The sequence below is a fragment of the Paenibacillus sp. TY11 genome (genome assembly GCF_059772165.1).
The window spans coordinates 287,864-345,534 of sequence record NZ_JCBAIQ010000001.1 but is presented as its reverse complement, the minus strand read 5'-3'; the positions used below and the strand labels follow the sequence as shown (position 1 = coordinate 345,534).

Below are 57,671 nucleotides of genomic sequence, written 5' to 3'. Positions count from 1 at the left end.
ACGCATCGACAAAAGAATGAGGCTTTCCATAACGGGCTTCAAATTATTCCAGATCATCAGGATGTATGAATGATTAACTGCACGAATAATCGTTTCATGGAACAAGACATCTTGATATGAAAACTCATCAGCATCACTATATTTGATTGCGACTTTCATCATTTCGAGTATTTTACTAAGTTCCTTGGCTAAATCATTAGTGTCCATTTTTACAAGCCGTTCAAATACAAACGATTCTATGAGTAGACGAACATCATAAATTTCTTCTATTTCTTTTTCTGACAAACCAATAACAACTGCTCCCATTCTTTCTAATCGGATGATATTTTCGGATGCCAATATTTTTAACGCTTCACGAATGGGTGAGCGACTTACAGCAAAATCTGCAGCTAATTTATTTTCTGATAGTATGGTACCGCTTTCAATTTCGCCAGAAATAATACGCATTCTAAGCTCGGATGTTACACGATCACCAGCAGAGGCCTTTAAAAGCCATTTGGAGGGATATAGGAATTCCCTTGATTCCACCATAAATTCACCTTCTTAATTAATCAAGTATACTTGTATACAAGTATTATAATCTGAATTTTTAATTTTGCAAGCGTATTCATTAAATTGGTATCTGGACGCCTGGTTTACGAATATTATTCGCAACAAGTGTTTAATATGAGGATATAAATTTTTCATAAGTCTAGCTTCCTGAAGGGGAATATGGGCTTTTTATATGTGCAAATGCACAATCAATTTCGTCTGTTCTTCAATATTTTTCACGTCCCGCAATCGATATAATGAAAGCGTAATCAAAAATGGCCCGGGGGGTTAGACAGATGGAAGGATTGACGATCAGTTGGATAGGAGCTCTGGCAGGGCTGGCTATTGCAATTATTCTGATATTAAGAAAGCTGAATCCGGTTTACGCTTTATTTTTGGGAGCTATTGTAGGCGCTTTATTGGGCGGAGCCAATCTGGAGCAGACGATCAGCGTATTAATTAGCGGTACGCAAAGTGTGATGGGGACGGTCATTCGTGTGCTCGCCGCAGGTGTATTGGCAGGGGTGATGATGGAATCCGGGGCGGCGGAGACGATTGCGCAAGCTATTGTAAAGAAGTTTGGCGGTAGTAAAGCGATACTCGCACTAGCCTTGGCGACGATGATTATTACGGCGGTAGGCGTATTTATTCCCGTCGCAGTATTGATTGTGGCACCTATTGCATTGTCGGTTGGTAACAAAATGGGGATTTCCAAGCTGGCGCTCCTGCTGGCCTTGTCCGGAGGCGGAAAGGCGGGGAACATCATCTCTCCGAATCCCAATACGATTGCGGCAGCGCGTGGATTTAATCTGGATTTAAGCCACGTTATGTTAGCGGGTGTGGTTCCTGCGATATGCGGTTTAATCATGACTGTTCTGGTGGCGTCTATGTTGAAAACCAAAGGTGTAAAGGTGTCCGACCAGGATATCACGGACAGTGATGTCGATACATCGAAGTACCCAGCGTTGGGACGGGCGATTGTAGCTCCGCTGGTGGCTGTTATTTTGCTGATGATTAACCCGATTGGCTCTATCTCCGGCATTGAAGCACTTTCGAATTTCAAGGTAGACGCGATGTACATTTTGCCGATCGCCGGGATGGTGGGTATGCTGGCAATGGGGCAAGGGCGGAATATCCTGAAGTATTCGGCCTCCGGCTTGAATAAAATGACGGCGACCGTGCTAATTTTGATCGGTGCGGGCGGGATTGCGGGTCTGATCTCTGCCTCTAATTTGTCTGCTCAGGTGGTTGGCCTGATTGAAGCTTCGGGGGTTTCCGGTACATTTTTGGCACCGCTTGCAGGTATTCTGATGGCGGCTGCCACGGCGTCGACCTCGACGGGAGTTATTTTGGCGACAGGCTCGTTTGGGGAAGCGATTCTGAACATGGGGACAGCCCCGTTGGCCGCTGCTGTGATGGTGCATACAGGAGCTACAGTCATTGATTCCTTGCCGCAGGGCAACTATTTTCACGTTACGGCAGATAGTATGAAAATGAGCATTAAACAACGGATGGGACTTATCCCTTACGAAGCTATTGTGGGTGGAACAATGGCAATTGTAGCGACATTAATGTATGGATTTTTACTTTAATATTCACGATGGGGTGAGAAGATGAGAGAGAAAACATTTGTGCTGGCACCGGATTCTTTTAAAGAAAGTATGACGGCTAAAGAAGTGTGTATCGCGATGGAGAAAGGACTGCGCAAGGTCTATCCGGCAGCCCATTATGTCCACGTTCCGATGGCGGACGGCGGTGAAGGTACGGTACAGTCACTGGTGGATGCGACAGGTGGCCAAATTCGTTATATCGAGGTGACCGGGCCGCTCGGAGAACCCACAACTGCTGCATACGGCTTGCTGGGAGACGGCACCACTGCGGCAATCGAGATGGCATCCGCCAGCGGAATTCATCTGGTCAACAAGAATAACAAAAACCCGCTAAAGACAACAACTTACGGCACGGGAGAGTTAATCCGTGAATGTTTGAATCAGGGAATTCGAAAAATTATCATCGGCATTGGCGGAAGCGCGACGAATGATGGCGGTACAGGAATGGCGGAAGCGCTGGGCGCCAGATTTCTGGATGCGCAAGGGAATACTCTTCCGCGCGGCGGCGGTAGTCTGGGCGAGCTGGCCAGTGTTGATATTTCATCACTGGATGACCGCTTGCAGCGGGTACAATTAATTGTAGCCTGTGATGTTACGAATCCGCTGTGCGGAGAGCATGGGGCATCCCATGTATTTGGCCCGCAAAAAGGGGCAACTTCGGAGATGGTGCAGCAATTGGATGCCAATCTTGCCCATTACGCGGATGTGGTAAAGCGGCAGTTGGGCAAGGATGTGCGCGATCTTCCAGGTGCGGGCGCAGCAGGCGGATTGGGTGCAGGCTTATTGATTTTTACTCAGGCGACGCTGCAAAAAGGCATTGAAATTGTGATTGAATACACCGGCTTAAAACAGAAGCTGGCGACTGCCGATATTGTTTTGACGGGGGAGGGCGGTATTGATTTTCAGACCAAATTCGGTAAAACTCCGTATGGAGTAGCTCAGGCGGCCAAACAGTCTGGCAAAAAGGTCATTGCGGTCGCAGGTTATATCGGGGAAGGGATAGACACGCTGTACAAAGAAGGAATAGATGCGGTGTTTGGCATCGTGCCGGGAGCCTCGGAGCTGGGTAAGCTGCTGGTCGAAGGGCCGCAAAACGTAGAGCGTACGTGCGAGAATATCGCAAGAGTGCTTCAATTCAGCGAGGAATGAGCAGATTGAAAAGCGGGGTATAACACAAATACGGCATAATACAAATACGATATAATACGAGCGCTCGCCTGTAATCCCGCTCTTTCTTAGCCAAAGGAGATTGGCTGAGAAATTCGGGAGTGACGGCGAGCGAAAATACGATATTAACGCAGTATGATTTAGCATAATACAGCAGTTATTGATACAGTGCCAATAAGCCGTGCGTAAGCTCAAAAAGCTGAAGGAGATTCCGGGGATCTTTGCCGGTCAAGGTATGGATGCGCTTCAGGCGGTATTGCAGCGTATTCCGATGAATATTTAATTCATCTGCGGTGAAGGAGACACTGCCGCTATGGTTAATAAAGCTTCGCAGCGTATCCAGCAAATCCACGGTATCTTCCAGCTTGCTAACCAGCTGGATCGTGTTCGTCAGGTTCGTTTGACTTAATTTGACCAGAAATTCGACTTCTGCAAAAGAAATGATTTGCACAGGCGGGCGCAGAGCCAGTAAAACATTCATGGCTGACTTGGCTTGCATATAAACATCCGCAATGTTGTGCTCTTGTCTGCTGACGGCAATCAGCACACCGGGATGGCTGCTTACAAGTGGCTCCAGCAGCTTGTCTATCTCATCCTGATTTTGCATCAGGATGAGATAGCTGTTTTCCTCCATACGAAAGGACGGATGCTGCATGAATATATTGGACAACTCGGCTAAATTAGCAGGGTCAGCAGGAAGATACTTTACATATACGGCCGAAGTTTTTAGAAGCAAATCAATGTGATATTGAGCCGCTTCTTTTTTTATTTTTTGAGTGTAGGCTCCCTGATGATTTAACAGCATTTCCAGCACAGATTTTTTGCGATTGGCTTCGTGGGCCAGATGCTCCAAGGAGATTCGCTGTTCAATCAGGAGCGACACCGTAGTTTTAACAATATTGCAAAAAGGACGCACTTCATCTGGATTGCCTGTAATGCCAATGACACCAACTAGCTCATGATGAATGACGATCGGCTCATTGGTTCCCTTTTTCTCATAGTGGCCGTCTTGCCACACTTCAATCATTTTCCCGGTTTCGAGCGCCTGAACAGCTCCTTGGTGAATGGTTCCGATTCGTTCACTCTCGCCGCTGCCAATGATGATGCCTCGTTCATTCATAATATTGATATTGTATGGAATATCCTTCATCATTTTGTCTACGATGTCTTGGGCTTGTTTTTCGGAGAGCTGAAACAGATCAGGATTCCTCCTTTATCTATAGTGATGTAGTATATTTTAATGTACTGCATTCGTGAAAGGGCTTCCAATTTGTTGTGCATTTGAACAATATGATAAAGCAGGTTACCGAACATGTCAGCCTATTTTATCATAGATATGAAATTGTTTGCTCATCCAGTTACTTCATTGATTCGACGGCTTGCGTTAACGGAGTTTGAGGAAAACAATAAAACAATGCTAAAGGTCGCACTTTTTGAAGTGCGGCTTTTTGATGTTCAATGGATATGTATTATTTTGTTGATTAAGTCCACTAAAAGCACTATTATAAATGTGGACAATGTCCTCTGAAAAAATTGGAAATGGGTCTAGATAAAAATAGTAGTCTAAATAACGTAATAAAAAGAGGGATTAATCATGGGAATAGAGATCAGAGAGGCATATGACAATCTTGAAGACGTGAAGCTGCTCTTTAAAGAATATACAGAGATGCTTGGGGTTGATTTGAGTTTTCAGCAATTTGAAGAAGAAATAAACGGGTTGCCAGGCACGCTGTCTAATGACGTGCCTCGCGAAAGCTATAGGCAATATCATGTAGTTCTTTCTTTAAACGGCCATCCTTAGACGCGGGCGCATATCCAAGCACCTGGTGGTAATCCTTTTCGGTCTCAATAATCGCTACATGGGTGACATACTTGTCCTCAGCTTTCTTACCTTTAATCGTGAACTCAATGGCAGGATATCCATGAATGGTTGTGTTAGAGACAGGTCCTACACTGGACAGGTTCCACTCTTTGGTTAAACTATCTTCAGCTTTCTTACCATACTGTTGGAGAGTTATATTGCCCAATGCCTTTTTAGAGTGGGACAGTACCACAACGGACTTTTGAATGTACGGATTGAATATTGCAATATCCGCTTTTCCTTCACGGTCCGGGTCTGTTGACCAGTCCAGCGGTGCCGTGATTTGAAATCGTCCATCTTTACTTACATAGCTTTGCTCTTTCTTGCTCACCGGGGCTTCAGGAGGCACATAACTGTTTGCCAGTATAAAAATAGCATTTACAAATGAGGCTCCCAAGATCACCATTGCGGTAAAAAATATAAAGAGCGAACGTTTCATTGTCTTTTTGCTAATCGGCTCTAAATCCCGAACCTTTACAACATATGTACCCGCTGCTAAATCACCAATTCGTTGTCTTGATGCAGTCACTAACACACTGATACCAGCAGGTATCCCACCCATTAGCAACGGATTGGTATCTATTAGCCTGAGCAGCGTACGAATGAGTGATTTAAGAAAACCAGGAGGCTTTCCGTCCCCGTTAACCACCTTAATACGAAAAACGAACTTACCAAGCGTATAGCCTGTATAACCTTCCAAAAGCAAATAATAGGATAAGAAAGCTATGAGCAGAATACAACGGGATGCAATCGCTAAAGGCAAAAACCATCTGTCCGTTATTTGAATGACAGAAATAAAAAAACAAATATACCCGATTACAAAAAATATGAAATCAAAAACCGTTGCCCCCCACCGTCTATACAGAGTAGAGTTCCCGTACGTTTTTGATATTTCGGTCATCCTATTGGTGTCTGCCCCATAATTTTGACCATGGCGAATGTACATCTGTCTTGCTGTTTCCTGCGGATTGTGTGATATGTGCTGTTCGTCCAAAAATTACACCTCATTTTAATAATCAATAATTAAAAAAACACACTCCTTATATTAACGGTCATTTTACAATCCATGTTTAGGAAAACATTCTATAAACAAAGAAATTATTATAAATATCCCTTATGAACGAAACGAAAAGAGAAATTCTATTGAATTTGATTTTCTCATTACTATCGCGTCTTGCGGATTTCATAACTGGGATCAACGTCATCACCGGGCAGAAATGGACTATGAATTGTCCAGTGCGTATTGGGGGTGAGGTTTAATGTCGGAGGCACTTGCAGCGGTGATCGACTATGGGTTTAATACCCTACCGTTGAACCGAATCCAGGCGCTAGTAGAGCCAGAGAATACACAATCCTTGCGTTTGCTGGATAGGAAGAAGGTTGATCATTGTATAACATGATCGACCTTCTTTTTGATTTAAATGTGGTGAACTATTATCGTTGAAGCGGTATACACATTTCATATTGCTCAATGGGGTCTTTCGAGAGACCTATTTTTTGGATAAAGCCTTCAAGAGAGTCATTGTCGGGCAGGCTGATGTACACCTTCTCAACCTTTTGGATCTCTGCTGCTCTATGAAGGAGGGCGCGTCCAAGTCCTTGGTTGCGATGCTTAGGATCGACCCAAAGAAAGTTGATTTTACCTTGAGCACTCATGGCCAACATGCCGAGGCGGGTTTGATTCACTTCGTAGATGCCGAGAAAAGCATCCTGTGTACTGGTGGCGTAATAAGGCGTGTCACTTTGCCAATGGATGTGACAGTCGGTGAGGGTTTTACGAAAAGCTGCGACATCATCAAATGTAATTTTCTTAAAAGTGTATGAAGATGAGAGGGCAGTGGGTGGGGCGGAAGGTAGCGTGCCGTTGTAGTATTTCAGTATATAGCGTGTCTGGTAGCCGTGCTTCTCATATAATTTGACGGCCCGATGATTATCCTTGATGACTTCGAGCCAGAGCTGCTGGCAGTCCGCGGAGAGGGCTGTTTGTTTATGTAATTCTAGCAACTTGTTGCTAATACCCTGACCACGGTAAGCCGGGGCGATACATAGCGTGCCGCAACGCATGGTCTTATACCCATCGAATTGCCGGATACCGCCGAGAATTAAGCCGATCGGTTGATCCTCATCCATGGCAAGGAAAGAGTGATTGCGAGTATTACCCTCTGCACCAAAAAAACGTGCTGCGAAATCGTCCTGATCCGTGGTCAGGCGAATGGAATAATCTGAGAACCCGAGCGAAAATGCCTGGAAAATGTGTTCCATGCTGATGTCATTGTCATTGCATCTCATATAGGTGATCACTGTTATTCCCCCTAGAAATTCATGATATATTTGGATTATAGGGAATTATGGGGGCTCCATCAATCTCCTACTGAAAATGAAAATAACCCCTTAAAAAAGGGGTTTGGTGCTGGGTGTGGTAGGGTTGCAATTCGTGTCGCTAAGATCAGGATTGGTAGAGAGGTCACGATAATGGTTGAGCTTATATTCAATTATTTTTTGGGTTTCCATAAGTCTGGAAATTTCTTGTTGAATCTTCTGATTATGTTTTTCAAGTAAGGAATGTCTGATAGGGATAGTGCTGTTGCCTTGCATCGAAAGTTCTCGATAATGCTTCATTTCCTCTATGGTCATCCCAGTGGCTTTTAATCGGGTTAAAAAAATAATCCCCTGAATCTGGTCTCTACTGTAGAACCTGTGTCCGTTAGCCTTTCGTTCTGCATAAGGCAGCAAGCCAATTCGCTCATAATAACGTATGGTATCCTCTGTTAAACCTGTTAGTTCTGCAGCTTGACTAATAGAGGTTATGGTCTCCGGAATTTCCTGCAAAGTATCCCACTCCTTAGTTGTAACGATTACCAAGGTACTTCTCCGTTCGCGTCGAAAAACCCTCCTGTCGGCCCATCCTCATTTAAAGTGGCTAAACGAACAACGACAGCAGCAGCTTGTTGTACCGAACCCGGTCCTGTAAAGCCATTTAAGTCGGTGGCGGTAAAGCCAGGGTCAGCCGAATTAATTTTGAGAGGTGAGTCTTTGAATTCTTTGGCAAGCGTGATGGTTAGCATATTAACCGCTGCTTTGCTGCTATTGTAGGCAAGCAAATTAAATCTGGCATGCTCGTGCTCAGGATCGCTATTATAGGTTAACGAACCAAGGCCACTCGTTAAGTTAACGATTCTACCGCATGGAGATTTTTTCAATAAAGGCAGCAAGGCTTGCGTCACCGCGACCAAACCGAAGAAGTTGGTTTCATACGTATCTCTTAAATCGTCCAAAGGTAATTGACTTGGAGGAGTGGCTCCTCCCAGAGATACTCCGGCATTGTTGATTAGTACATCAAGGGAACTGAATTCTTGTTTGATCTGATGGATTGCGGAATCAATCGTACTTTGATTCGTCACGTCTAACAAAATCAATCGGGCTTCTACTCCCTCATTAGCCAACTTAGCTACCGCTTCCCGGCCGCTCTGCTCACTCCGTGAGCCTAGCAGGATTGTAAAACCCATGACCCCCAATTGTCTGGCCGTTTCGTACCCGATGCCTTTGTTAGCCCCAGTAATAAGAACTGTTTTCCCAATATTCATGAGCGGTTCCTCTTTTCATCATTCTTAAATTTGGCGGCCACCATGCTTTAAATGTACTACTTGGAGTGCACTTAAAGTCAACACATAACCAGCAAAAATATAGCCTGAAATTGCCCTAGACTTCTTTTATTTTGGAAAATGGGGAAAATTAATAATGTACTGTATCAACTTTTGATACCCTAACAGTGCCCAATAATAACTTTCAGATTGCCAAAGGGATCGTATATGATATATATATACAACAGGATGATGTATACGCTTACTTAGCTCTCCATAACAAATTGAACATGGGAGAATGGAATGAATAAAAGGCAAACAGAGATTTTCCGCAAGTTGTTAACTGAACCAGACCGGTTATGGTTAGTGCAAGATCTGGCCGATCAGACAGACTGCTCTGAAAAGACGATTCGAAATGATCTGAAGGTAATTGAAGAATATATAATCAAGCACTCCAATGCCAATCTGGTGAGAAGGCCGGGACGCGGCATTTATCTGGAGATGAGTGAAACGGAACAGGCTGATTTATTCGACCGACTGTATGCAGGCGAAAGTACAGCCCAGCATGAATCGGATGAGGAGAGGGTGCTGCATCTCGCCTATCGGCTCTTGATGAATGCCAAGCCTGTAACTATTCAGGATCTGGCTTCACAGTATTATGTGAACAAGACGGTGATCCGTAGAGATATGGAGAAGATCGATGGCTGGCTGCACAGCTTTGATCTTGCCTTGATTACCAAGCAGCGTGTAGGTTTGACAATTCAAGGCTCTGAGAAGAATAAGCGGATAGCTTTGGCGCGGATGAACCAGCTGATTGACAGTCCTGAGTTAACGGGACAGATGATGCGCAAACAGTTTGAACCGCACGAGATTACAACCGTATATCATGAGTTAAAAATATTTCAAAAACGTCATGAGCTCAGTTTTACCGATGAAACTTTAGAAGGGCTAATGCAGCATATTCTCTTAATGGTTAAACGGACTAAGCTCGGACAGCCCATCTCGCTTTCCGAGCAGGACATTGCTTTTTTACAGAAAAAAATTGAATTTACATGGGCTACGTCATTTTTACAGCAGTTGCAAAAGCTGTTTTCCGTACCTTTTTCCAAGGAAGAAACGGCCTATCTAACCCTGCATTTACTGGGCGGGAAGTTCCGTTACCAGCAGGAGGAAGGAAGGGGGAAACAGAGCGATCTGGCAGACAGCCATCCGCTCTTGCCTGAATTGGTTGAGCAGTTGATCCGGCGGATGTCGGAGCTGAATATGATTGCCTTTTACAAGGACCAGGTGTTGCTGAACGGGTTGAAAGTCCATTTATATACAACCCTGAATCGTCTCCATTATGGTCTGACTGTATCCAATCCAATGCTGTCCGAGATCAAGAAGATGTACCCCTACATGTTCGACCGGGTCATCATTACACTAGAAGAAGTGGGGCGAATGATCCGGTTATCATTCCCCGAAGAGGAAGCAGCGTATTTGACCCTGCACTTCCAGGCCTCCGTGGAGCGGCTTCATCAGAAGGAGAGCCATCCCCAGAAGGCTATCATCGTGTGTCACATGGGCATAGGCATGTCCCAACTGCTGCGTACCAAGGTTGAACGTAAATTTCCGGCTGTACATGTGGAGACAACCCTTTCGAAGGCGGAAGTCCAGGACTATCTTGCAGCCCAAGAGGTGGATCTTGTCATTACAACCGTAGCTCTCCCTGAGATAAAAGTTCCGCATATTCTCGTCTCTCCATTGCTGGATGCCAAGGATGAGCGTCAGCTGGAGCAAGTGATTAGACGACTGGATGAGCCGGAACACAGGGCGGCAGATGAATCTGTATTTTTTAAATATACAACACCTTTTTTGGTCTTTCCCCAGCAGGAAGTGCAGCGTCCGGAGCAATTGATTTCCAAGCTGGCGCAAATACTGGAGGACAAAGGATATGTTGAGACAGGTTATGTGGACAGTGTACTGGCGCGAGAAAAAATGTCGGCTACGACGATCGGGGGAGGTATTGCTATCCCGCATGGCGGGTCTGAGTGGATAAGACAGTCCTCCATAGTAATTGCTACCTTAAGGCAGCCGCTCACCTGGGGAACCGAGAAAGTAGAGCTTGTGTTCTTGCTTGCGGTTAAACAGGATGGACGGGAAGAGATGCGGCAGTTATTTAAGGAGTTGTCCCTGATCAGTGAGCAGCCGGCTTTGGTCCATGCATTATCTAGGGAGACCGATGCGATGAGATTATTAGGGAAGCTAAAGGGATAAAGTAAAATTAAAAGCTGTACCTGGAGCAGGACTTATAGATGAGTCCTGTTTTTTGTTGGTATAAATCCGTTTTTCCGAAAGTTCCGGTAAAAAGTTCGTCCGATAACAGTAAAATAGGCGTTTATACTATCAATGTAAGCGGAAACATCAGAGAGAAGGGGAATGACTATGAAAATATTGGCGATTACCTCATGTCCTAATGGAATTGCACATACGTATATGGCAGCTGAAAATCTGCAAAAGGCAGCAGTAAAGCTGGGCATCGAGATGAAGGTCGAGACACAAGGCTCCATTGGAGTGGAAAATCAACTAACCGAGCAGGAGATCCGTGAAGCGGATGGCATTATTATTGCTGCGGATAAGACGGTGGTAAAAGACCGCTTCGTCGGTAAAAAACTGCTGGTCGTTGGAGTACAGGATGGCATTCGCCGTCCAGAAGAATTGATCCAACGGGTCATGAAAGGCGATGTGCCTGTGTACCAGGCAGAGTCACGTTCTGCCGAAGGTAGCACACAGGAGAAAAAACCGAAACAAAACCCCATCTACCGCCACTTGATGAATGGAGTATCCTATATGGTGCCCTTTATCGTCATCGGAGGATTGCTTATTGCCATTGCTTTGACAATTGGCGGTGAGAAGACACCAGGCGGTCTGGTTATTCCGGACGGTTCATTTTGGAAGACGATTCAGGATATCGGCTCGGCTTCGTTCACCTTTATGATACCGATCCTCGCCGGATTTATCGCGATGAGCATTGCGGATAGACCGGGGCTTGCACCGGGTATGGTTGGCGGATTCATTGCTGCGAACGGCAGTTTTTATGGAAGTGAGGCAGGAGCCGGATTTATCGGCGGAATTATCGCCGGTTTCCTGGCGGGTTATGTTGCACTTGGTATTCGGAAAATTAAGGTTGGCCGAGCGTTACAGCCGATCATGCCCATTATTATTATCCCTGTATTGGCATCTTTAATTGTAGGATTAATCTTTGTCTTTGTGATCGGTGCTCCAGTCGCACAATTGTTTGAAACTCTAACTGGTTGGCTTGCAGGTATGCAAGGTACAAGTTCAATTCTACTGGCACTGATTTTAGGTGCAATGATCTCCTTCGATATGGGCGGCCCTGTGAACAAAGTCGCATTTTTATTCGGTTCGGCCATGATCGGCGAAGGGAATTATGAAATTATGGGCCCTATCGCCGTTGCGATTTGTATCCCGCCGATTGGGATGGGACTTGCAGCGATGATCAACAAACGTAAATTTGCACCTGCGGAACGCGAGGCTGGAAAAGCAACATTCACTATGGGGTTGTTCGGTATTACCGAAGGTGCGATTCCATTCGCGGCGCAAGATCCACTGCGTGTTATTCCTAGCATTATGGTAGGATCAATGGTCGGTTCAGTAATTGCGATGTTGGGAAATGTAGGTGACAAGGTAGCTCACGGTGGACCGATTGTAGCCGTACTTGGTGCAGTTGACAATGTGTTTATATTCTTCATCGCCGTTATTGTCGGCGCAGCCGTGTCGGTTGTCATGGTGAGCCTGCTGAAAAAAGATATTGCAGTAGATCCCGCTGTTGCTGGAGAAGCGATGTCTGGAAATTCTGCCGCAGTAGCTGGAAAATCTGCGATCACTACAACTGCGGCGGAGTCATCGCCTTCAACAACCGTCATAAATAATGGGTCAGCGGTGCCTGAACAAGCTGTTCACATTGAGAAACTGACGGATATTGTAACGATGGATCTGATTAATCTGGATCTGGAAGGAACGACACAAGATGCTGTGATTGATGAAATGATCGGAGCACTTGAGAGAACTGGAGCCGTAAGCTCTGCCAGTGACCTCAAACAGGCGATATTAGCCAGAGAGGAAGAAAGCTCTACAGGCATCGGAATGAATATTGCCATTCCTCATGGCAAATCGAATGCTGTCCTGAAGCCAAGCGTGGTCTTCGGCATCAAGCAGGGCGGTGTTGACTGGAAAAGTGCAGACGGAAGTGAAGCAAAACTGATCTTCATGATTGCCGTACCACGCAATAGCAAGGACAACACGCATCTGAAGGTGTTGCAAATGCTGTCCCGTAAGCTGATGGACGATCATTTTAGAGAAGCACTCCTGGCGGTTACAACGAAGGAAGAAGCTTATCAATTGCTGGATCAGGTGCATTAATTCAATGCGCTAAGAACTTGAATCAAAGAAGAGAGGCTCCCGAAGTTACAGCCGGGAGCCTCTTCTCGTCGAGATAAGAGCATATGGACACTATGGAATAATATTAATCCAAGAAATGGTGAGTTATATTGTGCATATACACTTCATCGCCCGAATTTTCTTTCATATCAATAAGAGTATTTGCATCTTTCCCGACGATATATCTTAACTTGGTAGTGCCATCCATTGCTGCTTGATAAATAGTTTCAGCAACAAGTACTGGGGACGAGGCATATGTGGGGTCTTTTTCCATTTCCGCCAATTTACCTAGAAACGCAGAAGTAAACGGCTTGTAATCCATTAAAGAATCATCAAAAAAGAATTCCATTGATCTTCCGCCAAAGTCTGTTTGGATAGCTCCTGGTTCAATCAACTTTACTTTAATGTTTTGTGATGCTAATTCATAGGATAAAGATTCAGAAAAGCCCTCAACTGCGAATTTGGTTGAATGATAGAGTGACATAGTTGGAAAAGTAACTTTGCCTCCCATAGAGGAAATATTAATCAACAAGCCATCTTGATGAGATCTAAAATGTGGCAAGATTGCTTTCGTCATATTTATCATACCAAAAACGTTCACTTCAAATTGTCTTCTAATCTGTTCATCCGTAGCTGCTTCAAGAATTCCCATGGTACCATATCCTGCGTTATTCAGAAGCACGTCAATTTTACCGAACCGCTGAATTGCCTTTGCTACGGCGTTTTGAATCGTCTCTTTTTTTTCAACATCCAGCTCTAGTACCATAATATGATTTGATTTAATAAACTCAGTTTCTTTTTCAGGTGTACGCATCGTAGCTACTACATTCCATCCTCTTTCTGCAAAGTAGGTAACGGTAGCTCTTCCGATTCCTGATGAGGCTCCTGTGATAAAAATCGTTTTCATTAAAGTCCCTCCACATTAGGTTTTATTAGTTCGCTGCTGTTGTCGTTCCAATTGTTCAATATCTAGTAATCCTTGGGCAATGGTTTCAAGTTTAGCGCTATATTCTTTGATTCCAATTTGGATACATATAATCTGCGTCGGATGCATGTCATTTTTATAAAGCTCATATTTCTTGCACAATGCATCTAACTTTTTTTGCGTATCCTCCAGTATTTGCTTCAACCAGGTAATTACCTTGTCATACCCGACGAATTCACCAAAGTAAAGCCTCATCATAAAATCCGATTTTTTCGTACTATCTTCATCCAGAGGTCCTTGTAAATAGGTGTTAAAGGATTCTCGGCCTTTATCTGTTATGGTTAAAACATTTTTGTTAGGCTTGCCATCCTGAATTACCAATTCTCTGGCAATCAAACCCTCCTTTTCCATCCGGGTAAGCGTAGGGTAAATGGTTCCGTAGCTTGCACTATAAAAATATGAAAATACATCCCCCCAGAGTTGTTTTATTTCGTATCCAGTTAGCGATTCTTTCATAAGCATGCCTAGAATAACATCCTGACTGTTCATTACGTCCCTCCTTGTCTTTTCGTTGGAAAACATAAATATAATTTCAGATGCTGATGTGCTGTATTTCATATATCGATTGTTAATATATCAGTTTGATATATGTAGTGTCAATATAAAAATGCTAAAATTTCCATGCAGGCGAGCCGTGTCGCCGCTTCTTATGCTCCACGGATGGCCGGCCGAGGCATGCCTTCGCGCCTCGCGAATGGGCGGCTCCGCAGTATTAATGTATTGTCAGCGGCGTTCACCGCGTGACATGAGCATGATGCCAAGGAAGACAAACCCTGCACCCGCCAGATGGGCAAATGAGAAGGGTTCCCGGAGGATGACATAGGACAGTAGCAGTGTACTGACTGGAATACACCCGGTGTATACCGCTGCCGTACTGGCTGAGACCCTTGATACACCCCGGAACCATAATACGTAGGCCAATGCTGTGACAAAAATACCATAATATAAGACAAGCCCAATCTCCCCTGCACCTACGTGGTTAAAGTCGAACTGCTGTGCCTCCCCAAAGGAACAAGCCAGAAACATGAGTAAAGAAAAGAGCGTTATATACATAGTTCCAAGCAGGGAGGAAACATGGCTGGATAGCATCTTGCGCAGCACCGTCAGTGCCGCTTCTCCGAACACGGCAGACAGAACAAGCAGCATGCCAATGAATGAGGTTGCATGGGGAGCAGAAAAACCGAACGCGGTAATGTGAGGCAATTGCAGCACCAAAACGCCGAGCAGTGAACAGGCGATCCCGAGTCCGGGGCGCAGCGTAATCTTCTCTCTCAGCAGCACATACGAAAGAAGGGCAACGATAGCTGGGGTCAAGCTTGTCAGAATTCCGCTTTCGGAAGCAGAGGCATAGGCCAGTCCGTAAAGCATAAGGACACGGAAGAGAAACATGCCGATCAGGGCCTGAATGAACAGGATTAAGGCATCCCGTTTGCTGATCCTTAGTGAATATTTCTTGATGAATACAATGGGTACCAAGAACAGAAGGGCAACGGCCAGGCTGGCCGATTGCGATAAAAAAACAGGCAGCCGCATCACGACCAGTTTACCGACTACCACAGAACTGCCGACAATGGAGGTTGCGATCACTAATTCCATGTAAGTCGAAAAGGTTGGTTTGTTCATTTCATCTCACCTCTTGTACAGATATTAATATATACTGTAGCAATAGAAACTGGGCACTTGTAGATCCAGTTAAAGAGGTTTTTGACAGTACCGCTTGAGGGGGCAGCCTATGTGGGTACCTATCGATAAGAATGTGACAGTTCCGATGCTGCGTCAGGTGTATCAAGCGATACGGGACCGTATTTTAGCCGGAGAACTGCATGCAGGATATAAACTTCCTTCGACCCGGGTGCTGGCCTTACAGTTGAATGTTTCCCGGAATGTTATCCTCGAAGCTTATGAAATGCTGCTAGCCGAAGGTTTAGCCTTTGCGCGCCCGGGTTCAGGTACCTATGTAGCCGAGGGCGCCGTCCTTCCGGGTTATGTATCCGCACCACCTATCGAAGCGTCTGCGTCCGCTATGAATACTCAATATTCAAATGAGGTATCAGTAATTTCCTTCCGGACGGGCCTTCCTGCGTTGGAATTGTTCCCACGCAAATCATGGGCCGACTTGCTTCAGAGCGTATGCAAAGAGGCTCCCGATCTGGCACTGGGTTATGGCGACTCTGCTGGAGAGCCCGAGCTGCGAAGGGAGCTGGCCGACTATTTGGTTCACACCAGAGGAGTGAAAGCCAGACCGGAACATATTGTAATCACTAGCGGAGCAGTACAAGCGATTCAGCTTGTCACCCGTCTGCTGCTGTCAGCTGGGGACGAAGCCCTGGTAGAGGAACCGACAAACGAAGATTTAAAAAGCATTCTGTCGGCTACAGGAGCAACACTCCGGAGCATGCCTGTTGATGATTCGGGAGTTATAACAGCCGATCTGCCACAAAAAAGGCACCCCAAACTGGCATATCTGACACCCTCGCACCAGTTCCCGCTGGGAGGTATCTTGCCGATCCAAAGGCGGATCGAGCTTATCCAGTATGCAGCCCGGACAGGATGCCTGCTGCTCGAAGATGATTATGACAGTGAGTTCCGGTACGATGGGGCGCCCGTTCACTCCTTGCAGAGTTTGGACCCAGAACGGGTGCTATACGTTGGGACGTTTAGCAAGATTTTGTTCCCCGCACTGCGGATCGGCTATATTGTTCTTCCTCCATCATATGTCGCTGATTTTATCCGGTTAAAGCAACTGGCAGATTACCAGACAGCGAGCTTGGAGCAAATTGTGTTGAGCCGGTATATCAGGAAACGGCTCCTTCATAAACATGTACATAAAATGAAGAAGGTGTACGCCAAGCGTCGTCAGGTCCTTGTTGATAGCCTGGAGCAGCATTTTACAGGGCAATACCGGGTATGTGGTCGATCGGCTGGTTTACATTTGGTAGCAGAGTTTCGGTTCCCGTTCCGAGAGGATTTGCCAAAATGTCTCCGCAGCGAAAACGTATTTGCGGCACAGCTGGAAGGGAACCGACTGCTCATGGGCTATGGGCATCTACATGAAAGCGATATTCGTGAAGGGGTTAGCAGGATTAGGAATGCTCTGCAACGGTAGTACACGCAAAAGCAGTCCATCCTCAGGTGAGGATAGGCTGCCCTTTTCATAGTAAGATATCGTTTTCTAAGGGGATAAGGAAGTAGTACTTACCCCGGCTAACTACTACATAAAGTCAAAAAAATAACGAATCACGTGAAAAAAGACGGGCGAGGTGTAGGTCAAGCTATCCACCTGGCTTAAGTAGCTTTTTTTCAAAGCATCGAACTTATCATCATCGCCGATTAATAAATCTCGCTTCAGCACGGAAACCGTTAAGCTGCCGAAAAAACCGCTCAAGCTGATCAGCATGCCGAAAATAATTCCAAATTTCAAGTCAAACGGCGTCAGGTAGGGATAGATGAGATAGGAAGCTGCTATGGTTACGGGAAAAGCGAATGCAAAGCCTTCCCAAGTTAAATTGGGGTTGGATGTCGGGACGATTTTCCGCTTCCCGAAATAGAGTGATGCCAGATAGTGTGCGACATCATTGAGCTGCGTCAGTACCACTAGAAAAAGTACAAGTTTCGCTCCGTATTGCGGCGTAGCAAACTGAAAATAGGCCAGGTGACTCAGCCCGAAAACCATCAGCATGAGTCCCCATTGGGTCGAGCTGACACTGCGCAGGAAACCAACCGTTCCTTTATTGATCAATCGCGGAAGCGGTAGCAGCAAGAATACATAGATAGGGATAAAGACGATAAACATCCCGTACCACCCGATATAAATCCAATAAAACTGTACGGGAATCGCCAAGTACGCCCATAGAAACAATCTACGATCGGCTTTTCTGGATCTGATCATGGAAAAGTATTCTTTTAGCGCAAAAAAGGTGAGCGTCATCAAGGAAAGCAGTGAAACGATCGGATTGAAAAGAGTTGCCGAGCAAAAGATAAAGAACATGCCCCACCAGGTCTTGATGCGAAGTCCAATAGCTGCATAGTCTTTGTCAGGCTGTGTTTTGACTACCACTATATAAACCAGATGGATCACCCATAAGGCTGTAAAAATGAGGATTAACGTTAATAGCGAACTGTCCATTGCCACTCACCAACTTATCGTGAAATAGGATTCCATTAAAGCATTCCTATGTTATTATGAAGGAATAATTCAAACTTGATAAGGGGAAATTTAGTAAATGGTAGCTGATCAATCCGTCTTTATCTTGCTTACCAATACGGGAACGTTTCTTACGAGAGTCATTAAAAGCTATACAAGAGCGCCATACAATCACGCCTCCATTTCCTTTAACCGGGAACTTTCGGAGTTATACAGTTTCGGGAGAAAGACCCCCAATAACCCTCTGGATGGCGGTTTCGTGAAAGAGGATATTAAGACAGGTACATACAGCAGATTTCCGAATACAACATGTGTCATCTACGAGCTTCAAGTAACCGACCGTGAAGTCGAAAAAATGAAGCGGGTCTTACACGTCTTTATCCGAAGTCGCCAAAAATATATGTATAACTTACTGGGTTTGATTGGTGTTGCACTCAAAGAACCAGTCGAGTTCAGCAATTCTTATTTTTGTTCGCAATTCGTCGCAGAAATTTTACAGCGCTCCGGCATAAAAATATGGAACAAGTTGCCCGCCCTTATTACGCCAGATGATTTTCGGCAAAGTGACCGATTCCATTTGATCTACGAAGGAAAATTGAGCAAGTATGAGCCTCAACCCTGAGGACAAGCAACGTATTACTTAGACCTCCTCCGGTACAATCACCTCGATATGACGCGGTAAAATACGAAGCTCGATAGGTAAAAACGGCCCTTCCTCACCATCTACATTCGTACTGACCGATTCTGCGGAGCTGACACTGACATGCTTTGCGGTAAAGTAAACGACATCTTTATGATCCTTCAGGTTCCCTAAAAATAAGGATATGCTGGCCGTCACGGTATTCAATATATTGAGGTTTTTGAAAATAAAGCAGTGAAGCAGACCATCGTCAACAGCAGCGTCGGGCGCCAGTTTCTCGAATCGGCCGACTGAGTTGGTTAGAGCAGCAGCAGACCTTTAGACTCTAGATTAGACATTCGTAATATTTTTAGTTACTATAGAAAAGTAAATAAAACCCGAATGGAGGATTTCATATGAAAATCGCATTAACAGGAGCAACGGGGCAACTGGGTTCCATCGTGGTAGATACGTTGCTTACATCCGTCCCGGCAAAAGACCTTATTGTTAGCGTAAGAAATCCGGAAAAAACAGAGAGCTTACGTGCTCGTGGCGTTGACGTTCGTCATGGCGATTTTGATAAACCAGAAACGCTGGATCAAGCATTTGCTGGAGTAGACCGACTGCTGATTATATCCGCAGACGGGGATAATGATACCCGAATCCGCCAGCATAAGGCGGCTGTTGATGCTGCTGTACGCGCGGGAGTAGGCTTCATCGCTTATACCAGCGCTGCCAATGCCGCTGACAGCACTCTGTTCCTTGCACCCGTACATCGTATCACGGAGGAGTTCATTCGCGAATCGGGCATTCCTTACTCCTTCTTGCGTAATAATTGGTATCTTGAGAATGAAGCAGGCACGATCCAATCGGTACTCGCGGGGGCCCCTTGGCTAACCTCGGCAGGGTCCGGTAAAGTAGGTTGGGCCACCCGTGCCGACTATGCGCAGGCGGCTGCAACCGTTTTGTCTGGCGAAGGGCATGAGAATACAATATACGAGCTCTCCGGTAAGCCGATTACCCAAGAAGAGTTTGCAGCGATACTCGCTGAGGTTCTGGGTAAGGACGTTCCTGTACAGCAGGTGGACGATGCTGCGTATGCCGATATTATGCTCGGTGCGGGAGTACCGGAAGGTGCAATCCCTATTGTTGTCGGTATTCAACAAGCGATTCGCGAAGGAGCCTTGGATGTTGTAAGCAACGATTTCGAGAAGCTGTTGCAACGCCCCCTTACGCCGCTTAGCCAGGGAATTAGTGAACTGATAAAGCAAACAAAAGCATAACAAACGTGCCGTAGAGTACAATTTCAACATATGATACTGCTCATGATTAAAAACGGATGCTGCCTAGAAAGGTCAGCATCCGTTTTAGTTACATGTTCGCCCCCTGGGCATTTTCAGAGACAGGGCGCTTACGTATCGGTACAATGCTCAGATTAATTTCATCCATGAGTGGAATCGTTACTGATTATCCAATATACTTGTAGGGAACTCCAAGGAAGGCTTGAAGCAAGCTTGGTTTATATAGGAAGATTAGCACAGTAGTAGAATTTGAAAATGAATGGAGTACATAATACCATGTCCAATTTGCCAAATTGTCCCGAATGTAATTCAGAGTACACTTATGAGGATCGCAGTCTTTTCATTTGCCCGGAATGCGCTCATGAGTGGTCTTCCGAGTCAGAATCCGTAAGTAACGAAGATGTAAAAGTCGTTAAAGATGCGAATGGCAACGTCCTGAAGGATGGTGACTCTGTAACTGTCATTAAAGACCTAAAAGTTAAGGGAAGCTCATCCGTCTTGAAAATCGGCACCAAAGTAAAAAACATCCGTCTGGTGGAAGGCGACCACGATATTGACTGCAAAATTGATGGTTTTGGAGCAATGAAGCTAAAATCGGAATTTGTAAAAAAGAATTAATATGTAAGAGGGTAAAGGATTTTGTACAGTTTTGCAGAGAAACCTTTCAGCTCAATGAGGATTAAAAAAGGAGAAGCTGAGGGCTTCTCCTTTTTTATGTTTATAACGGTGCCAGCCATACGGTTCCGGTTCCCCTGTACACATTAACCAGCCCTTCGCCGGAAGCGGCGGAGCCCATTTTGGTTTTTCCGGATTTTTCGACGGTGAACTGTAGGGTATTGGACCACATGAGGGCAAAGTTGCCATCCACCTTCAGGATATCATTTTGCAATTCTATAATGATCGCTTCTTCTGAAGGGATCGGCGCTTGTAGTGCCAGAACTCCTTTTCCCCGGGCGCTTAGGTTAAATAATCCTTCCCCACCTAATGCGGCAGAGGAAAGATTACTACGCGCAACGACAGATATGTCCAGCGTCGTGTCGCAAGCCAAAAACAAGCCGTCTTCGATGGCAATGTCATCATTATCAACATCAATAAGCCAAATATATTGGTAGGTAGGCTCCAGCATAATGGTACCTGTGCCTTTATAGTGAGGTTTAATGGCACCTGTTCCCGTCACAGCACCGGACACCAAGTTTCGCATTAAGCCTCCTACACCTTTTACGCCGGTAGTCATTTCCATGTTACCCACAGTATATTGCATGGCTCCCGCCTTCATCATAATTTCGCTATTGTTGATTTCGATCATGAGCTGTTTGCGGCGCATGTTACTTTTACTCATATAGTAATTGTCTTTCGCAGCTGCAACCGAGGTGCAACTCAAATCTGTTATGTATTCCAGTACCGTAAATCCACCTAATTGGTCAGTGATGGCAACATTGCTGTTATCCTTTAAATTATTAATGACAAAAGCCATAAATGTATGCGCCTCCTTGTTGTATTCATGTTGTGGGGACTGTTGTGGGGATGGAAATCTTCTTTATTCCATAAAATATTCGACATAGAGACTTCTTTTCCTGCGGCGAATCTTGACACTCCCCTTGGCTGATTTTCAGACTCAGAAAAGGAGAGCTTGAAAAACATGTGAAAAAGGTTCAATATAAAGATATCGGTTTTTAAAATGGTTTGCTTCGAAAGCAGCCGAATGAGAACGAGACATGGAAATAGGGGGTAGGACCAGTGGAGATAGGTATAAGCACGTTTGCAGAAACAACGCCAGATCCCCAAACGGGTGAGGTCATCAGTCACGCACAACGAATACGTGAAGTTGTCGAGGAGATTGTGCTTGCAGATCAGGTAGGGCTGGATGTGTACGGCGTGGGGGAGCATCATCGTAAAGATTATGCGGCCTCTGCTCCGGCTGTTATACTGGCTGCTGCAGCGGCACAGACCCAACGAATTCGGCTAACCAGTGCGGTTACGGTGCTTTCATCGGATGATCCGGTGCGTGTGTTTCAGGATTTTGCTACGCTGGACGGCATTTCGAATGGACGAGCTGAAATTATGGCAGGCCGGGGTTCTTTTATCGAATCGTTCCCTTTGTTTGGGTATGATTTGGATAACTACGATGAGTTATTCGATGAAAAGCTGGAGCTGTTATTGAAAATACGGGAATCGGAGAAAGTCACCTGGAAAGGCGGGCATCGGCCTGCAATTCACAATTTGGGCGTGTATCCGCGTCCGGTTCAAAATCCTTTGCCCGTATGGATTGGGAGCGGGGGCAATCAGGAATCTGTGGTTCGTGCGGGCTTGCTCGGATTGCCGTTGGTTCTGGCCATTATTGGAGGCAGTCCTGTACAGTTTGCACCACTGGTGGAGCTGTATAAAAAAGCAGCTAGGCATGCCGGTCATGATGCGTCGCTGCTTCCGGTTGCATCCCACTCGCATGGTTTTATTGCAGAGACTACTGAGCTTGCAGCGGACAAGTTCTTCCCTTCCACTCAGCAGAGCATGAATGTGCTTGGGCGTGAACGTGGTTGGGGTCCTTACACTCGTTCCAGCTTCGATGCTGCACGCAGCTTTGAAGGAGCGTTGTATGTAGGCGATCCTGAAACGGTTGCCAAGAAAATCATTCATCTGCGTAAACAGGTAGGCATTACACGTTTTCTGTTGCACGTGCCCGTCGGCACGATGCCGCATGATGATGTCATGAGAGCTATTGAGCTATTGGGGACAGAGGTAGCGCCACGGGTTCGCGAAGAGATATCCAAGTGGGAATCCGAGAGTAAATAAGCGGATTTATCTCATAGATAAAAGAGAAAGGAGCAGACCATGGGGGGAGGTCGCTCCTTTTTTGGTTTCTAAAAAAATCTGTATATACGAGATGAAAAGGTAGTTTTTTATTTTGTCCGTTTTTTGTGCGAAATACGTTTCTGCAAGAGGGCTTTTCCTTGTTTTAATCTCTTAGGTTTTGCAGGAACTCTGCGCAAAATAGGCTTTTCTTGTGTTGCTTTGGAAGGCAGCGTCATGCGGAGTGTGGATGATGCAGGTTTTCTTTGACTGCTGCTCGTTATAAAGTTGATGGTGTAGTTCAAGACGAGCGGACTAACTGCGATTCTCCGCAGTCCCACGCTTCTACAAGTGGTACAGCCTGTATCCCAGCACCAATCGAAGGCCGTCTCAGGAACTTGAGTGAAGTATGAACCCCGCCATTGGCGTCCAAAATCATCTTCAGCGTAATAAAAGAACGTATTACCTCCTGCGAAGCCGCTCCAAACCTGAATAGTCTGCCCGGGGTTAACACGGTACCAGCCTGCTTTAGAGTAGTTAACAGGACTACAGCTGAAGTCCGGGTAGGCAAAGACTACAAAGATAGCCGCATTAGTACTGTTGCGAAAATTGAGACCCATTGTCGTCACTTCTTTCCTCATATAGTAATATACCAATCTTACGGTGTATCCTATGAGGTTCTTTGAAAGAATGAAACGGACAGAAGTCTCTTAATTGCTAAAATTGAACCATTTGCTGATGTCTATTTTGTTATATTCATTCATAGATCGCCATTCGTTCGATTCTGGTTGATAGGTATAATCTTTTTGCCAGGTCATGATGTTTTCCCCGATTGCCCGTATGGAAGAGGCGATATAGGAGACTTCCTGATTCGTCATTATGGGATGGAGGGACAGGCGCACCCAGCCTGGTTTTCGCGATAAATCCCCCGCATGGATCAAGTTTGCCATTTGATTAGAGGTCTGTTGATCGATGCCCAGCAAATAATGTCCGTAGGGTCCTGCACAAGAGCAGCCGCCCCGGACCTGAATGCCAAACCGATCATTCAGTAGTTTTACAATCAGGTTATAGTGAATACGGTCGACAACGAAAGAAATGATTCCCAGACGATCTTGGCTGTTTCCTCCTAAAATGTGCAGGCCTGGAATGGTGCTCAAGCTCTTTAGTAATAATGAGGTCAGTTCCTTTTTGCGCTCCAACATGCGGTTTTGTCCCATCTGTTCTTTTAGCCGAATGCAGAGTGCCGTTCGAATGGCTTGTAGAAAAGCAGGAGTTCCTCCATCCTCACGTGCTTCGATATTATCTTTATACTCGTATCCACCCCAAGGATTGGTCCAGCTTACCGTGCCGCCTCCGGGCTGATCCGGAGCACAATTGAGGCATAGCCTTGAATCCATAATTAAAACGCCGCTTGTACCGGGACCACCAAGAAATTTATGGGGAGAAAATACAATCCCGTCCAGTTTCTGAAGGGGATCTGTGGGGTGCATGTTGATCTCGGCATAAGGTGCGCTTGCCGAAAAATCAACGAAACAAACGCCGCCATGTTCGTGCATTTTGCGGGATAGCTGGTAAATCGGCACTTCCAACCCTGTAACATTGGAGCAGGCTGTAAAAGCGCCAATCTTGATAGGGCGATGCTGGAATTGAAGCAGCAGTCGTTCGAGATGAGTTGGGTCGACAATTCCGCCGGGACCCGGAGGAAGGCACACGACGTCTCCAATGGTTTCTGCCCAGGAAATATGATTGGAATGATGCTCCATGTGTGTAACGAAAATAATGGGGCGTTCTTTTTCGGCGATGGGGTAGAGGCGCTTTAATTTTTCATGTATTTTCAGTCCTAACAGCCGCTGAAGCTTATTTACCGCACCCGTCATACCAGACCCGGCGAATAGAATGATATCATGTTCATTGGCATGAACGTGGTTCTTAATGACTTGTTTCGCCTCTTCGTAGGCTTGGGTCATCAGAGTACCCGTCAAATTAGATTCCGTATGCGTGTTCGCCACAAAAGGGCCTAATTCATTAGCTATTTTCGACTCGATGGGTCCATACAGACGGCCGCTGGCTGCCCAATCCGCATAAATCAGCTTTTTTTGCCCATATGGAGATTCAAAGGTCTGGTGATATCCGATTGTACTTTCGCGATACCTTTGGAAATAAGCCTCGTTAGAAGGCTGATACCTACAATTACTGCTTCCAATTCGAGCCATGAGCATACGGCGCCTCCCAAGTCGTTCTGTCTTCTTAGGGTACGTAGGTAGGCCCGAATGGGTTAAAAAAAATAGGCGAGTGTCATCATTTAGTCACAATAAAAGCCTCATCCAACAGCCGGATAAGGCACAAGTCTATCCTATATAAACAACTGCATATCGGATTCGAGCGCATCCTTTAAATACGTTTTGGCCTCGATAATTTCCAGTTCTGGTATGAATTCTTCCGGTTTAAAACCCATAATTTCCACCGATAGCTTACAGGCATAAAATTTGACGTTCTTTTTCCGTGCCCCCTTCAAAAAGTGAATCAGCTTCGGGGCTTCGTTATCTTCGATCATTTCTGTCAGCATTAGCTTGCCAAGACCGCTAAAATTCATTTTGGACAATGGCAGATCCTCGGGTCCTTTTGGACTCATCCAGCCCATGATTTTCTCGTAAATCGTCTTGTCCTCAAGCGTCATTTTCTCGGGATCACGAACCAGAGATAACCCCCAGAATGCAAAAAACATCGTCACGTCCACATCCAGCTCCCGAGCTGTATTCGCCAGAATCAGTCCAGCCATCGCCTTATCATAATCGCCGCTGAACATAAGCAGATTCATCCTTTTGTCCACAATTCCCGCCTCCATTACCAACAGATATAATCAGTATGGATTTGGGAATGAGAAGTATACCCAGTTCACATATTGATCATAATTTGCGGTCGGATGCTTGGTAAGAAGAGTTCCTAATTTTGAAAATAAAAATTACTTCTGTATATGTTCCTCGTATTCGCCTTCGTTCCCTACAAAGAAACTTAACCTCTCCTGTATACCCTTCGGGAATTAGAAAAATATAATGCTCCCGATCTTGCTTGGACCAAACAATCAGTAAGCTTACAGCAAGAAAGCAATCCTATATTACTTTGAATGGGCATGAATTGGATGTGCCTTATGGCTCTCAAGGTTTATTTGAGACTTATAAGTATGTAGATAAAGAATTTCTTACTCTCGTAAAGTAGCCCCATCGTTACCAATGTCATATCTACAAGCCGCTTCCATTCGGTATAATCTCAAGGGAATTCAAGACACAAGCCTGAGATCGGGAGGATCATGAGAAAGTGAGTATAGAGAACCAATATAAAGCACTTGAACTGGAAAAGCCGGGTATCTACGAGCTGGAGGGACTGGAAGTCGGGGTCACCTCCAATTGCAACTTCAAGTGTGATTACTGCTGCGCGTATCAAAGGAACGATGGGCAATGCATTAGCAGCAAAGAGGTCATTGATATTATTGATGACATTCCAACGTTAAAACGTGTGCGACTGTCCGGGGGAGAAGTGACCTTGAAGTATGAGGATTGTCTGGACATCGTGGCTCACTGTTCAAGCAAGGGCATCGCTACCCAGCTCAACACCAATGCCAGCTTGCTCAGCCCAGAACGAATTGAGAAACTACGTGATGCAGGACTTTCCAACATTCATATCTCTTTCAACTTCACGGATGCCGATAAATATGCAACCTATTATCATGTTCATCCTCGCGTGTATGAGAAAATTGTGCAGAACATTCGGTTATGTACCGAAGCTAAGCTGGAAACGGTGCTGGAGACGTTGCTGTTTGCGGAGACGCAGAATAACATGCCAGCGATTAGTGAAAAGGTATATGAACTCGGTGTGCGTATCCATGAAATCCAAAACAGCATCGTAATGGATCATACCAACTGGAACGCTATTTCTACCAAGGAAGCGCTTGTTCGTTCCGTTCATGACCTGATTGCACATAAAAAGGACGATACTGTGTTGTATTTCACCTGTATGGACCGTTTTGCAGAAGCACTGGGCTTCAAGGAGCAGCCGGGTGTTTATTTTTCCAACTGTGTTGATGGTAAAAAACAGCTCCATCTTCACGGGAACGGGGACATCCTGATCTGTGAGCTATGCCATCCTGTGGTCATCGGCAATATTTATAATGGAACATCCTTAAAGGATATTTACAAAAATAAACCGAAGCAGCTTCAGGAGTTTCTTGACAAACTGCCTTGTCCTGCCTATGATGCGCTTTTTCCTGTAGGAAGCAAGTAGATATGATTTGAGATTGTGAGGCTATAAGCATCTACCACCCTAACAGTCAGGGTGGTGGATATCCTTCATGTAACTCCATGAATCCTTTATTATTTCTGGATTTTACAAAATCCTCATTTGTTTTAATGAAAGGGTTTACATGCTAAAATATAAAAATATGATCTTCTTATGAAAGAAGGAGTAGATATGAAATATAGAAATGTAGGCAACAGCGGTCTTAAAATTAGTGAAATCGGTCTGGGGAGCTGGTTAACGTACGGTACAGCCGCAGAACAGGAAGCAGCCCATGCCTGTGTTGCCAAAGCCGTTGAACTTGGGATCAATTTCTTTGATACTGCGAACGCGTATAACCGGGGAGAAGGTGAAAAGGCTATGGGAGCCGCCTTGAAGCCTTATCGAAGAGAGAGCTATGTGTTATCTACCAAGGTTTATTTCCCTATGGATTCCGGCCCCAATGACAGGGGACTGTCACGCAAGCACATTATGGAGCAATGCGAAGCGAGTCTTCAACGCCTTGGCACGGATTATATCGACATTTACTTCTGCCATCGTTATGATCCGGACACTCCTTTGGAAGAGACGCTGCGGGCGCTCGATGACCTTCAGGCTCAGGGCAAAATTCTGTATGCTGCTGTCAGTGAATGGAGTGCTGCACAGCTCACGGGAGCCTATGGCATTGGAAAAAGGCTGAATCTGCGGCCGCTCATTGCCAATCAGCCGATTTATAATATGTTCGAACGTTATATCGAACATGAGGTACTCCCCGTATCCGGGCAGGTAGGCATCGGCCAAATTGTATTTTCGCCTCTGGCCCAAGGTATCCTCACAGGTAAATACAAACCGGGACAACCTTTACCGACAGGTAGTCGCGGAGCTGATGCCTCTGTTAATAATGTCATCAGCAGTTACTTGAACGATACTGTTCTAAACTGTGTCCAGGAGCTGGATAAGCTGGCGAAGGATTTGGGTGTCACCCTGTCACAGCTCGCGCTTGCCTGGATTCTGAGAGAACCGGCTATCAGCGCTGCACTCATTGGGGCCACCAAACCGGCACAGATCGAAGAAAATGTGAAAGCCGTCGAGGTGACGCTTCAACCGGAGACATGCGCGGAAATTGAGCGGATTCTGAAGCAAGCAGAGGAATTCGAGCCGTTGCGTTAAGCATTCACACGAGCCTCTGTAGAGGAGAACCATCAATACAAAAGTCTCGCTCTTCCTGTCCGTAACAGAGAAGGGCGAGACTTTTTAACTTGCTTCAAGCATAGCATAAATACCCGAAATCACACTAAACACAATCCCGCTCACTACAACCAGGATGTGCTTCTTGTTCAGGTCCAGCGAATCAAAAAAGAAGGGCAACAGCCATTTTAGACTGACGACAGCCCATAGACCTTCCAGCAATCCTAGCGTCAACACCTTTTGCCCCCATAGAACCTTCATTTGCGGTGTTAGCGGACCTGCAAGCATCAGATCACCTGAAGCACGGATATTCCAGGAAACAATGACCACGAATACAACAAGAGTTAATAATGTGGACATAATATAGGTGATATCTTTTTTAGCCTCTTTCGTGAGCTTTGGCGATTTTTTAAACTCAGGAAAGCCTATTAGGAAAAAAACGATTCCCATGAAAATAGCTACGCCTACAAAGGAACCGAGTATAATATTGGCTACGATGCCGATGCCATTGATGATGAATAGTAAAATAAGCTCTCCCCCTTTGGGGTTACAATGATAGTTATTTAATTGTACACGCAGGAACGAAAATGCTCAAATAATTGGAAAAGCCCTGGTGCTAACACCGGGGCTTTTTTTGGACCTTTGGCTGATTATAACGCTGATTTAATTACCTTTTTATAATACAGAATGGATAGCAATCCGAAAATGGAGTATAAGGCGGTGTATAGCACCATAACGAGGATCATGGGCATCCAAACTTCTGTTCCAAACAAGAACCAGCCGGATTGGACGGCGAAATAGCTGTGTGACAGGCCAATCACTAATGGAATGCCGAAGTTAAAGAGTTGTTTTATTTTAATGCCTCTAAGCAGGTCACCTTGTGTGAAGCCCAATTTTCTCAACACCGTATAATTGGCTTTTTCGTCTTCGCTCTCATCCATTTGCTTAAAGTAAAGGATACAGCCTGATGTAATGAGAAAGGTGAGTCCTAAAAAGCCGACAACAAACATGATCACTCCCATGTTTCTCTTCTGATTACTGCTCATTTCAAGGCGTGATGATTGTAGATCATTAAAATTCGCAGCTGCAAAGAGACGACTGGCTTCTTCAATCTGTTCTGCGTTTATCATATCAATTCCAATATATAAGGATGATTTCTTTTGAATCTCAGGATTTACATCTTTCTTTAACCGCTCAAATATGGTTTCGTCTACAATGGCAGTGGGTAGGCCCCCGGCTGTAAAATAGTAGGGAATAACATACTCCTTTTTTAGACCCAAATATTGTTGATGTATGACTTCTTTTTTTCCCTTCAAATCCAATGGACCAAAGTTTTTCAAGGACATAAATTTCTGTAACATATCATTATAGCCCGTTAAAATCGCTTGACCTGGAGATACATCCGTACCCTCCACAGATTGATCGCTTATGACAGGCAGCGTCATGGAATTCGCACCGATATTTAATCCTTCCAGAGGAGTCTCTATGATTTGCGCTGTGTCTACACTGACTTGTATGACTTCAATTTTCTTTTCACGATACTTTATATCATGCTCATGAAGTAACGTTTTGAATTTCTCTGCATCCGGTACATTCGTCATTGCAAAATGGGAAGGCACATTGTCCTCAGCTGCTTTATCCGCAGAATAATAGGCGATATAGCTTAAGGAGAGTAAACCGATGGCAAGTGCCGATACCGTCGTAATAATGGTCAGTAATAAAGCATTCGATTTCATGCGGAACATAATGGATGACAGAGACAGCACCTCATTGATGTTTAAATAGCCGCCTTTACTTTTTCTGATGATATTTGAAATAAAGCGGATGGATCCTTTATAAAAAAGAAGTGTTCCGATGATGACAGTGCCCAAAATAAACACCATAGCCATAAATAATTCATTCATGGATGTAAAGTCTCCACCAAACAATTTGGAAGAAACATAGTATCCTACAGCGATGAATGAAACTCCAATGATCCCGATGATCATCTCATAGATAGATATTTTCTTGATTTTCCCTTCGGTGGTTGAGGTCACTCTGAACAAAGACAAAATACTCTGTCTTTTGATAAAGGAATAATTCATGAGCATGATCAACAGGTAGATGATACAAAAAACGATGAGTGTTTGAATAAGTGCTTGGTTAGAGAAATATAGAGTGGCAATGGCTTCGACGCCCGTCGTCTTAAATAAAATCATGATCACTAATTTGGAAAAGGAAAATCCAACTCCGATTCCAATAAACAGGGAACTGAAGTATAGAATTAAGTTTTCAGCACTCAGGATGCGAAAAATTTTATTTTTGGTCATTCCGATTAATTGAAATAAGCCAATTTCTTTGCTGCGCCTTTTTATAAAAATATTATTAGCATACAACAGGAAGATGCAGACAATGGCGACCAGCAGGACGGATGCTGCACGTATGGAAGCCGCGCCCTTAACCGACCCCTTCACTTCGTCCATGGAGGGATCATATTGTAATGTGACAAAAGCGAAATAGAGCGCAACACTAAAAATGAGGGCAAAGACATACAGGTAATAATTTTTCAGGTTTTTTTTCAAGTTCTTTAGGATGAGTTGATTAATGTTCATATTGGACCCCACCTAAGACCCCTTGGGTTTTCATGATATCCTGGAAGAAGCTTTGTCTTTCCTGCGCGCCTTTATGAAGCTGCGTATACATTTGCCCATCCTTAATAAAAATGACCCGACTGCAATGGCTGGCTGCGACAGGATCATGCGTGACCATAATAATGGTTGCCTTGCGTTTTTGGTTCAACTGGCCCAGCTTGTTTAATAAATCGGAAGCCGATTTGGAATCCAGCGCACCCGTAGGTTCATCGGCAAAAATAATACTGGGCTCATGAATAAACGCTCTGGCCGCAGATGTACGCTGTTTCTGTCCACCCGAGATTTCATTGGGGTACTTATCTTTCAACTCATAAATTCCCAGTTCTGTAGCCACGTCCTGAAATCTTCGGTTGGCCTCTTTTTTAGGCGTTTTGGTGATGGATAAGGGTAAAAGAATATTCTCCTTCACGGTTAGCGTATCCAGCAGATTATACTCTTGAAAAATAAACCCTAAATGCTTTTTGCGGAATTCAGCCAGTTGCTTTTCCTTCATTTTCGTCATTTCGATGTCATTGATTTTAATAGACCCGTGGCTCACGTGATCAATGGAGGAAAGGACATTCAGCAGTGTGGTTTTACCTGAACCAGAGGCTCCCATAATACTGACAAATTCGCCTTCTTCAATAAGGATATCAATTCCCTTTAATACCTCCTGCATATTTAACTTATTACCGTAGCTTTTATGAATTTTATGGGCTTCTAAAATATTCACTTCGATGCACTCCTTATGGTCTTGTAGCTTTATTATAAAAATAGGGCCGTTGTTTTTCCTTTGATTGGGCGAACAATACATAAAAGCATGTGACATCTCTGTCACATGCTCACCATACTCACGAAATCATTTCGTTTGGGGAAAATTAAAGTGAAGGTCGTACCAGCGTTCGGTTTGGAGTGCACATCTATATGTATAAGCAAGGACTTTGCTGCCTTTTTCGTTAAATATAACCCCATGCCCGTTGAAGTATGATCAGAATGTTGGGTCGTGGATGTAAAACCTTTCTCGAAAATACGGGGTATATCCTTCGGATCAATACCGCGACCAAAGTCTTTGACCTCAAACCGTATTCGATCCTTTTGTTCATAGCTGTGAATGATAATATCACTGGCATCGCTATATTTGATGGCATTAGTTAAGAGCTGTCTGACGATAAAAGCAAGCCATTTGGCATCACTCAGAACTTCCATTTGCTCAAGTTGGATATCAAAACCGATCCCTTTTTGGATGCACCATGACTGTAAGGCTTTGATCTCTTTAAAAACCAGAGATTTTAAATCCACTTGCTCGACATACAAATCATTTTCAATAAAAGATATGCGTTTTTGATGGAGCTGCTGGTCCAGCAGTAAGTGAATTCGTAGCCATTCATAGGTTAACTGAGCCTTTAGGGATTTGTCGTCCAATCGCTCAATCATCAAATGCATGGCGGTCAAAGGTGTTTTTACCTCATGAATCCAGGATAATAGTTCATCTTTTTCGTGTTCAAGTGTCAATTGGTTTTGCGAGATGATCTGTTGTAACCGTTCGGTCTGGTCAGTGATTTTTTGTTCAATGATTTGCTCAAACGGACTCTCCGGTTCGCCTATACCCGTTAATTCGAGAGGGCTCTCCCATTCTTCTAGTGTTGTATAGAATTTGGTTTCCTTGGGATAGCGAATGATTAAAAAAACCAAGAAAATCATCATAGATAAGAAGACGATATAAAGGATCGGCATCAACGGGATTGCCGCATCCACATAAGCAATGAACAGGATCAGGAATTGCTGACACAGAAATAGTAGAATCCAGCTCCGCCTTTCCATTAGATATTTTCTAATCATAAGCAGGTGCCTCTTCTGTAGCCATGTAGCCTTGCCCCACCTTCGTTTCAATGAAACGGCCCAAATCCAGCTCGTCCAGTTTTTTTCGCAGGCGATTCAAGTTGACGGTCAGGGTATTGTCGCTGACAAAACGTTCATCATCCCATAGGCTTTTAATTAATTCCTCCCGAGACACAATTTTATTCTTTTGCTCAATCAGCAGCTTTAAAATATAAATTTCGTTCTTGGTTAATTCGATGGAGCCAGTCTCATTGGCAACTACATTCTTTTCGTAATCGACCGTGGCGCCACACCATGTTTTGAGGGAGACGGGTTCTGTATTGTAATTATACACGCGGCGAAGTGTCGCCTGTAATTTTGCAATGAGTACATCAAAATGAAACGGTTTTTGAATAAAATCATCCGCTCCAAGCTGCATCGACATCACCATATCCGTAGGGTGATCACGCGATGATAAAAAAATGATAGGGACGTTAGAGTGGGATCGAATCATTCGACACCAATGAAATCCATCAAATTTCGGCAATTGAATATCAATCACGACCAGATCAGGTTTTATCATTGTGAATTCCTGAATGACTTTACTAAAGTCCTGGATGCCATACACATCATAGGCCCATTGAGTTAACCTGTCCTTAATTTCATGGAACAAAGTCTGATCATCTTCAATTAGCAAGATTTTGAACAACGATTTCACCACTTTTTACTTTTTTTAGGATTTTGCAAAATTAGATTCCAGTCGCTCCAAAGTTCAATATATAGACGAACTAGAGCATTTCGATCTATATATTGTTCATTAGAAGTCACTTATTGGATTTTTGCAAACTCCTCTTTTATAAAGTGTATAGCAAAAAATGATTATGTGCTATATGTGTGGACTCAACTTGATATTGCGATAATCTACTGTTAATAGTTGAGGTTTATAGTTGGGTTTATATTTACTATCTCATATATATTAAAGGATGGATGCAATGATGGGAATTCACACGTATTTTCGGTCGCTAAATGAGCTGGAAAGAATCATACGTTGTCCGGGCAAGTTTAAATTTGAGGAACACAGCGTATCGGCTCATTCCTGGAAAGTGGTACAATATGCCAAAACGCTGGCTGATATTGAAGAGAGAAACGGTGTCAGTATTGACTGGAAAAAGCTTTATGAGATCACAAGCAGCCACGATTACGGGGAGATTTTTATTGGAGACATTAAAACGCCTGTTAAGCATTCCTCCAAGGAGCTTCGGTTATTAATCCAGCAGGTCGAAGAAGGTATGATTGAGTATTTTATTGAAGAGAACATTCCGGCGGATTTTAAAGCCATTTTCCGCAGACAGCTAAGGGAAGGTAAAGATGATTCTGTAGAAGGTTTAATCCTTGAAGTTGCTGACAAAATGGATCAGGTGTATGAAGCGTTTGCCGAATTACAGCGGGGAAATACCGAAAAAGAATTTATAGTCATGTATCGTAATGCGCTTGTTAAAATCAAAAACATTCAATTAAAATGCGTTGATTATTTTCTAGAAAATATTTTGCCGGATATGGTTAAGGAAGAAACGCCCTCATCCATTGATATTAAAAGGATTACGGAAGAAGCCTTAGCTCTTTAAATGAATTTCCTCACCGTCCAGAAGCTACAGAAGCGCTTCTGTTCATACATAATGATTTTACTTTTAAAACTAGACACCGCTTGACTTCAAGTTAACTTTAAGTAGTAACATACTGGATGTGACGTGGTGATTAGGAAATACGACAACTATTCTGACAAATTAGGAGTGATAGAAATTGAAAAAGAAACAACTGGGTAACAGCGACCTTCAAGTATCTGCACTGGGTCTGGGCTGCATGGGAATGTCCGAATATTATGGTGAGCTGGATGATCAGGAGTCGATCAAAACGCTTCATCGTGCGCTGGAGTTAGGGATAAACTTCTGGGATACTGCCGATGTCTACGGTGTGGGAAAAAATGAAAAACTAATTAGCCAAGTCCTGCGGAGCCGCCGTGATGAAGTAGTATTGGCCACTAAATTTTCCATTATGCGCGGAGCAGATGGCGCATTTATGGGTGTAAGTGGCCGTCCCGAATATGTAAAAGAGGCATGTGATCGCAGCCTGCAAAGACTGGGTGTAGATGTGATTGATTTGTACTACCAGCACCGTGTCGATCCGAATGTACCTATCGAAGAAACGGTGGGTGCGATGAGCGATTTGGTTCAGGCAGGAAAAGTCCGCTATCTGGGACTATCCGAAGCTTCTCCTGCGCTCATTCGACGTGCTCACAAGGTACACCCGATTACAGCGCTGCAAACAGAATACTCCTTATGGAGCCGGGAAGCGGAAGATGAAGTTATACCGACGTGTAAGGAACTGGGCATCGAATTTGTGGCCTACAGTCCACTTGGACGCGGCTTTTTGAGCGGGCAAATTCAGAAGTTTGATGATTTTGCAGAAGATGATTTTCGTCGTTCTGTACCACGTTTTCAACCGGAGAATTTCCAGAAAAATCTGGATCTCGTGCAGCATGTTAAGGACCTTGCTGTTCAAAAAGGGATCAAGCCTTCTCAACTGGCCTTGGCTTGGCTGCTTGCGCAAGAGGGAATTGTACCGATTCCAGGCACCAAACGGGTCACGTATTTAGAGGAAAATGCAGGAGCAGTCGATGTTGTTTTATCCGCACAGGAAATGGAAGCTATTAACGCAATCATTCCAAAAGGAATGGCAGTGGGCCTTCGTTATCCAGCAGAGCGGATGCCAAATTGGCAAGCCGAATAATTTAGATAACATGATAAACCAAAAAGCCGTCCTTAACGCGGATCGGCGCGAAAGGCGGCTTTGCGGGCTTACATATACAGCTAAGGGCGTGGTTTGAAGATGCCGAAGGGACGTCCTACAGGCAGGAATGTACGACCAAAATGTGCATTCAGAACGGCGGCTCCTGTACCGTACAGTGAGAGCAGGCCGATGCCCATTTCAGCATAAGCGGCGATGGTATGGAATACCTCTGGGGCAACGCCGAATGCATCGAAGCTAAGACCGAGGAACAGAAAATCAATCAACACAAAAATAAAGAATAGAACCTTATGCGTCTCCATCGCTCCAATGGTCATGAAGAGCGTAAAGATGAGATAGCCCGCAAAAGCAAAGCCGAGCTGTTTGCCATCTACAGCAGACGCCAGCTCTGAGCCGAATACGCCCATTTTAATCATCCAGCTACTGGCTACGGCTAACCAGAAGAAGGCGTAAGCACCAAATGCCGTCATGCCAAAGGTGTTGTTATGCTTTGCATCCTGAATGCAGGCAAACAGCTGTGCAAAGGCACCGAGAAAAATAGCCCAAGGGATGATGAAGCTCAAGCCTTCAGTGAGACCAAGTTTTTGGGATGAAGCCACAAGCGTTACGATAGCCAAGCCAAACAGGCCAATCGCGCTCGGATCGGCCGTTATGATTTTTACGTTAGAATGAGATTCATTTTGCATGAAAAAATAGAAGCCTCCAATAATGTTCAAGTACGCGTCAATCTGCCGATGCCAGAATCACACTGACATATTGTAACGGAAACCGACGTACTCGCATAGTAGGTAATTCATAAAATTCCTACCGATTGCGGTTGCCTGTATTGACGTTATTACGCCCGCCCTCAATACTGACTGATTTGCCTGAAGTATCTGTGATGTTGTCCTTAATTTCATTGGAGTTGGAATTGGTAACCCGTATTCCTATGTTGGAGAATCCGGAGTGTGTAGTCATCTCGTTACCAATAATTTTGTTATTGTTTGCGTCAGCAAGGCGAATCACTGCTTCTGGATTAAGTGAAGAATTGGTTTGAATAAATTCATTGTCGGTAAAAGTATTGCCATCCGATTGGACTAGAAGACCTTGCAGGGATGCATTTTTTACAGTATTTCCGTATACATGGTTATCTGTTGCTCCAGTCAGGACAAAGATCCCGCGCGGGTAATTTTCAATCACATTATTGTTTACAGTATTGTGGGCACCATTATTAGGGATACGAATGCCTGCGTATCCGTCAGATTGATGGGTCTTGTTGATAATTTGGTTCCCGGTCACTGTCGTGTAGGTTGCGCGTGACAAATTGATTCCACTGCCACCGCCCGAATTAGTAATCTGGTTATTCGTAATTTTGACGTTGCGGAACTCACCTGCCGGGAAGCTCTCGTGTCCGGTGGCAATAGCATGTCCATTATTCCGGTCAAAGCGGCTATTGGTAATCTCTGAATCTCTCGTTCTGCGGAGAAGAGCTCCGATCGTTGTATCGCAAATTTCCACGCGATCCAGCGTGAAGTGAGAGACGGCCACTTCCATAATAATACCGCCTACCTGACTTTCGCCACGGGCTTCACGGTTCGCACGGTCTGCGTCAATGGTGAGATTGGATAACTTCACGTCTAGTCGGTCAGAATTGTTTCGTACAATCGGATCCCCAACGACGTATTGGCTTTTAGACCCTGTCTTTTTGAAAATCGTTTTTCCCATTCCGTCACCGTTCAGACTAACCCCGGCATATAAACGAATAGATTCGTCAACCAAGTACGTGCCTTTTGGGAAATAGACGGTTCCCTCCATTCCCCGGTCATAGAAATACTTCAATGCATTCTGAATTTCCTTTGACTGTGAGGTATTCGAGTTGGCTTTAACGCCAAAATCCTTGGCATTAATTACATTGTCAGCTGCTCGGGCTACATGGATGTCTCCCATAGAATTTTGAATAACGAACGCAATGATAGCTAGGAGTAGGAAGCTAAACCTGACCTTCCGATTAAAGACATTTGACATGGTACATATTCCTCGCCACAAAATAGTTGAATTAATTACATATTTATCCTTTATACTTTAGGTCAAAATGGGTTTTATTTCAATCCTTGAGTATCTCTGTCTAGCGATTGGGCAAGGATTATTAAAGGATTATTAAATGGTGTTACCGCAGAATTTGTGATAATATTTACACCTATATAGAATGAGGAAGTGACATAGTGATTAATATAACGATTCCGACTCCGGATATCACGATTACCAAACAGGTTAACCCTGAGCTCAGCCATATTTACGGATTTACAGATTTTCACCTGATCCCTAGAGATAAGGCGGGTATCTTTATGTTCTACAACGCGCAGGAGGAATTGCTGTTCGTTGGTAAAGCAAGAAAGCTGAGACAAAGAATCAAAAAGCATTTTGAAGATACCGTATCGCCGATCAAGGACAACCGGAACGAAGTGGCGATTATCGAGGTTTGTATTGTGGAAGATGCGGTAGAGCGAGAAATTTATGAAACCTACATCATCAATTCACAAAAGGCTAAATATAACGTCGAAAAAGTGTTTTTTAAGTAACGAAGTAACTACCGTATGAAAAAAAGAGCAATAAGTCGCAGTGATTGCACTGCCCTTATTGCTCTTTTGTATTACTGTATTTTAGATCCTTCCAGAGAGGGTGCCGTGGTATGAACAAAACAGACCGTTTGCTAGCTATCTTGCTAGAGTTGCAGCGTAAGGATATTTTACGAGCTGAGGATTTGGCGGCCATATTCGAAACGAGTGTGAGAACCATCTATCGGGATATTCAGGCTCTAAGTGAATCGGGCGTACCGATTGTAGGAGCACCGGGCATTGGATATTCCTTGATGGAGGGGTACTTCCTGCCTCCCGTGAGCTTTACCGCAGAAGAGGCTGTGGCGTTGTTAATCGGGACGGATTTTGTCGAACAAAAGTTTGATACAAACTATGGCAATAAGGCGCAAGCTTCACGCAGGAAAATTGAAGCTATTTTACCGGAGAGCGTCCGCAGGGAAGTTTCCCGGGTGCGTACGACCATCAGACTGCTCGCGGTGGGTAAAGGGGCAAACCATAGAGAGAAAACCTATTTGGAAACGCTGCGTCTCGCTGTATTGGAAAAACGAAAGGTACAGTTTGGCTACTCCAAAAGAATGCCAGAGGCTGACGGGAATCGTCAAAGTGTGCGTGTGGTCGCTCCCTACGGTCTGGTATTGCTTCATGGTTCGTGGGTTTTAATCGGGCAATGCGAATTGCGGCAGCAGCTACGGCACTTCCGTTTGTCACGTATGGACGAACTTATCGTGCTGGAGGACAGCTATCCGTTACCTGTCGATTTTAATTTGCAGGATTACAAGCAAACCGATGACCGCCATGTAAGTGTTCGCATACTAGCTCGTTCGAGTATCGCAGATAAAGTGAAGGAAGCGAACAATTTTTACATGGAGGCCATAGAGGAGCGTGCGGATGGACTGCATGTACTCTTCCGCGTCAGACAGCCGGAGGAATTACTGCAATGGATACTCGGGTGGGGCGCAGATGTGGTTGTGCTGGAGCCTGAATCGCTTCGGGAGCGGGTACGTGCGGAAGTGGAAAAAATGTTGAAATGCTACTGACATAATGCTGTCAGTAGCATTTTTGTATAGTAAAGCTACTTGAAGGAGAGGGGCAGTTAATAGTATATGAATACAACAACCGAAACATTGCAGCGTTTTGAAGAAACGGTACAACACTATCTTCTTGAATTGGACAGCTTTAGCCTGGAGCAATTGCAGTACACACCGCAGGAGGGCGAATGGTCACTTGGACAAATGTACCTTCATTTGGTGAACTCTGCTCTTTATATGCATCTTAGGAACATTGATCTTTGTCTAAAGTCTGATGGGGAGACGGGGGCTAAAACGGAGGCAGGCACGGCCGTTTTTAATCTGGGAGGCTTTCCGCCAATACGTATCCAAGTCCCACCATCCCCGCAGTACACTCCCCCACAACCGACTAGCAAAGAAGAGATTGTGGAGGGATTAAACGCTGTGATCCGCAAAATGAGAGAGATTGAGCCGACCGTTGGGAAATCAACAGGGCCGTCTACCGTATCTCATCCTAGTTTCGGCGCGTTGAATGCTGGAGAGTGGTTTACGCTCATCGAGATGCATTATCGTCATCATCTTTTGCAGAAGGAGCGCTTGAAGCACGCAATAGCCGATTAATCGTCTCCCGGCGCAGCCCGATGAACTGTCCGATTTCCTCCTGCGTCAGCACGTCCGTTAGCGTTGCGGGTGCGATGTAGGAGTGGAACCAGCGTTGAAGCTTCCGAAGCTTCTCGGCAGGTGATACCTCGGTGAGCTGGTCAATTCGTTGCTGCATCATGCGTAACTTGTCCTGTAGCTGCAAAGCGATAGCCCGACATTGCGCCGGATCTTGCTCTAGCGACTGATACCATTCTTTTTGCGACAGAACCTCAACCTCAGAGGTTACCAGCGCCATCGCTGTACCATAATAAGGATTGGGACTGATCAGGGAGTGGTGCGGGATGATTTCATCGGGCACAATCACATTAACTAAAATTTGCGAGCCGTCTTCATGGACTCGGATAATTTTTAACAAGCCACTCTTTAAGTGATATAAAGGGCCGGATTCCCCTTGTCGAAATAGGGTCTCGCCTTTGTGTAATATCATGAACGTGTACAGCCTCCATTTCATGTATTCCAGCTTTTAGATAAACCCGCCATTGACGCGGAGCGTCTGCCCGGTAACCCACTGTGATTTGGCGCTGACTAGGAACTCAATCACATCAGCGATATCTTCTGGTTCACCGAGACGACCCATAGCATTCATTTTCTTCATGCCTTCGATCTGCTGTTCGGTTTTTCCTGCTTGAAAAAGCTCGGTGTTCACAGGACCGGGAGCCACGGCGTTGATCGTAATTTGCTTGCTTCCGAACTCCTTGGCAAGCTGACGGGTAAATTGCTCCACCGCGCCTTTCGTACCCGCGTATACGCTATAGGTCGGAAACATTTGTCCGATCACGGACGTGGACAGGTTCACGATTCTTCCGTAGTTCTCCATGTATTTCATCGCTTGCTGACAGGCAAAGAAGGTACCCTTTACATTCAGTGCAAATTGTTTGTCAAAATCAGCTTCGGTCACCTCAGCCAGAGGTTTGGTGATCATCAGCCCAGCGTTGTTAACCAGGATATCCACTTTGCCGAATTCAGCAATCGTATTTGTAAATAATGCTTCAATATCACTCATCTTGCCCAGATCAGCGTGGAGCGCTATGGCTTTTCCGCCTTTTTGAATAATGCCCTCCACGACTTCTTTGGCTTTGTCCGGACTGCTGGCATAATTGATGACTACATTAGCACCCAGATCAGCTAGTTGCTTGGCAATGACACGTCCAATTCCTCTGGAGGACCCGGTGATAATCGCTGTTTTTCCGTTCAAATGCGTCATATGTGTTTAGCCTTCTTTCCATATATTTTTTAAAAGATTCCTTTTTCTAAAAGCATCCACACATCCGAAAACTCCTGATCAATCGCAGGACTCTTCCATTCGTAAGCATGAGCGGGATGATGAAACCGGGCTGTGGCATAGAAAAGGGTACGCGCCAGTTGGGCTGGGTGATCCGATGTGATGCCTCCGCGTGCAATGATATCAGCGAGCTGATCCACAATGTGGGCGATATGCTGGTCGATTAAATCAGCGGCTTGCTCGGTGACCCTCGTATACATCTCGAACATTTCCTCGTCGTCGCGGGCATAATACTGTTTGAGTTCAACCAAGGTCTGTATATATCGTTTTAAATGTGGCGTTCCCAGTATAGATGAATTCTGACAGACCTCCGTTAACGGGCCAATAATCTTTTCATTCAGCCATTTTTCGGTCACGCCTTCAAGGAGCTCAGCTTTACTTTTAAAGTGTCGGTAAATGGTGCCATGACTTACTCCCAATACTTTGGCAACATCGGTCACGGAGGTTTTGGCTACACCAAAACGCCTAAGTGTGTCTTCTGTAGCAATGAGAATCTGTTCCTTGGTTAATATATCTGAGGATTTTTCCATAGAGACACGGCTAAGTTGCCGTGTGAGTCACCTCCTTGAATTCAGGATAACACAAAGAGTATCAAATGACAAATATACATATTTGTCATTTGATACTCTTTTCTGAAATAATCCAAAGAAGTGAACAGAAAAACTACAATAGCGATTCGATGACAGGATCAATGGCACAGGGCTCCGTTGTTACTTCAAACCTTCCTTTTACATAGCCATCGCGATCGACCAGGAATTTAGAAAAATTCCACTTGATACCGTCGCCAGCGTATATTTCCGGATACTTATCCTGCAGGAAATCCTCCATCCATTGACCGTCTTTAGTTAGGGTATCGAAGCCTTGAAACGGTGCCTGTTGGGTCAGATATTGAAATAAAGGATGAGGAGATGAGCCTCTTACATCCGTCTTCTCAAATAGTGGGAAGGTTACTCCATGGTTAATTTGGCAGAATCCCTGAACCTCCGAATTGCTACCCGGCTCTTTTTCATTGAATTGGTTACAAGGAAACGCAAGGATTTCAAAACCTTGTTCCCTCCGTCTTTCGTAGAGCTTCTGCAGATCAGCGAATTGACTAGAGAAGCTACACTTGCTGGCTGTGTTTACAATGAGAAGAACCTTTCCTCTGTAGTCTGAGAATTCAATCGGTTTCCCGTTAATTGAGGTTGCCTGAAAATCATAAATAGACATGTTACGTTCCTCCTCACGTTATTTTTAATACATCATATATCCAAAATTATTATTGGTCTAATATATTATTGGAATCAAATTTATAGGTATTTACAATAACTTCGTCATGCAAAGAACACATTGTCCATCTCTCTCTTGAAATCAAAGAAGACTCGACCTAGAGAAAGTAGGAGATTTGCCTCTTTCATAGCAAACTGTGGCATTCGCCGTTACCAAGATAGAATATAGATGCATATTCATGTAATGTGTGCAAAAACCCAACAGAATAGAGGGATATTCGTGCCCATTGGAAAGATGATTCAATACAAGGAAATGCGACAACATCCCGTTTTACGTTCTCATTTGCCTGAAACCCGCTGGATTAGTAATGCAAGGACTTTACGGATGCTGGATACCTATCGCACCGTCTTCATCAAGCCTAATTATGGGAGTGGAGGGACTGGCATCATCCGTGCGAAAAAGCTGGGGAGGAAATATGAGGTTCGTTGCGGCTCCAGTCGCAGAGTCGTTAGATCCCACGCCGTAAAAAGAGCAATTAGAACCTATCGGAGGCCTCATCGTCGTTATTTGGTACAGCAAGGACTTAAGTTAGCCAAGTACAAAGGTTCGATTTTTGATGCCAGAGTGTACATGCAGAAGCCGGAATCGGAATGGGTCATTTCAGGAATAACCGGCCGTGTGGCTGCACCTCAAAAAGTCGTTACTAACTATCGGAGGGGAGGACATGCGGCGCCGTTGTCCAAAGTGCTTTTAAGGGTCTTTAAAAATGACAGAACGAAAATGAAAGACATTCTGGACCAGATCATCGAGCTTTCTAGAATGATTGCCGACACGATAGATAAAAATCATCCGGTTCGCGAGCTGGGCATCGATCTTGCTATTGAGAAGAGCGGCCAAATCTGGATTATCGAGGCCAATCCGCATCCCGGACATATGTTGTTCAGGCAGCTCCCCAATCATAAGATGATTCGCAACATTTTGAGAAACAAACGTCGTATTCATCATTAGGATAAAGTTTTTGAAATCATTCATTGATAAGAAAAGGAGGAGAACGCCCAAGCAAAGGTGCGGGAGCGTTCTCCGTTTTTTTATGCTCTATGGCAGCACTCTCATATTGATGATGGCCGATAAGAAATTATACAGTTACTTACATGGATGGGGTAATAGCATACATAGTACATTTGACAAGGGAGTGCCTACTTATTCAGGAACTATAAAGCTGTTTGACAACGGGGTAGTGATTTATGAAGGGACAGCTAAAAATGGGTTAAGTATCCCTAGATATTAATGCAAGATTGCTATAAACCAAGCATAAGGAGACTTCAGGAGAACCAATTTTACATCGGTTCCTTGAGCCTCTTTTTTTGAGGCAGTATGCTGTAGTAGTAAATGGGGAGCTAGGCATAAAGTTCACAAAATGTTCACTTATGTGGAGGTTTGGACTATTTATATAATTACCAAGGTAAACAGAAGGGATGATGGAATTGCCAACAACGAAGAAAGAAAATTTTTATTTTGGTTTAATGATGTGCTTGGGGATGGTCGTATTCATGACATTTTATAATCTATATACAAATGGCTTGATTGGCACAATATCTCTAAAAGTAATGCTTCTTCAATTTATTTTATGTTTTATCACTGCTTTCGTATTGGAATTATTTATTGTCGGTCCAGTAGCAAAGAAAATAGCTTTTTCATTATCATACGACAAATCTAAAAAGGTATTAGTGATTCTATCCCTTTCATGTTGTATGGTCATTGGAATGGTTCTTTGTATGTCACTTTATGGATTGGGGACTGCTTACTTTTTTAATAGTCTTCCGGGAGACTCATTACTTAAAAATTACTTTTCTTTAGTTTTTAAGAATTTTATTTTTGCTTTCCCTCTACAACTCTTAATTGTAGGACCGCTTGTTCGGTATTTATTTGTTAAATTCGTGAAAAATACAAGAATTGGGATGTCTTTAGCAAAAACGTAAGTTAATGACGGTATACGATAGTTCAACAACCGCCTTCTTGCTGGGAAGGCAGTTTGTTTTTTACCCAGAAGTCCCAGTGTCTTTACAGCGTTTGTCCGCTGTCTACGGTAATAATCTGGCCTGTTATGGCCTCCTGCTCTAATGCAGAGCACACCATGCTGGCAATATCTTCAGGCGTGGAAATGCGCTGTAGCAGCAAATGAGGAAACAGTTGCTTCATTTGTTCTTCCCTGCCGGCCCACCATCTTGTCGCTACCGCCCCCGGTACGATGCAATTGACTCGAATATCCGGCGCCAAGGCCCGTGCTAAAGATTTGGTCAGCCCGTGGACGGCTGCTTTGGATACCGCATAGGGAAGCGAGGAACCTAGCCCCGTTTGTCCTGCTATACTTCCCAGATTGACGATAGCTCCTTGTTTATTACGCATCATAAAAGGAGCTACGGCTCTGGCACAGTAAAACATGCCTTTCACATTTACATCAAAAAGATCATCCCACACTTCTTCCGTGGCTGCCTCCAGATCATCCATAGGAATGTGATGTGTAATGCTGGCGTTATTCACCAGTACATCAACTGTACCGAATTGCTGGACAATCTGGTCGACCATAGTTCGAACCTCCTTATCTCGGGAAACATCTGCCTGTAATGCGATAGCACGTCCTCCCTTTTCAAGTATCATACGTACGGTGTCCTCTGCATCGTTTTTAGAGCGCGAATAGTTTACGACCACCGTAGCCCTTCGATCTGCCAACGCCATACATACGGCTCTCCCAATTCCTGTACCTCCACCTGTAACCAGTGCTACTTTTTGATGTAAATCCATGTATATCCGCTCCTTCTCTAACCAGTTAATTTCGCGTTTGAAAAATAATATGATCTGATATGTATCATTGTAGAGGATGTATTATATTCTGTATAATTGAATTAACTGAACTTATAATTCAATAAAATTGAATTAAATGTGCAATTAGGAGTATGAGAATGGATATTAAAACACTCAAAACATTTCAAATGATTGTGAATTACGGAAGTTTTATTCGTGCAGCGGAAGAGTTGAATTATGCACAATCTACCGTGACGATGCAAATACAGAAGCTGGAATCCGATATGGGAATTCAACTGATTGAACGGGGCAAGAAAATAAAGTTAACTAAAGCGGGCAGGATGTTTTACGAGCAAAGTCTATATATTGTAAAGGACATGGAGCAATTACAAAAAAATATGGAGGATCTGCAAAGGGGAAACGCAGGCCATATTCGTATAGGAGTGACCGAACCGACCGCCAGTTACCGACTACCAGGAATTCTAAAACAATTCTTAACCCATTATCCGAACATTCGGATTTCTGTCGAGTTTGGGAATACCCCCACGTTAAGCGAGTGTGTTCTCAAGGGGGATATTGATTTAGCGCTATGTTCCGCACCGGATCTAGGTACAGAGCTATATTTTGAACCTTTATTTATGGAGAACTTTGTAGTTTTGATGCCTGAAAATCACCCGCTTGGGCAAAAAGAAAACATTGGGCCTGAGGATTTACAGGGACATCGGTTGCTTATTACGTCGGCCACCTGTCCGTATCGTCGCAAACTTGAAATGGTTATGAAGGAATATGCTATAACCACGATAGACACGATGGAGATTGGCAGTATGACAGCTCTAAAATTTTATGTAGAGAACGGATTGGGTATTGCCCTTGTGCCGCAAATTTTAGTGAATCCAGTTCCGACAGGAACAACGATGAGAGAACTAAGTGGCAGCTTGATAGATATGACTTTCGGTCTTCTTTGCAAAGCAACAGACTATCCGCTAAAGCTGGCAAGTTCAAGGCTATATTCTGTGTTGAAGCAGGAGCTCGGGGAATTGTCCTCGGTTCATTAAGCTAGAATAGGGGGGGGATGCAGGAAGATGTGCTTTCTGTCACCGTATGATGTAAATGATACGATGTAAAACCGACCGCAATAGGCAGCCGGTTCGTTTGTTTACTTTTTCATAATCGGAATCCAAACTTCACTTCGGTAGTCTTCGGCATGAGCATCTCCCATACTATACACTTCCAGCTCCGGGCCGCCTGAATGCTCATAATTGCTAGCAGGGAACCATTCCTGAAAAATTCTTTGCCATACATTCTGGATCGAATGAGGCATAGGGCCAATGGATGTAAACACTCCGTAAAGGCCGTTTTCTCTACAATTTTGTAATCCATTTCCTGATCTCCCTTCAACGATAGATGGAAGGTGATGCGTGGAAAGGCTTTCAGGTTCACCCCAGGGCTTCTGGCCTCAGTGGGAGAAATACCGTGTACCTTTCGGAACGCTTTAGAAAAAGATTCGGGGGAATCATATCCGTATTTGAACGCTACATCGAGCACCTTGGCGGAAGAAAGACTCAATTCCTGAGCAGCCAGGGTCAATCGACGTTTACGCACATATTCTGCTACCGTGACGCCGGTTAGCATATGAAACATACGCTGAAAGTGAAAGGGAGACGAATAGGCTGCTTTTGCAATTTCATCAATTCGAGTGGCTGCTGCATTCTTTCTTCCATCAGATCCAGTGCGTTCTTGATCCGAAGTAACCATTCCAACTTGCATCACCTTCCTTGGTTGTAATCATATCATTGGTGGTGTCTGTAATCCTGTCATTGCGTGCTTTTGTGGAACAGGATACCATCAGCCTGCCCCCTTGTGTTCATAATTAAAATTTGGGACAATAGAAGAAGCGTTTGAATAGCGTAGACTGCTTAAACATGCTATGATGCAATGATAGTTGAGACGAATGGTGATGGCTGTAATTTATATAGAGAAAGACGAATTTTAACGTTTTGAAAAGAGGATCGAACATGAAAAAAGAATCCATTTATGGATTAACGCTAGATCAATTGACAGCATGGCTCATAGAGCATGGACATAAGAAATCCCGGGCATTGCAGGTATGGGACGCATTGTACCGGAAGCGGGTTACTGATTTTGCAGCGATGGCAGAGGTTCATGAGAATTGTACTCGCCTATTGGCAGAGCACTTTTCCATTGAAACACTAGAGGAACACGTGAAGCAACAGTCAGCAGACGGGACGGTCAAGTTTTTGTTCCGGCTTCAGGATGGTAATTTGATAGAGACTGTATTGATGCGGCATAAGTTTGGACTGTCTGTATGTGTGACGACACAGGTGGGCTGTAACATTGGATGCAGCTTCTGTGCGAGCGGACTGTTGAAGAAGAGTCGTGACCTGTCCAGCGGTGAAATTGTAGAGCAAATTATGAAGGTGCAGCTGTATCTGGACAAGGAACGTCCGGGCGACCGGGTCAGTCACGTCGTTGTGATGGGAATTGGCGAACCATTTGATAACTTCGTGAACCTGTCCGATTTCATTCGGGTCATTAAGGATCACAAAGGGCTGGCGATTGGGCCGCGGCATATTACCGTTTCCACAAGCGGACTTGCCGATAAAATCATTGAATTTGCAGATTCCGATCTGCACGTCAATCTTGCGATCTCCCTCCACGCTCCGAATAATGAGATTCGTACTCGCATTATGAAGATCAACCGGGCGATTCCGATTGAGAAACTAATGCAGGCGATTGATTATTATTTGGACAAAACGAATCGTCGGATTACACTGGAATACATCTTGCTGAAGGATGTTAATGACGGTAAGGAGCATGCGCTGGAACTGGCTGAGCTGGTGGGCCATCGTCGGAATCTGGCCAATGTAAACCTCATTCCGTACAATCCGGTGGATGAGCATAGCCAATACCAGCGGAGCGAATCGGAGTCGATTACTGGCTTCTATGATGTTCTGAAAAAACAAGGCATTAGCTGTAGTGTTCGGCTGGAGCATGGAGTCGACATTGACGCGGCCTGCGGACAGCTACGCAGCAAGCAAATCCGTAAAGATGCCAATGGCAGCCGCAATTCGGAGCGCGAAGCCATTAGTTAAATGCACAAGCGTACTCTCTAACAGGAGTACGCTTTTTTGTACCACGAGCCACAGCGCGAAACGTTATTCGAAAATGTGAAAATAGTCACGTAATAGTTGCTGCTTTTACGTTATAGTGAGTGGTTAGTGGAGGGGTTATATGGCTAACGTAATTTCAAATGTGGCGCTCGTTCCGGGCATTTATGTGATGAAAATAGAGGGGAACTTTAGAGGGAGCATGGGGCAGTTTTACATGCTGCGCAGCGGGACAGGTTACCCACTGCTGCCCAGACCCATCAGCATTTATGATATCGGAGAAGAGAGCATTTCCTTTTTATACCGGGTTGTTGGAGAGGGGACAAATCTGTTTTCCCAGCTACAGCCTGGTCAGGAGATTCAGTTGGAAGGGCCTTTCGGAAACGGTTTTCCGCAAGTAGAGGGCAGTTTGGCTTTAATTGGCGGTGGCATGGGTACAGCTCCATTGCTGTTGGCTGCAAAGTATTACCCGCATGCGCACGTTTATCTGGGGTTTGCACAGCAAGCCTTCGGAGTTGAGGCATTCGAAGCTGTGGCGGCATCTGTGCAGGTCAAGGTAGGGGGAAGCATCGTCGAACAGGTCGATCCAGTTCACTATGCGAGTATGTTTTCCTGCGGGCCAACTCCGATGTTACAAGCCCTCGCAATGAAAACGGTGGGTACGTCGTCCCGTTTATATATCTCAACAGAAAGACACATGGCCTGTGGTATTGGTGCATGTTTGGGCTGCACCATGCGTACCCGTGGAGGCAATCGGAGGGTATGTAAGGAAGGGCCAGTATTCCCGGTGGAGGAGGTGGAGTTTGATGATCTCCATGGCGTGTAATATTGCGGGTGTACCGTTCAAAAACCCAATCATCATGGCTTCCGGTACGTTTGGATTCGGGCGTGAGTATGCGGAATTCTATTCTCCCGAACTTTTGGGTGGCATCGTCGGGAAGGGACTAACCCTTCATCCGAAGGCTGGTAATACTGGATCACGGATACACGAGACAGCATCCGGTATGCTCAATAGTGTAGGATTGGAAAATCCGGGTGTGGCGGCCTTTTTGAAGGATGAGCTGGATGACATGACACGTTGGAACACGGCTGTTATTGCCAATGTGGGCGGCTCCAATCTGGAGGAATACGTTCAGGCTGTAGCCATGATTACGGAAAATGCGCAAAAACGTCGCACAATGAACCGCAGGGGCGTCGATATGCTGGAATTGAACATTTCATGTCCCAATGTTAAGCAGGGTGGAATGCAATTTGGTATCCAGACGGAGGTAGCGCGGGAGGTCGTGCGGCAGGTGCGCAATGTGACGGCGCTTCCGTTGGTCGTCAAGCTATCCCCAAATGCTGAGAACATTACGCAGATGGCGGTCATGTGCGAGGAAGAAGGCGCGGACGGAGTTTCGCTGATCAATACATTTTCTGCAATGAAAATTGATATACGTCGGCGTCGCAGTGTTTTTGCCAATATGTATGCAGGTCTTTCCGGCCCGGCAATCAAGCCGATTGCCTTACGCATGGTTCATCAGGTGGCGCAGGCGGTGTCGATTCCCGTGATCGGGATGGGCGGGATCAGCTCGGTGGAGGATATTATTGAATTCACCATGGCAGGGGCTGCTGCAATTCAGGTGGGAACGTACAATTTTGTCCATTTGCATGCAGGGGCTGAGTTGGTATACGGCCTTGAACAATGGATGGAGCGGGAAAAGGTGCAGTCATTGGATGAGATACGGGGAATTTTGTGAATTTGGAACCTTTTTGCATACACTAAATTATATAAACCGGCTTGTCTTTAAAAGACAAGTCGGTTTTATATTTATTTACTGAAACAGCCCGTGCGTGACTAATGAGTGATATCGCACTTATTCAAAATGAACGAGATTTGATTTTCCAGCCGATGAATGGCTTCCTTGGATGCCTGGTCGTTCGCACCTTGTTCCTGAAGCGCGGCAAGCTCCTGCTTGAGCTGATGAAGGTCTTGTCCTGCATTGGCGCAGTTGTAATTACTTTCGAGATTTTCAATCATCCGATGTCCTCCATTTCGTTAGGTATACGTCCTTATTATGGAGAATTGGTTCTTCCTTATTCAGCATATTGTTTTATTTCAGATAGAGGCTGCGTTTGTTGTCGTTGGAGGTTTATACAGCTTGTAGATTAAAGAAGGAAATTGTCAAACGGTGTCGAATATCAAGGGATTATAGGAGCAGAAGACATGCTCTTCTTCCCAATGGAGAGCTTGAGAAAGAAGCTAGGTGATGGGGTTGCGGTTAAAAGGTAAGTCGAAACCGAGACGACAATTCAAATTTTCGCTACAGTTCATGATAATTATTTTGGTTGTTTTAGTTATCATTATTTCCTTAATTATATCCTTGCTTCTCATTCGTAATTTCGTGATTAACAAGCACTTTGATAATACGGAGGAAAAACTTTCCGGTATTGCCAAGGTGATTGCAAGTGACAGCGATGTTATTCGAAATGTCGAGCAGGGAGTTCCTGTGAAGCAGATTCAGGACTATTCTCTTAGAGTAATGAATAACGTTAATGTTGATTTTGTTGTCATTCTGAACCGCGATTTAATTCGGCTATCCCATCCGAATGCAACGATGATTGGCAAACCGTTTTCTGATCTGAATGATGCCAGAAGAACGCTATCTGGTCAGGGGCATTTTTCTGAAAATATAGGTATTTTAGGCAAAGGCTATCGATATTTTGCGCCGATATTTAATAAACAGAATGAGGTCATTGGCATTGTATGTGTAGGGCTGACCATGAGAACCCTAAATCATGATTTGATGCAGGCGCAGTATACCATTTTTGGAGGGCTGATGCTGGGGCTCTTTAGTGGAGTTCTGGGCGCGATCATTCTGGCTCAGAAAATCAAAACAATTTTATTTGGGCTTGAGCCGCAAGAGATAGCAACACGATTGCGCGAAAAAGAAATTATTGAAAATGAGGTCGCTGAAGGAATTATTGCCATTTCGGCTGACAAGAAAATTATGCTCATGAACAAAGAAGCTCAGGCCAAGTATCAACTGGCAAACCAAGACATGAAAGCCCCAATTGGCGAGCAGCTAGATACCAACTTTTATAACGTACTCTTCAAGAGAGTGTTTGATGATAAAAAGAAAATCAAGGATCGTTCGTTTTATGTGAATGGTATAGAAGTCATTGCGACAGTAACCCCTATCTATATAGAAAATGAGTTTTTTGGGGCAGTTGCAACGCTGCGCGACCAATCCGAGATGATTCATCTTAGCAACCAGTTAAGTGGTACAAAATATTATATTAACTCTCTTCGCGGACAGACTCATGAGTTTATGAACAAAATGCACGTAATATCCGGGCTGATTGAGATGAGGCAATATGCGGAGGTCAGTCAATATATTCAGCAGCTAAATCACCGGTATCAAGATGAGGTAGGCTTTCTGACTGAGAGAATTAAAGTTCCGGCATTAGCAGGTTTTATTATGGGTAAAATCAATGAAGCACGCGAACAGAATATTTCGGTTCATCTTGCAGAAAGCTCGAATGTCTCTAATGTAGAGATGCAGGATATCGTTCATGATGTCATACACATCCTGGGCAATTTTTTTGACAACGCCATAGACTCCATTTTACAAAAAAAACAACCTGGAAAAATTGAGTTGAAATTGAACTATGAGTCTGAGGGAAATGTATTCATTCTGAAAGTGAAAGATAATGGGTTGGGGATTGATTTTGAAATGCAAAAAAGAATATTTGAGCATGGCTTCTCAACCAAAGGAGAAGACAGAGGCTACGGCTTGAATCTGGTTAAAACCATGGTGGACAATCATCAGGGAATCATTGAGCTTGACAGCCAACCGGGCCTGGGAACCAGTATATATGTAGAGTTGCCCTGTGCATTGGAGGTGACAAATAAATGAAGGTTCTGATTGTTGAGGATGATCCAATGGTTGCTGAGCTCAATCAACAGTTTATTGAGCGCATGGACAATTTGGATGTTGTATGTAGGGCAGATACCGTCAAGAAAGCACAGGATTGTCTTCAAAAATGGACACCGGATCTGGTGCTGCTGGACGTTTATTTACCTGGAAAAAGCGGATTAACTTTATTATCACATATGCAGGAGCATCAGTATCATGCGTCGGTTATTTTAATTACGGCTGCAAAAGATATTCAAACGGTGAAGGAAGCTGTTTTTTATGGAGTTGCAGACTATTTAATTAAACCCTTTACATTCGAACGCTTTAAGCTGGCTGTTGAGAAAATCCAGCGTTTGGCCACTGTGATGGAGGAAGGGACCGGAATTAATCAAGCCGTTATTGACCATTATTTTAATAAAGAAGAGCACGCGGGTGTGGAAAAGAAAAAACCTGTTGAACATCCATCGCATAATCTATCGAAAAACCTGTCTAAAAATTTGTCCAAACTGACCATGACCACGATACTAAAGAGTATTCAAGAGCTGGACGGACCATTCTCGGTTGAAACGTTAGCCAGAGAAGTGGACTTGTCCCGTATCACGGTAAAAAAATATATTCAGTTCCTGGTGGACGATGGCTTTCTAGTTGAATCGATAGAATACCACAAGGTTGGTAGGCCGCTAATGCTCTATCAGTTGAATCCTGATTTAAAAGAACCGCCATTTCCATTGTAATCTGGAAATAGCGGTTCTTTTTTTGTTCAACAAGAGTGCCGAGCTTCCTAATTATTTCATAGAGAGAACAGGAAGTGGGACTAGGTTATCCGAAGAATGAGTTGTAACGATATCATGGAAGTTGTCGTAGCTGGTTTCAATCATGTTGGATAGTGCTGTAACGGTATTCGAACCGGCATGAGGCGTAACCAAAACTCTTGGATACAGCTCGAGAAGCTTCTGGATCGTCGGATCCGGGAGCATTTGCCATGGTTCAAATGCTTTAAAGAATAATTCATCTTCTTTAGGGAAGACATCCGTAGCGAAGCCTTCCAGATGGTTACTGAGCAAAGCGTCCAAAATGGCTTGGTTATCTTGTAATTCTCCACGTGATGTATTAATGAGAATAGATCCCTTTTTCATTTTTGCTAAAAAGCTGGCGTTAATCATTTTGTCGTTCTGTCCCGGCAGATAAGGAACATGCACACTAACGACATCACTCTCTGCCAGTAATTCATCCAAGGTTGTGAATGGAATGACATCCTTGGCCGCTTCCGATTGGTACACATCATAACCAATAACAGAGGCTCCCAATCCTTTAAACAATTTGGCCTCCGTCAGACCAATGCGACCAACCCCGATAATCCCAACTTTACAGTTATGGATCTCTTTGCTGAATGTATGCTCATCCACAATAAAATTTTTGAACGAGCTTTTGGTAGTCATATAAGCGGTGTGTCGGAACAGCATCATTGCTAAAGTTAGGGAGAGCTCGGCGATGGCATTCGGAGAGTAAGATGGCACGCGTGCCACCTTCATTCCGAATTCGCTGCAGGCATCCAGATCAATGTGGTTGATTCCGACTGTTCTGGTGAAAACATATTGAATGCCGTATTCATTGAATTTTGTGATATTTTCCCGATTGGCAGCACAGTTTCCTCTTAGCAGAACGGCATCGTGATGCTGCGCCAATTCTGCATTGCTGGTGTTTAACAACTCTTCTACCAGCGTTAGTTGGAAGTTATATTTATTGAGATCCTGGAAATAGGGTTTCTCATAAGAACGGACACCATAGCAAATGATTTTTAACATGTTGTTTTCCCCCTGATTTAGAAAATGCCAATTTTATCAATGACATTGAGTGTAATGATCCACACTGGAATCATGACGACAGAAGTGATAGTAGATAGAAGCGATGCATTGGAAGTTAATATGGCTTCCTTATCAAAACTGATGGCATAGGCTGCGGCTACGGTAGCTGTAGGAGTAGCCATCATGATGACAATAGTAGCTAAAGCGACTGAATCGACTGACAGAATATGAGATACAGTCAACAAAGCCAGCAAGACGATGTTAACAATAGGTACAAGCCAAACCTTAACGATGCTGTAATACCAAGAGGTCTTGTCAGTAGCTGCCGACTTGAAGCTGATTTCCCCCAATGTCGAACCAATCGATAACCAGGCTAATGGAGAGGCTAGTCCGGCAAGGTAGGTCATGGGCTTGAACAACCAGACAGCGGTTTGATCAATTCTTAGAAAAGCGAACTGCTGAATGGCCCCATCTTCTGTAGCTACGCTCATCTGTGGCAAATAACCCTGAAACAACCAAACAAACAGGCCTAGAAACGTGGCGATAACGATTGGATTTAAAAACATGGTTTTGAGATTTTTAAGCTCCATTTTTAAGCCGCTCATTTTGATATAGCCATAGGAGTATAAGAAAATGCGGTACCCTATATTAAAAATGGAACTGTACATAACTCCGGTAGGACCGTAAATGGCCCCGACAATTGGAATTCCGAAAAAAGTAGTAGAACCGAAAATGGTTAACACCCGTAAAACATCCTGTTTATCCTTGTCGTAGCTTAGGAAGAAAGGTTTTGAAATAAAGATGAGAATAATATAAATTAGAATCCCCCATATTAAAACATTCATTCCTTGTTTTAACATTGTAGGATTAATATCCTGCATGAAAGAATTAAAGGCTAGTGCTGGTAGAGCCACGGTTAGAACAACCTTGGATAATAGCTTTCCTACTGCTGCGGTAAAAATCCCCTTCTTGCGGCAAAAGAAACCAAGAAGGATAATAAAAACGGTGGAAGCGATAGAACTGACAATTTTGTTATCTGTTAAGGTCGCTGTAATCATCTCTAGTAAAGACATAGATAAAACCCTCTCTTGTACCTTTTTTCACAAATGTGACTATGCAATTCCCTGATCTTTTGGCCAAAGTAGTTGGTTTGCACTTTTATAGTAAAATGACTTTGTGAAAAAAAGAACAATATCTAATTAATTTAACTTATGAAACTAATTTAAAAAATTTATACGTTACATCAGATGGGCAAATGAAATGAGAGGGTACGTCTTCACGGAGTGATTATTCTTAGCTTTATAAGGTGCTCATCAACATACGTGTTATAATAAAAATCATTAAACCCAACTTGATTAGTGGGTTAAATAGAAAAGACGAGCAGGAGGGCCTCATGAATCCGATACAACATATACTGGACGAATTTCAGCTGATCGTGCTGGACGGCGCAATGGCGACCGAGCTTGAGCGTCATGGTTATGATCTGAATGATAGCTTATGGTCAGCTAAAATCCTCCATGAGCACCCGGAGTCGATCAAGCGCGTACATAGGGATTATTTTGAAGCTGGTGCAGACTGCGCGATTACTGCGAGCTATCAGGCTACCGTTGAAGGCTATGTTAAACGAGGCCTAAGCGAAAGTGAGGCGCTGAAGCTGATTCAGTCATCGGTGCGGATTGCTGTGCAGGCACGAGATGAGTTTTGGGCCGACGTGACGGCTACTACAAGTCAGCAGCATCGCCCCAAGCCGCTAGTCGCGGCCTCTGTCGGCCCCTACGGGGCGTTTTTGGCGGATGGTTCAGAGTATCGTGGTGATTACAAGCTGAGCGAGGAACAGCTCGTGGAGTTTCACAGGCCGCGAATGAAAGCTCTGATCGAGGCGGGGGCAGACATTTTAGCTTGTGAAACGATACCTTGTCTGGTTGAAGCCAAGGCTATCGCCCGATTGCTGAAGGAATTCCCCGGGACGTATGCCTGGATCAGCTTTAGTGCAAAGGACGGGCAGCACATCAGCAATGGCGAGTCTGCCGCCGCGTGCGCTGAGTGGCTGAATGAGCACGAGCAAGTGGCCGCTGTGGGGATCAACTGCACTTTGCCGAAATTCGTTCCATCGCTTATTCACGAAATACGCAACCATACAGATAAGCCTGTGGTGTTATACCCCAATCTGGGGGAGGAATATGATCCGGTCACCAAGACATGGCACGGTAGCACTTGTACAGAGACGTTCGGACAGAGTGCCCGCCAATGGTATGAAGCAGGAGCACGTCTGATTGGCGGTTGTTGCCGGACTCAGCCACAGGATATTAAAGAAATAGTGGCCTGGTCGAGAGACGTCTAAACGGGGAGAGGCGTAGCGTAGGGATAAAGGCTATCTATAAGAGGTAACTCGATGGTCCGAAAAAGAACAAGCAGGCTGAACCATGTTGTGCTCCAGCAATGGAGCGGCTTGGTTCAGCCTGCTTTTTGTAATGATAAATCTTTTGGACCCTGCTTCGTTGACTATCTGCGCCGATCCGGTCAGCTTTCCGCCAAACGTTCCAGCAGTGCGTCTCCATTGCGGCTCACTCGAATATGAGCAAAATGTGCGTTCTGTTCTACAGTACGTCCGGTTCCCTCAGGGATGAAATAATTCTCAATACCGTACAGAATACGAGAACCATACCATTGTCCATTTAGAATGACCTCATGACTGGCAAGTTTTTCACCATCTTGATATAGGCGATCCGCGACGTATACTCCTTGGCTATCTGGTGTGAGAACGACTTTGACCTTGCCTCGGCTCCATTCCTCCTCCTGAAGAGGGGTCTTGGAAGGCGGGGTAGATATGTCGTAATTCAGGGCCACATAATCGCCTTGTAGCAGGGAGCGCGGGTCTACAGGAGCCAGTTTGAGCTTAATAGAAGCCCCTGTGGCGAGCAGGGTTTCACTTCTCGCCGTCTGATAGCCGATGATCCCCAGCTGTAGCACGATGACAATAGCGATGAGTAACGGGCTTAAGCGCATAAAGCTAAAGCTGCGGTGATCGGCATCGAATGCTGCTTTGCCGCTATGGGCCATTCGCCGATCCGCCCACCAGGTAATTCCGAGCGCAATGATCCCCAGTAGCGCCAGCGTAAAAGATTTATACAGTAGCGTCCACAATAAATCATAGTATTTGAAGCCGATAAAAATAAACCAGAATATTACGCTTGTGATGGCCTCCGATTTTTGTTTCAGACGGATAAAGGCAAAGACCATCCCTGTAACGATAACAAAATAAAAAATGTTAATGAACATATAAGAGTGTGGAACGACATCCTCGAAAAACGTAGCCCAAAACAGGAACAACAAGCTGAAAAATAATGAGCTATCTCGAAGATGTTCTCTTAATCCCGTTTTGAATACGAAGTAACTTACCCCATATAACACGGCATTGAGGATGAAAAGAGAGAAGATGATGAACTCATAGGTCCAGTTCCAACCATCCCACTCCTGATACCGCTGAAATAAAATGGTCGCCAGATTCAGGTTTACAAAAGTATAGGCAAAAAATTGCTGCCTTTTCCCCTTGGAGCGAAACCATCCGGCGATGGAAACGATCAG

At 44.6% G+C, this 57,671-nt stretch carries 56 protein-coding genes and 2 pseudogenes (2 of these 58 running past the window's edge); 26 read left to right on the top strand and 32 right to left on the bottom strand.

Going from position 1 to position 57,671, the window contains the following annotated elements:
- On the bottom strand, positions 1–531 hold the 5' portion of the coding sequence (locus AC6EJC_RS01490) for a GntR family transcriptional regulator (RefSeq protein WP_444952418.1). The gene continues 201 nt to the left of window position 1, outside the view; 531 of the gene's 732 nt are visible here — the first part of the coding sequence; it begins with the start codon at positions 529–531; its stop codon lies beyond the left edge, outside the window.
- A gap of 296 nt (positions 532–827) precedes the next feature.
- Between AC6EJC_RS01490 and AC6EJC_RS01485 the strand changes: the two genes are divergently transcribed.
- Both AC6EJC_RS01485 and AC6EJC_RS01480 read left to right on the top strand, forming a co-directional pair.
- Positions 828–2,123, top strand: coding sequence for a GntP family permease (locus tag AC6EJC_RS01485; RefSeq protein WP_444952417.1), 1,296 nt, complete (start codon positions 828–830; stop codon positions 2,121–2,123).
- A gap of 21 nt (positions 2,124–2,144) precedes the next feature.
- On the top strand, positions 2,145–3,290 hold the full coding sequence (locus AC6EJC_RS01480) for a glycerate kinase (RefSeq protein WP_444952416.1): 1,146 nt from the start codon (positions 2,145–2,147) through the stop codon (positions 3,288–3,290).
- A 175-nt stretch (positions 3,291–3,465) separates the two neighbouring features.
- On the opposite strand, the gene AC6EJC_RS01475 is transcribed toward AC6EJC_RS01480, so the two are convergent.
- Together AC6EJC_RS01475 and AC6EJC_RS01470 are read right to left on the bottom strand one after the other, a co-directional pair.
- Positions 3,466–4,461: a CdaR family transcriptional regulator gene (locus AC6EJC_RS01475; RefSeq protein WP_444952415.1), complete on the bottom strand. Its 996-nt coding sequence runs from the start codon at positions 4,459–4,461 to the stop codon at positions 3,466–3,468.
- Between the two features lie 580 nt (positions 4,462–5,041).
- Complete coding sequence (locus AC6EJC_RS01470) at positions 5,042–6,163, bottom strand: RDD family protein (RefSeq protein WP_444952414.1); 1,122 nt, start codon at positions 6,161–6,163, stop codon at positions 5,042–5,044.
- A 265-nt stretch (positions 6,164–6,428) separates the two neighbouring features.
- Here AC6EJC_RS01470 and AC6EJC_RS01465 point away from each other — a divergent pair, with 265 nt between their 5' ends.
- The gene (locus tag AC6EJC_RS01465) at positions 6,429–6,569 is read left to right on the top strand and encodes a GNAT family N-acetyltransferase (RefSeq protein ID WP_246772766.1); all 141 of its coding nucleotides are present in this window, start codon (positions 6,429–6,431) and stop codon (positions 6,567–6,569) included.
- Positions 6,570–6,603: 34 nt separating this feature from the next.
- On the opposite strand, the gene AC6EJC_RS01460 is transcribed toward AC6EJC_RS01465, so the two are convergent.
- From AC6EJC_RS01460 to AC6EJC_RS01450, 3 genes are all read right to left on the bottom strand, one after another.
- Entirely contained in the window at positions 6,604–7,470 is an 867-nt protein-coding gene (locus AC6EJC_RS01460; RefSeq protein ID WP_444952413.1) for a GNAT family N-acetyltransferase, read from the bottom strand.
- Positions 7,471–7,560: 90 nt separating this feature from the next.
- The gene (locus AC6EJC_RS01455; RefSeq protein ID WP_444952412.1) at positions 7,561–7,998 is read right to left on the bottom strand and encodes a MerR family transcriptional regulator; all 438 of its coding nucleotides are present in this window, start codon (positions 7,996–7,998) and stop codon (positions 7,561–7,563) included.
- Positions 7,999–8,024: 26 nt separating this feature from the next.
- Positions 8,025–8,753, bottom strand: a complete 729-nt coding sequence (locus AC6EJC_RS01450; RefSeq protein ID WP_444952411.1) for an SDR family oxidoreductase — start codon at positions 8,751–8,753, stop codon at positions 8,025–8,027.
- 300 nt (positions 8,754–9,053) lie between these two features.
- On the opposite strand from AC6EJC_RS01450, the gene AC6EJC_RS01445 reads away from it, so the two are divergent.
- Positions 9,054–11,006: a BglG family transcription antiterminator gene (locus tag AC6EJC_RS01445; protein ID WP_444952410.1), complete on the top strand. Its 1,953-nt coding sequence runs from the start codon at positions 9,054–9,056 to the stop codon at positions 11,004–11,006.
- Between the two features lie 168 nt (positions 11,007–11,174).
- Complete coding sequence (locus AC6EJC_RS01440; protein WP_444952409.1) at positions 11,175–13,172, top strand: fructose-specific PTS transporter subunit EIIC; 1,998 nt, start codon at positions 11,175–11,177, stop codon at positions 13,170–13,172.
- A gap of 103 nt (positions 13,173–13,275) precedes the next feature.
- Here the strand turns inward: AC6EJC_RS01440 and AC6EJC_RS01435 are convergent, their stop codons facing one another.
- The 3 genes from AC6EJC_RS01435 to AC6EJC_RS01425 all read right to left on the bottom strand — a co-directional run bounded on the left by AC6EJC_RS01435 (position 13,276) and on the right by AC6EJC_RS01425 (position 15,798).
- Positions 13,276–14,097, bottom strand: a complete 822-nt coding sequence (locus tag AC6EJC_RS01435; RefSeq protein ID WP_444952408.1) for an SDR family oxidoreductase — start codon at positions 14,095–14,097, stop codon at positions 13,276–13,278.
- A gap of 15 nt (positions 14,098–14,112) precedes the next feature.
- Positions 14,113–14,664, bottom strand: coding sequence for a PadR family transcriptional regulator (locus AC6EJC_RS01430; RefSeq protein ID WP_223821982.1), 552 nt, complete (start codon positions 14,662–14,664; stop codon positions 14,113–14,115).
- 234 nt (positions 14,665–14,898) lie between these two features.
- Positions 14,899–15,798 (bottom strand): DMT family transporter, encoded by a 900-nt coding sequence (locus AC6EJC_RS01425; protein WP_444952407.1) that lies wholly within the window; start codon positions 15,796–15,798, stop codon positions 14,899–14,901.
- 109 nt (positions 15,799–15,907) lie between these two features.
- Here AC6EJC_RS01425 and pdxR point away from each other — a divergent pair, with 109 nt between their 5' ends.
- Entirely contained in the window at positions 15,908–17,281 is a 1,374-nt protein-coding gene (gene pdxR, locus AC6EJC_RS01420) for a MocR-like pyridoxine biosynthesis transcription factor PdxR (RefSeq protein ID WP_444952406.1), read from the top strand.
- A gap of 105 nt (positions 17,282–17,386) precedes the next feature.
- Here pdxR and AC6EJC_RS01415 read toward each other — a convergent pair whose 3' ends face one another.
- Positions 17,387–18,301 carry a phosphatidate cytidylyltransferase gene (locus AC6EJC_RS01415; protein ID WP_444952405.1) on the bottom strand — a complete coding sequence of 305 codons (915 nt, stop codon included), beginning with the start codon at positions 18,299–18,301 and terminating at the stop codon, positions 17,387–17,389.
- Positions 18,302–18,398: 97 nt separating this feature from the next.
- On the opposite strand from AC6EJC_RS01415, the gene AC6EJC_RS01410 reads away from it, so the two are divergent.
- On the top strand, positions 18,399–18,941 hold the full coding sequence (locus AC6EJC_RS01410; RefSeq protein ID WP_444952404.1) for a hypothetical protein: 543 nt from the start codon (positions 18,399–18,401) through the stop codon (positions 18,939–18,941).
- An 18-nt stretch (positions 18,942–18,959) separates the two neighbouring features.
- Here the strand turns inward: AC6EJC_RS01410 and AC6EJC_RS01405 are convergent.
- A pseudogene (locus AC6EJC_RS01405) lies at positions 18,960–19,256 on the bottom strand (diacylglycerol/lipid kinase family protein); the annotation flags it as partial.
- A 98-nt stretch (positions 19,257–19,354) separates the two neighbouring features.
- Here AC6EJC_RS01405 and AC6EJC_RS01400 point away from each other — a divergent pair.
- Both AC6EJC_RS01400 and AC6EJC_RS01395 read left to right on the top strand, forming a co-directional pair.
- Positions 19,355–20,221 (top strand): SDR family oxidoreductase, encoded by an 867-nt coding sequence (locus AC6EJC_RS01400; RefSeq protein WP_444952403.1) that lies wholly within the window; start codon positions 19,355–19,357, stop codon positions 20,219–20,221.
- Positions 20,222–20,515: 294 nt separating this feature from the next.
- Positions 20,516–20,857 (top strand): zinc ribbon domain-containing protein YjdM, encoded by a 342-nt coding sequence (locus AC6EJC_RS01395; protein WP_444952402.1) that lies wholly within the window; start codon positions 20,516–20,518, stop codon positions 20,855–20,857.
- Between the two features lie 100 nt (positions 20,858–20,957).
- Here AC6EJC_RS01395 and AC6EJC_RS01390 read toward each other — a convergent pair whose 3' ends face one another.
- A complete protein-coding gene (locus AC6EJC_RS01390) occupies positions 20,958–21,713 on the bottom strand; it encodes an AIM24 family protein (RefSeq protein WP_444952401.1) in 756 nt (251 codons plus the stop codon).
- Positions 21,714–21,976: 263 nt separating this feature from the next.
- Between AC6EJC_RS01390 and AC6EJC_RS01385 the strand changes: the two genes are divergently transcribed.
- A complete protein-coding gene (locus AC6EJC_RS01385) occupies positions 21,977–23,029 on the top strand; it encodes an LLM class flavin-dependent oxidoreductase (RefSeq protein ID WP_444952400.1) in 1,053 nt (350 codons plus the stop codon).
- Positions 23,030–23,136: 107 nt separating this feature from the next.
- On the opposite strand, the gene AC6EJC_RS01380 is transcribed toward AC6EJC_RS01385, so the two are convergent.
- The 3 genes from AC6EJC_RS01380 to AC6EJC_RS01370 form a co-directional block, all read right to left on the bottom strand.
- A complete protein-coding gene (locus AC6EJC_RS01380) occupies positions 23,137–23,646 on the bottom strand; it encodes a DUF1036 domain-containing protein (RefSeq protein ID WP_444952514.1) in 510 nt (169 codons plus the stop codon).
- Between the two features lie 90 nt (positions 23,647–23,736).
- Entirely contained in the window at positions 23,737–25,245 is a 1,509-nt protein-coding gene (locus tag AC6EJC_RS01375; RefSeq protein ID WP_444952399.1) for an aminotransferase class V-fold PLP-dependent enzyme, read from the bottom strand.
- Between the two features lie 134 nt (positions 25,246–25,379).
- Complete coding sequence (locus AC6EJC_RS01370) at positions 25,380–25,856, bottom strand: DsrE/DsrF/DrsH-like family protein (protein ID WP_444952398.1); 477 nt, start codon at positions 25,854–25,856, stop codon at positions 25,380–25,382.
- A gap of 485 nt (positions 25,857–26,341) precedes the next feature.
- On the opposite strand from AC6EJC_RS01370, the gene AC6EJC_RS01365 reads away from it, so the two are divergent.
- Positions 26,342–27,304 (top strand): radical SAM protein, encoded by a 963-nt coding sequence (locus AC6EJC_RS01365; protein WP_444952397.1) that lies wholly within the window; start codon positions 26,342–26,344, stop codon positions 27,302–27,304.
- Positions 27,305–27,490: 186 nt separating this feature from the next.
- Positions 27,491–28,465, top strand: a complete 975-nt coding sequence (locus AC6EJC_RS01360) for an aldo/keto reductase family protein (RefSeq protein WP_444952396.1) — start codon at positions 27,491–27,493, stop codon at positions 28,463–28,465.
- An 84-nt stretch (positions 28,466–28,549) separates the two neighbouring features.
- Here AC6EJC_RS01360 and AC6EJC_RS01355 read toward each other — a convergent pair whose 3' ends face one another.
- The 5 genes from AC6EJC_RS01355 to AC6EJC_RS01335 form a co-directional block, all read right to left on the bottom strand.
- The gene (locus AC6EJC_RS01355) at positions 28,550–28,933 is read right to left on the bottom strand and encodes a hypothetical protein (RefSeq protein WP_444952395.1); all 384 of its coding nucleotides are present in this window, start codon (positions 28,931–28,933) and stop codon (positions 28,550–28,552) included.
- A 200-nt stretch (positions 28,934–29,133) separates the two neighbouring features.
- The gene (locus AC6EJC_RS01350) at positions 29,134–31,074 is read right to left on the bottom strand and encodes an FtsX-like permease family protein (protein WP_444952394.1); all 1,941 of its coding nucleotides are present in this window, start codon (positions 31,072–31,074) and stop codon (positions 29,134–29,136) included.
- On the bottom strand, positions 31,064–31,825 hold the full coding sequence (locus AC6EJC_RS01345) for an ABC transporter ATP-binding protein (RefSeq protein ID WP_444952393.1): 762 nt from the start codon (positions 31,823–31,825) through the stop codon (positions 31,064–31,066). Before AC6EJC_RS01345 ends, AC6EJC_RS01350 begins: the two co-directional genes overlap by 11 nt.
- A 101-nt stretch (positions 31,826–31,926) precedes the next feature.
- Positions 31,927–32,931: a sensor histidine kinase gene (locus tag AC6EJC_RS01340; RefSeq protein WP_444952392.1), complete on the bottom strand. Its 1,005-nt coding sequence runs from the start codon at positions 32,929–32,931 to the stop codon at positions 31,927–31,929.
- Entirely contained in the window at positions 32,924–33,619 is a 696-nt protein-coding gene (locus tag AC6EJC_RS01335; protein WP_444952391.1) for a response regulator transcription factor, read from the bottom strand. The genes AC6EJC_RS01340 and AC6EJC_RS01335 overlap by 8 nt, the downstream gene beginning before the upstream one ends.
- Before the next feature lie 286 nt (positions 33,620–33,905).
- On the opposite strand from AC6EJC_RS01335, the gene AC6EJC_RS01330 reads away from it, so the two are divergent.
- Both AC6EJC_RS01330 and AC6EJC_RS01325 read left to right on the top strand, forming a co-directional pair.
- Entirely contained in the window at positions 33,906–34,535 is a 630-nt protein-coding gene (locus AC6EJC_RS01330; protein ID WP_444952513.1) for a YfbR-like 5'-deoxynucleotidase, read from the top strand.
- A gap of 175 nt (positions 34,536–34,710) precedes the next feature.
- Positions 34,711–35,697, top strand: coding sequence for an aldo/keto reductase (locus AC6EJC_RS01325; protein ID WP_444952390.1), 987 nt, complete (start codon positions 34,711–34,713; stop codon positions 35,695–35,697).
- A gap of 80 nt (positions 35,698–35,777) precedes the next feature.
- Here the strand turns inward: AC6EJC_RS01325 and AC6EJC_RS01320 are convergent, their stop codons facing one another.
- Together AC6EJC_RS01320 and AC6EJC_RS01315 are read right to left on the bottom strand one after the other, a co-directional pair.
- On the bottom strand, positions 35,778–36,401 hold the full coding sequence (locus tag AC6EJC_RS01320) for an acetate uptake transporter (protein ID WP_444952389.1): 624 nt from the start codon (positions 36,399–36,401) through the stop codon (positions 35,778–35,780).
- A gap of 118 nt (positions 36,402–36,519) precedes the next feature.
- Positions 36,520–37,719 (bottom strand): glycosyl hydrolase family 28-related protein, encoded by a 1,200-nt coding sequence (locus tag AC6EJC_RS01315; protein ID WP_444952388.1) that lies wholly within the window; start codon positions 37,717–37,719, stop codon positions 36,520–36,522.
- A gap of 197 nt (positions 37,720–37,916) precedes the next feature.
- Between AC6EJC_RS01315 and AC6EJC_RS01310 the strand changes: the two genes are divergently transcribed.
- The 3 genes from AC6EJC_RS01310 to AC6EJC_RS01300 all read left to right on the top strand — a co-directional run bounded on the left by AC6EJC_RS01310 (position 37,917) and on the right by AC6EJC_RS01300 (position 39,919).
- On the top strand, positions 37,917–38,273 hold the full coding sequence (locus AC6EJC_RS01310) for a nucleotide excision repair endonuclease (RefSeq protein WP_444952387.1): 357 nt from the start codon (positions 37,917–37,919) through the stop codon (positions 38,271–38,273).
- A 110-nt stretch (positions 38,274–38,383) separates the two neighbouring features.
- A complete protein-coding gene (locus tag AC6EJC_RS01305) occupies positions 38,384–39,328 on the top strand; it encodes a helix-turn-helix transcriptional regulator (RefSeq protein WP_444952386.1) in 945 nt (314 codons plus the stop codon).
- 66 nt (positions 39,329–39,394) lie between these two features.
- Positions 39,395–39,919, top strand: coding sequence for a DinB family protein (locus AC6EJC_RS01300; protein ID WP_444952385.1), 525 nt, complete (start codon positions 39,395–39,397; stop codon positions 39,917–39,919).
- On the opposite strand, the gene AC6EJC_RS01295 is transcribed toward AC6EJC_RS01300, so the two are convergent.
- From AC6EJC_RS01295 to AC6EJC_RS01280, 4 genes are all read right to left on the bottom strand, one after another.
- Positions 39,852–40,388 carry a Crp/Fnr family transcriptional regulator gene (locus AC6EJC_RS01295; protein WP_444952384.1) on the bottom strand — a complete coding sequence of 179 codons (537 nt, stop codon included), beginning with the start codon at positions 40,386–40,388 and terminating at the stop codon, positions 39,852–39,854. The two genes, AC6EJC_RS01300 and AC6EJC_RS01295, sit on opposite strands and share 68 nt — an antisense overlap.
- Positions 40,389–40,424: 36 nt before the next feature.
- On the bottom strand, positions 40,425–41,165 hold the full coding sequence (locus AC6EJC_RS01290; protein ID WP_444952383.1) for an SDR family oxidoreductase: 741 nt from the start codon (positions 41,163–41,165) through the stop codon (positions 40,425–40,427).
- 29 nt (positions 41,166–41,194) lie between these two features.
- Positions 41,195–41,773 (bottom strand): TetR/AcrR family transcriptional regulator, encoded by a 579-nt coding sequence (locus AC6EJC_RS01285; RefSeq protein WP_444952382.1) that lies wholly within the window; start codon positions 41,771–41,773, stop codon positions 41,195–41,197.
- Between the two features lie 133 nt (positions 41,774–41,906).
- On the bottom strand, positions 41,907–42,452 hold the full coding sequence (locus tag AC6EJC_RS01280; protein WP_444952381.1) for a glutathione peroxidase: 546 nt from the start codon (positions 42,450–42,452) through the stop codon (positions 41,907–41,909).
- Positions 42,453–42,731: 279 nt separating this feature from the next.
- On the opposite strand from AC6EJC_RS01280, the gene AC6EJC_RS01275 reads away from it, so the two are divergent.
- Positions 42,732–43,460, top strand: coding sequence for a YheC/YheD family protein (locus tag AC6EJC_RS01275; protein WP_444952380.1), 729 nt, complete (start codon positions 42,732–42,734; stop codon positions 43,458–43,460).
- A gap of 476 nt (positions 43,461–43,936) precedes the next feature.
- A complete protein-coding gene (locus AC6EJC_RS01270; RefSeq protein WP_444952379.1) occupies positions 43,937–44,431 on the top strand; it encodes a DUF2798 domain-containing protein in 495 nt (164 codons plus the stop codon).
- 82 nt (positions 44,432–44,513) lie between these two features.
- Here AC6EJC_RS01270 and AC6EJC_RS01265 read toward each other — a convergent pair whose 3' ends face one another.
- Positions 44,514–45,254, bottom strand: a complete 741-nt coding sequence (locus tag AC6EJC_RS01265) for an SDR family NAD(P)-dependent oxidoreductase (RefSeq protein ID WP_444952378.1) — start codon at positions 45,252–45,254, stop codon at positions 44,514–44,516.
- Between the two features lie 158 nt (positions 45,255–45,412).
- Between AC6EJC_RS01265 and AC6EJC_RS01260 the strand changes: the two genes are divergently transcribed.
- Entirely contained in the window at positions 45,413–46,309 is an 897-nt protein-coding gene (locus AC6EJC_RS01260) for a LysR family transcriptional regulator (RefSeq protein ID WP_444952377.1), read from the top strand.
- Between the two features lie 101 nt (positions 46,310–46,410).
- On the opposite strand, the pseudogene AC6EJC_RS01255 reads toward AC6EJC_RS01260, so the two are convergent.
- A pseudogene (locus AC6EJC_RS01255) lies at positions 46,411–47,014 on the bottom strand (AraC family transcriptional regulator).
- Positions 47,015–47,269: 255 nt separating this feature from the next.
- Between AC6EJC_RS01255 and rlmN the strand changes: the two are divergent.
- From rlmN to AC6EJC_RS01240, 3 genes are all read left to right on the top strand, one after another.
- A complete protein-coding gene (gene rlmN / locus AC6EJC_RS01250; protein WP_444952376.1) occupies positions 47,270–48,367 on the top strand; it encodes a dual-specificity RNA methyltransferase RlmN in 1,098 nt (365 codons plus the stop codon).
- A 139-nt stretch (positions 48,368–48,506) separates the two neighbouring features.
- Positions 48,507–49,208, top strand: coding sequence for a dihydroorotate dehydrogenase electron transfer subunit (locus AC6EJC_RS01245; protein WP_444952375.1), 702 nt, complete (start codon positions 48,507–48,509; stop codon positions 49,206–49,208).
- A complete protein-coding gene (locus AC6EJC_RS01240; protein WP_444952374.1) occupies positions 49,189–50,121 on the top strand; it encodes a dihydroorotate dehydrogenase in 933 nt (310 codons plus the stop codon). The genes AC6EJC_RS01245 and AC6EJC_RS01240 overlap by 20 nt, the downstream gene beginning before the upstream one ends.
- 98 nt (positions 50,122–50,219) lie before the next feature.
- Here the strand turns inward: AC6EJC_RS01240 and AC6EJC_RS01235 are convergent, their stop codons facing one another.
- Positions 50,220–50,402 (bottom strand): DUF2524 domain-containing protein, encoded by a 183-nt coding sequence (locus tag AC6EJC_RS01235; RefSeq protein ID WP_444952373.1) that lies wholly within the window; start codon positions 50,400–50,402, stop codon positions 50,220–50,222.
- Between the two features lie 229 nt (positions 50,403–50,631).
- On the opposite strand from AC6EJC_RS01235, the gene AC6EJC_RS01230 reads away from it, so the two are divergent.
- Positions 50,632–52,281, top strand: coding sequence for an ATP-binding protein (locus tag AC6EJC_RS01230; RefSeq protein ID WP_444952372.1), 1,650 nt, complete (start codon positions 50,632–50,634; stop codon positions 52,279–52,281).
- The gene (locus AC6EJC_RS01225; protein ID WP_444952371.1) at positions 52,278–53,015 is read left to right on the top strand and encodes a response regulator; all 738 of its coding nucleotides are present in this window, start codon (positions 52,278–52,280) and stop codon (positions 53,013–53,015) included. Before AC6EJC_RS01230 ends, AC6EJC_RS01225 begins: the two co-directional genes overlap by 4 nt.
- Positions 53,016–53,066: 51 nt before the next feature.
- On the opposite strand, the gene AC6EJC_RS01220 is transcribed toward AC6EJC_RS01225, so the two are convergent.
- Both AC6EJC_RS01220 and AC6EJC_RS01215 read right to left on the bottom strand, forming a co-directional pair.
- Positions 53,067–54,086 (bottom strand): 2-hydroxyacid dehydrogenase, encoded by a 1,020-nt coding sequence (locus AC6EJC_RS01220; protein WP_444952370.1) that lies wholly within the window; start codon positions 54,084–54,086, stop codon positions 53,067–53,069.
- A 17-nt stretch (positions 54,087–54,103) separates the two neighbouring features.
- Positions 54,104–55,159, bottom strand: a complete 1,056-nt coding sequence (locus tag AC6EJC_RS01215) for an AEC family transporter (protein WP_444952369.1) — start codon at positions 55,157–55,159, stop codon at positions 54,104–54,106.
- Between the two features lie 320 nt (positions 55,160–55,479).
- Here AC6EJC_RS01215 and mmuM point away from each other — a divergent pair, with 320 nt between their 5' ends.
- Complete coding sequence (mmuM, locus tag AC6EJC_RS01210) at positions 55,480–56,427, top strand: homocysteine S-methyltransferase (RefSeq protein WP_444952368.1); 948 nt, start codon at positions 55,480–55,482, stop codon at positions 56,425–56,427.
- 179 nt (positions 56,428–56,606) lie between these two features.
- On the opposite strand, the gene AC6EJC_RS01205 is transcribed toward mmuM, so the two are convergent.
- Positions 56,607–57,671: the final stretch of a GDYXXLXY domain-containing protein gene (locus tag AC6EJC_RS01205; protein WP_444952512.1), read on the bottom strand. Its footprint extends 1,206 nt past the window's final position; the window shows 1,065 of its 2,271 coding nt (coding positions 1,207–2,271); its start codon lies off the right edge, out of view; the stop codon is at positions 56,607–56,609.

What these genes read in the sequence shown, in the direction of transcription:
- AC6EJC_RS01485 (WP_444952417.1), top strand. Translation starts at nt 828, where the DNA reads ATGGAAGGATTGACGATCAGTTGGATAGGAGCTCTGGCAGGGCTGGCT.
- AC6EJC_RS01480 (WP_444952416.1), top strand. Translation starts at nt 2,145, where the DNA reads ATGAGAGAGAAAACATTTGTGCTGGCACCGGATTCTTTTAAAGAAAGT.
- AC6EJC_RS01475 (WP_444952415.1), bottom strand. Translation starts at nt 4,461, where the DNA reads ATGATGAAGGATATTCCATACAATATCAATATTATGAATGAACGAGGC.
- AC6EJC_RS01465 (WP_246772766.1), top strand. Translation starts at nt 6,429, where the DNA reads ATGTCGGAGGCACTTGCAGCGGTGATCGACTATGGGTTTAATACCCTA.
- AC6EJC_RS01450 (WP_444952411.1), bottom strand. Translation starts at nt 8,753, where the DNA reads ATGAATATTGGGAAAACAGTTCTTATTACTGGGGCTAACAAAGGCATC.
- AC6EJC_RS01445 (WP_444952410.1), top strand. Translation starts at nt 9,054, where the DNA reads ATGAATAAAAGGCAAACAGAGATTTTCCGCAAGTTGTTAACTGAACCA.
- AC6EJC_RS01440 (WP_444952409.1), top strand. Translation starts at nt 11,175, where the DNA reads ATGAAAATATTGGCGATTACCTCATGTCCTAATGGAATTGCACATACG.
- AC6EJC_RS01435 (WP_444952408.1), bottom strand. Translation starts at nt 14,097, where the DNA reads ATGAAAACGATTTTTATCACAGGAGCCTCATCAGGAATCGGAAGAGCT.
- AC6EJC_RS01430 (WP_223821982.1), bottom strand. Translation starts at nt 14,664, where the DNA reads ATGAACAGTCAGGATGTTATTCTAGGCATGCTTATGAAAGAATCGCTA.
- AC6EJC_RS01425 (WP_444952407.1), bottom strand. Translation starts at nt 15,798, where the DNA reads ATGAACAAACCAACCTTTTCGACTTACATGGAATTAGTGATCGCAACC.
- pdxR (WP_444952406.1), top strand. Translation starts at nt 15,908, where the DNA reads ATGTGGGTACCTATCGATAAGAATGTGACAGTTCCGATGCTGCGTCAG.
- AC6EJC_RS01415 (WP_444952405.1), bottom strand. Translation starts at nt 18,301, where the DNA reads ATGGACAGTTCGCTATTAACGTTAATCCTCATTTTTACAGCCTTATGG.
- AC6EJC_RS01410 (WP_444952404.1), top strand. Translation starts at nt 18,399, where the DNA reads ATGGTAGCTGATCAATCCGTCTTTATCTTGCTTACCAATACGGGAACG.
- AC6EJC_RS01400 (WP_444952403.1), top strand. Translation starts at nt 19,355, where the DNA reads ATGAAAATCGCATTAACAGGAGCAACGGGGCAACTGGGTTCCATCGTG.
- AC6EJC_RS01395 (WP_444952402.1), top strand. Translation starts at nt 20,516, where the DNA reads ATGTCCAATTTGCCAAATTGTCCCGAATGTAATTCAGAGTACACTTAT.
- AC6EJC_RS01390 (WP_444952401.1), bottom strand. Translation starts at nt 21,713, where the DNA reads ATGGCTTTTGTCATTAATAATTTAAAGGATAACAGCAATGTTGCCATC.
- AC6EJC_RS01380 (WP_444952514.1), bottom strand. Translation starts at nt 23,646, where the DNA reads ATGGGTCTCAATTTTCGCAACAGTACTAATGCGGCTATCTTTGTAGTC.
- AC6EJC_RS01375 (WP_444952399.1), bottom strand. Translation starts at nt 25,245, where the DNA reads ATGCTCATGGCTCGAATTGGAAGCAGTAATTGTAGGTATCAGCCTTCT.
- AC6EJC_RS01360 (WP_444952396.1), top strand. Translation starts at nt 27,491, where the DNA reads ATGAAATATAGAAATGTAGGCAACAGCGGTCTTAAAATTAGTGAAATC.
- AC6EJC_RS01355 (WP_444952395.1), bottom strand. Translation starts at nt 28,933, where the DNA reads ATGGGAATCGTTTTTTTCCTAATAGGCTTTCCTGAGTTTAAAAAATCG.
- AC6EJC_RS01350 (WP_444952394.1), bottom strand. Translation starts at nt 31,074, where the DNA reads ATGAACATTAATCAACTCATCCTAAAGAACTTGAAAAAAAACCTGAAA.
- AC6EJC_RS01340 (WP_444952392.1), bottom strand. Translation starts at nt 32,931, where the DNA reads ATGATTAGAAAATATCTAATGGAAAGGCGGAGCTGGATTCTACTATTT.
- AC6EJC_RS01330 (WP_444952513.1), top strand. Translation starts at nt 33,906, where the DNA reads ATGGGAATTCACACGTATTTTCGGTCGCTAAATGAGCTGGAAAGAATC.
- AC6EJC_RS01320 (WP_444952389.1), bottom strand. Translation starts at nt 36,401, where the DNA reads ATGCAAAATGAATCTCATTCTAACGTAAAAATCATAACGGCCGATCCG.
- AC6EJC_RS01315 (WP_444952388.1), bottom strand. Translation starts at nt 37,719, where the DNA reads ATGTCAAATGTCTTTAATCGGAAGGTCAGGTTTAGCTTCCTACTCCTA.
- AC6EJC_RS01305 (WP_444952386.1), top strand. Translation starts at nt 38,384, where the DNA reads ATGAACAAAACAGACCGTTTGCTAGCTATCTTGCTAGAGTTGCAGCGT.
- AC6EJC_RS01300 (WP_444952385.1), top strand. Translation starts at nt 39,395, where the DNA reads ATGAATACAACAACCGAAACATTGCAGCGTTTTGAAGAAACGGTACAA.
- AC6EJC_RS01295 (WP_444952384.1), bottom strand. Translation starts at nt 40,388, where the DNA reads ATGATATTACACAAAGGCGAGACCCTATTTCGACAAGGGGAATCCGGC.
- AC6EJC_RS01290 (WP_444952383.1), bottom strand. Translation starts at nt 41,165, where the DNA reads ATGACGCATTTGAACGGAAAAACAGCGATTATCACCGGGTCCTCCAGA.
- AC6EJC_RS01285 (WP_444952382.1), bottom strand. Translation starts at nt 41,773, where the DNA reads ATGGAAAAATCCTCAGATATATTAACCAAGGAACAGATTCTCATTGCT.
- AC6EJC_RS01280 (WP_444952381.1), bottom strand. Translation starts at nt 42,452, where the DNA reads ATGTCTATTTATGATTTTCAGGCAACCTCAATTAACGGGAAACCGATT.
- AC6EJC_RS01265 (WP_444952378.1), bottom strand. Translation starts at nt 45,254, where the DNA reads ATGGATTTACATCAAAAAGTAGCACTGGTTACAGGTGGAGGTACAGGA.
- AC6EJC_RS01260 (WP_444952377.1), top strand. Translation starts at nt 45,413, where the DNA reads ATGGATATTAAAACACTCAAAACATTTCAAATGATTGTGAATTACGGA.
- rlmN (WP_444952376.1), top strand. Translation starts at nt 47,270, where the DNA reads ATGAAAAAAGAATCCATTTATGGATTAACGCTAGATCAATTGACAGCA.
- AC6EJC_RS01245 (WP_444952375.1), top strand. Translation starts at nt 48,507, where the DNA reads ATGGCTAACGTAATTTCAAATGTGGCGCTCGTTCCGGGCATTTATGTG.
- AC6EJC_RS01240 (WP_444952374.1), top strand. Translation starts at nt 49,189, where the DNA reads ATGATCTCCATGGCGTGTAATATTGCGGGTGTACCGTTCAAAAACCCA.
- AC6EJC_RS01235 (WP_444952373.1), bottom strand. Translation starts at nt 50,402, where the DNA reads ATGATTGAAAATCTCGAAAGTAATTACAACTGCGCCAATGCAGGACAA.
- AC6EJC_RS01230 (WP_444952372.1), top strand. Translation starts at nt 50,632, where the DNA reads ATGGGGTTGCGGTTAAAAGGTAAGTCGAAACCGAGACGACAATTCAAA.
- AC6EJC_RS01225 (WP_444952371.1), top strand. Translation starts at nt 52,278, where the DNA reads ATGAAGGTTCTGATTGTTGAGGATGATCCAATGGTTGCTGAGCTCAAT.
- AC6EJC_RS01220 (WP_444952370.1), bottom strand. Translation starts at nt 54,086, where the DNA reads ATGTTAAAAATCATTTGCTATGGTGTCCGTTCTTATGAGAAACCCTAT.
- AC6EJC_RS01215 (WP_444952369.1), bottom strand. Translation starts at nt 55,159, where the DNA reads ATGTCTTTACTAGAGATGATTACAGCGACCTTAACAGATAACAAAATT.
- mmuM (WP_444952368.1), top strand. Translation starts at nt 55,480, where the DNA reads ATGAATCCGATACAACATATACTGGACGAATTTCAGCTGATCGTGCTG.